Genomic DNA, 51,473 nt, shown 5'->3' on the forward strand with positions numbered 1-51,473 from the left:
CGGGGCATCAGTTATATCTGTGTCGGCTGCCAGGCCGTCACGGGAGCAAGCTCCCTCGCCACAGATTTAGCGTCGTGCCGAAGTTGTGTAGATACCTATGGCCATCGCAGGCAAGCCAGCTCCCACATGTTCAAGCGCATTTCACTTCAGACTTTTTTCTAGCCAGGCTTTCAAGTCCTGCACTTCCACTGCGCTGATGGTGTGATTCATTCCCGGGTACTCATGAAACTCCGGCTTGAGCCCCAACCCCGCCAGCAACTCGTTCGCCCGTGTGGCCGAGCTGAAGGGCAGCGCCTGATCCAAAGTGCCATGGCCGATAAAGATCGCCAGCTTGCCCATGGACGCATCAGGTTTGAGCGCAGACCTGAGCACCGGTAGCACGCTGCCACTGAGCGCAGCGATACCACGTACCAAGTCAGGTTCACGCAAGGCCACTTCATAGGACATGATCGCACCCTGGCTGAACCCCACCAGGAATACCCGATCACTTTGGGTGTGGTACTTGGCGGTGGCCTTGAGCACAAAGTCCTTGATCAGCCGGGCGCTGCTGAACAGTTCATCGGTCTCGCCGTTGTACTCAGGCTCATCGGTCTTGGTAAACCAACGATAACCTTGCGGCTCCACCGGCAGCGGCGCGCGCACCGACAGGTAGGTCCAGGTGGACGGCAACGCGTCCTTGATGCCAAACAAATCTTCCTCGTTGCTGCCAAAACCATGCAGGAAGATCACCAGCGGCTGGTTGCGTGCATCGCCCTGGGTCTGTTCCAGGTAGGACAACGGCAAGTCGGTGTGCAAGCCGGAGTCGGCATGAGCGGCGCCGGCCACCAGGGCCAAGGCGAGGGCAAGCTGTTTAAGCATCGGGTTTACCTCACGGTTTGCGCAACAAATAGGTGTCCATGATCCAGCCGTTTTCGAGGCGCGCCGCCTTGCGTACCCGTTCGATCTCTTCTGCCACGTGCGCCACTTTACCGCTGATCAGGATCTCGTCCGGGGTGCCCAGGTAGGCGCCCCAGTAAATATCCAGGTCCTGATCCGCCACACTGCGGTAGGAATCTTCGGCGTCGAGCATGACCACCAGGGTGTCGGCATCACTCGCCTGCCCCGCCGCCAACCGGCGCCCAGTGGTGATTTCGATGGACTTGCCAATACGGTTGAGCGCCACCTTATGCTGCGCCGCCAGGGCTTGCACGCTGGTGATGCCGGGGATCACTTCAAACTCGAAGACACAGCGACCACTGGCAAGAATCGCCTGCAAGATGCGGATGGTGCTGTCGTACAGCGCCGGGTCGCCCCAGGCCAGGAACGCACCCACCTCACCGTCAGCCATTTCTTCGTTGATCATGCGTTCGAAGGTCTGCTGCTTATCGCGGTTGAGGTCTTGCACAGCGGTGGTGTAGTCGATTTCACCGCGCACACGCTCCGGGCAGTCGGCCTCGACAAAACGGTAGCCGGGCTCGGTGATGTAGGTGTCGCAGATTTCCCGGCGCAGGTCGATCAGCTTGTCCTTGCTCTGGCCCTTGTCCATCAGAAAGAACACGTCGGTACGGTTCAGCGCCTTCACGGCCTGCATCGTGATGTAGTCGGGGTTGCCGGCGCCAATGCCGATGATCAGGATGCGTTTCATGGGTTGCTCTCAGTACGGGGCGTGGATTTTGCCATGATCAACGCATCAGGCGTGAGTTTCCAGGCGCAGGCGCCAGACTGCATTGAAACGCAGCTCGGTACGCGACAGCGGTTCGACATCGATCAGGTAGAACATCGATACTGGAAATTGCATGACGTACAGCATTGCAGCGCGGATGACCAAGGGATGTGTAACGGCCACCACATGGCCGGGTTGGCACTCCAGTGACCTCATCCATTCGCCCACGCGCGCGCAAATGTGGTCCACCGACTCGCCGCCATGGGGGGCACTGGCGCTGTCGGTGAGCCAAGTCATCAATTCATCGCGATCAAGCTGGGCAGTGTCCTGCCCCTTCCAATGGCCAAAATCGCCATCGCGTAACGCGGGCTCAACCACGGCGTGGTCACCGAACAACGTCGCCGTCTGGCGAGTCCGCGCTTCGGGCCCGCATATCAGGCGCACACTTTTGCGGAACCGATCCGCCAGTGACAGCCGCGCATTCTGCCAATCCATCAGCAACGATTCGTCATCGGGAAACCGCCCCTGCTTTTGCGAGGGGGTCACGGCATGACATACGAGAGTCAATCGGGTTGCTTGCATAGGCACCTCACTCTGTTCAGGGACGCGGCGCAGGGAAAACGGCGCCGTATTTCAACCTGTCACAACGAACAGGCAAAGGACTGTGACACATGACGGCTCCCCGCAGCAGCGGCTGTAACCCTTCGTATTAAGTGGATACGGAACACCTTCGTACAGAAAAGCCACGAAAATTCGCCACAGAAGGCGAGCTTTTCATAACGATAGACGGAGACTTCCATGACGATCCCGGCAGCCACGAACCATGTTCCACCCTCATCTTCGCAACAAACGCCAACAGGCACCTTTGCGTGGCCGGTCAACCCGGATGAAAGGCTGAAGTATGACATCGCTCAGCAGCCGGAAAATCCTGGTCGATCCGAGCCCGTTTCAAGACGCGCCCCAAGTTCGCCTCAATTTCTGCTCACTCAAGGACAAGTCAGCACGTTGGTGGAAAAGAGTGATGCCGAGCTGGCACAGCAGCTCAGCGCGGCATTGATGGGCCAGGTCGCTGAGGAGCTCACAACCAACAGGCAGTCACTCACCGCCCCGACTCTCACCCAGGTTCCGCCTTTTTCCAGCTTCGGCCAAGCGTGGGCACGTTTTAACCAGGCGCTCAGGGCAGAGCCGTTTGCAACCTTTGCCAAAGCCCATCACATCGACCTGTCCAACTTCAGTTGGAACCCTCAAGAGGGAACCATGACGTGCATGATCAATGGCTCCCCCAACAGCTTCACGGAGTTCACCCCTGGCTGGTCACAGGCATCGGCGGACGTCGCCGCAGCGGCCAGAGAGCTGGGCGCCCCGTCGACAACCTGGTTCCGCTACACCGGCGAAAGCACGCCTCCCAGTTACCTGGTGGGAGACTTCTACGCTATCGCTAGAACCGAGCTTACGCGTAATCCGCGGGCCGTGATCGCGGCAATCCAGGACGCCGATACATTCCCCTCTCTGGTCATCCCCAACGGCCCTCTGCCATTGGACATCTCGCAACAGACCTTGCGTGCCAGGCAAGCACAACGCAGCGTGAAGGAGACGATCACCGAAGCCACCTTTGAACGCAGCGGCACACTTGCAGACTCCAGTCGCACACCGACGCCCGCCGAACGCGTCGAGGCGGCTGATCGGGAAGTGGCACGGGAGTGTGCCAGAATCCTTACGAGGATCGGCTATCAAAGGCGCATTGATGATCAGTCGCTAACCTTTCTCCCCTTCCTGAATGTGCCTGACGACTCTACCTACGCACACACACGCGAGGGGTTCGGCAAATGCTTCTCCAGCCCCGCTTTCCTGGCGTTTGCGAAAGAACATAATCTCGAGGTTTCATCCTTGTTTATCCACTTGCCGACAGGCCAGTTGGAAGGCTACGTACGAAACCCTGACGGCAGCCGTAAATCGATTGTTTTGCGCACGTCGACTTGCCCCCAATGGGCGGCCCTCGAACCCGACATTTCAAGCGCGGCCCGAAAATACGGGAGAAGCGGCTCGGTCTACGAGGGGCCCGTTCGTACCCAGCAAGCGCTGGATCTCTCTATGATGCTGGACTTTTACGGCGTGACTCGGGAAACCGGCTCAGAGCAGAAGTGGCTCGAACAAGTCGCAGGGCTCATCCGCGATGGCTTCCCCTCCTTGAAAAAAAACAACCCTTCTGCTGACACCTCGCGTGGGATTCGCGAACTGCAGCAGGCAGCCCTACAAACACTTGCAGGCATCACAACCCCTCCAACACCTACTGTCGTTCAAGCGCCTGCGCCGGTAACCACCGCCAAGCCGCCCGTCGCCAGCCCCGTGAGCGACATCGCCCACCGTCTGTTTAACGCAGAGCCCGGGTTGCAGTCGGTCGTATCGGGATTACTCAAGGACGCCATCGATGCGTCATTGAACCTCGATGTGGAGCAGTTGGCGTTCGCCGTTCCCGATCCGGACAATCCAGGTGAGTACATTGAAACACCGCTGATGGAAATGATCATCAGCCATGTCGCTGGAGGCGCCGCGCCGGTTTTCGACAGCGCTGGCAAATTCGTCGATACGCGCGAGGACGTGCTCGCCCGTACCGGCAAACCTGCGGGTACTGCACTTCTTATCGATAGGTCAGCGCTACAGAAGGCTATGAGCGAGTTGCCCGGCAAGCTGAACGAAACGCTTCGAGCGGCAAAGATCACGTATTGGAATGAGCCGCCGTTCAATGAGCCGGCCCCTGGGCTGAGTGCCGACACAGCGCTCAGTGTCACCCCGATTTACGCGGGTAGCCGGCGGTCAATGCTCGGCCAGCTGCTGCACAGCAACCTGCGCCTGGCCAGTTTAAAATCCCCAGGTCTCAATGACATACAGCGCGAAACACTGGATACGGTAGCAAGGTTTCCCCACGGGCACCTCAACCCCACAGACAACTCCAAGACAACCATTCACTTCATGGTCCGCACTGACCCGGCCAACCCAGACAGCCCGAACGTTCAAACCCCTAACCTGTTCATCGAACGCAAGGCTGGGGACCGCACCCTCGCTGTGCTGATGTGCGAACCCAGCGGAAAGGTTACCCCTTATGCTTCCCTGGATGCAGCCCAGCAGGCCTGGGAACAGCAAAACCCCGAGGCGCAACCACCGACCCGCACCGACAAGCCCAGCCTGAAAGCCTTCGACGCTGATGCGTTCTACCTGCAAGCGAACGTCATGATTAACAACGGGGACGCCAACGCCGACACTGATCCCGCGCTGATCGTGGCGCGACCATCCCAAGAGTCCGGGCTCAAGCGTCCCGAATGGTCAAAAACCGCCTCCGATGCCGATCGCTTTATTTACCATGACCTGCTTCTGGAGATGGCGGGCTTCGAGCGCCGGCACAAGGGCAAGAGCTTTGGCAGTGATATTCCGGACATTAGCACTTATATCCAGGATCAGATCAAAGCCCTCGACCCTCCACCTTTTCACTATGACATCAAGGATCTGGAAGTCATCTTTCACACGCCCTATGGCGCCCCGGCCAGCGGATTCGGATCAACCCAAACCACCACCCTGTCTTTCATCGAAACCTTCGTACGCAACCTTTCAGGATTACCACAAGGTCGGGTGGAGGTGCGTCACAAACCGACGGGCATTCATCTAGCCAAGCTCGGAAAAGAGGGCGAACTGGGTAAGCTGATTCAGCAAATCGATGCCGGCAAGAACTACCCCGAATTAGTCAGGCGCGAGCTGCTCGACGATCCTGAAAAAAAAACCAGGCGCCAAGCGCTGTTCGCCGAGCAAGTCCCGATTGAACTGAAAATGAGGGCCCTGGAACTGACGGCCAAAGGCGAGGCTGGCTTCGATAACGCCATGGGTTTTCGTTACCTCCAGGCAATACTGGATCCAACGCCAGGGAAGAAGTTCGTCAATGGCAACGAAATCACCGTGCGCCCGTTGGCGCTCATGCGCCTGCCCGGCGCGGTGCCCGATGTGGTCGAAAACATGTTCCTGATCGAACCCAAGGACATCACAGTCGGCCCGCACATTCTTTATCGCCCGTTGAATTCCAGCGCCCCCCTGCTGCAGTTTCCTTCGCGCCAGGCGCTAATGGAGTCTGTCCAGACACAGAAGGAACTACAAAAAGACATTCTTGCCTGGCTGCCTGATGAGACAACCCGCGCCGTCTACAGGCACGATGGCTTTCGCGAACCGCATATGCCGACATATACGCCCGTGTTCACGCCTGCGCCGCCCACACTGGCGACTCATGACCTGTCGTCCGAGCTGCAAACCGGGCAACTGATGGGCTACTTGTATGAAGCCAATTCAAGGGCGCTGACATCGCTGGCCGAACACCAGGCCGTATCCAACGGGGAAAGTCGCTGGGAAAGGATTAAAGAAGGGGCAGGCCTATTACTCAATACGGCATTTCTGTTCATGCCAGAGAGTGCCTTTTTAATCGGTATGCCGTTTCAGGCAGACAGCATCATAAGTGATATCAAGACGCTTACCGGGAGCAGGGAAGGAAACAAAGAAGCAGCCGCAACAGATTTATTCATCAACATAGCGATGTTATTGCTTCACCTCGCAAGAGCACACCCCACTCAAACCTCCTCACGTACTGGAGTCGCGGCCATTCATACGGTAGCGCAGGAAACACGCGTAGGTGATTTACCGGCGGCGCCTTCGCCTGAGTCAGCATTACGTGAAGTGATTCGGTTGGGCGGTCCATGGAGGGGTTTCAAGGCCATCGATGGTGACATACAAACCTTCGAGGATATTTACAAAGGCGCCCCACGACTCAATATATTCGGACATGGGACTGAACCGGCCACCGGAGAGCCCGCGAAAGTCGTAGGCGCAAACGGCAAGTTCTATTCGGCGCAAGACATCGTCAATAAACTTCGTGCGGAAAAAATTGACTTCAGCAAATATAAAAACATTGTGCTTCGCGTCTGCTATTCCGGCGCAAACGGCCCGAACTCGCTGGGTGATGAAATCTCCAACCTGACCAACATACCCACCAAGTCATTCGCAGGTCCTGTGCACATGGATTATTTTTTGGGCAAAGACCCAACGGGCCTGTTCAAAACGTACTATCGGGAATTCAAAGCGAAATACCCCACGCTTTCTCCACGCGACATAAAGTTGCTCGCTGACTCGAAAGTGAAGTTGGATTTTGCCAAGAACAACCACCTTAATACGGTGGAAAAGACATCAGGAACGCTGCTGCGATTCAATATTGGCACCCAGAAAGAACCTGAGATGGTTCAAGAACTTGTCGATTACCGGCCACATTACTCCTACCCTGCCCTGGACGCGGCCCACGTGTTGCCAGCCAATTCAGCCCGATAGCCTGTTGCGGCAGGTTTGCCAACACAACCCTGCCGTTTGATTACCAATATGCAAACACGGCGTCAGGCCAGCGCCGTTTTCGCAGACGCCACCCTAGGCGTGGCACCGACCACGAAGTCCTCCTTGCGCAACACCACCAGCGCTACCAACGACACCACCCCGGTCGCTACATAGAAATACCACGGCGAAGTAATGTCGCCTGTCACCTTGATCAACCAGGTGGAAATCAACGGCGCACTGCCGCCAAACACCGCGACGGGCACGTTATACGCCACGGCAATCCCAGTGGAGCGAATCCGCGTCGGCAACAGCTCACTCATCAACGCATAGGTTGACGACGCGTACAGCCCGAACAGAATCGCCACCGCCATCAACGGCGCGAAGAAGGTCGCCGGGGTGGCGGTCGGGGCGGATTTGAACAGCCAGAACATCGCCAGGGTCGCCAGCGTGCCGATCACCATCAGGAACGGCTTGCGCCCGTATTTATCGGTAAAGGCCCCGCCAAACGGCATCACGAAAGCCGCCGAGAAGCTGGCGACGAACACGTAGAGCAAGGTGGTGCCACTGTCGAACTTGAGGATCTTGGCCATGTAGGTCGAGGCGAAGGTCAGCACCAGGTAGAAGATCGAGCTGTGCAAGGTGATGATAAAGAACACCAGGGCAATCGCCCGCTTCCACTGCCAGACCTCGCGCAGCGGCGCCCGCGAAGTTTGCCCGGCACGTTGCAGGGCCAGGAACTCAGGGCTGTCTTCGAGCTTGAGGCGGATGTACATGGAAATAAAGCCCAAGGGCGCGGCGATCAGGAACGGTACGCGCCAGGCCCATTCCTGCATGACCTCGGCGCCCAATACCCAGGTCATGCCGTTGGCCACGGCGCCACCGAGCAGCAGGCCGAGCACGGCGGTAACCATCAGCCAGCAGGTGGCAAAGCCACGGCGACCGGGGCCGGCGTATTCAGAGATGAAGCTGGTGACGGTACCGATTTCGCCGCCCGCCGAGAAGCCCTGCACGCAGCGCACCAGGATCAGCAGGATCGGTGCGGCGATGCCCAGGCTGGCGTAGGTCGGCAACAGGCCCAGCATCACCGTGGAGCCGGTCATCATCACCAGCGCCATGATCAGGGTTTTGCGCCGGCCGATCTTGTCTGCCAGCGGGCCGAAGAACAGCCCACCCAAAGGGCGGATAAAAAAGCTCAGCGCAAACGCGGCAAAGCTGGCCAACAAGCTGGTGGTGGGGTCATCGGAGACGAAGAACGCCTGGCCGATATAGACCGCGAGAAAACCATACACGCCGTAGTCGTACCACTCGATCAAGTGGCCGGAGGTGGCGCCCAGAAACGCACGGCGGCGCTTGCGGACGGTGTCTTGTGCGGGATTGCCCATCGTGGGGACTCCTTGTCTGATTATCGATCCATGTTAAAGCGCGGCGATACTCGCGGTTTGCAGCCAATGTCGCAAGTCGGTCTTGAGAATCTTGCCGTAGCTGTTCTTCGGCAAGTCGCTGCGCCACACATATTTTTTCGGCTTTTTGAACGAGGCCATGCGCGCCAGGAACCACGCCGTCAGCTCGCCTTCGTCCAGCGGCTGGCCACTGCGGGTCACCACGAAGGCCACCACCGACTCACCCCATTGCGCGTCGGGCTCGCCCACCACGCACACTTCGAACACCTCGGGATGCTGGGCCAGCACTTCCTCGACTTCACGGGGGTACACGTTGCTGCCGCCACTGATGATCACGTCCTTGGAGCGATCCGTCAGGGTCAGGTAGCCGGCCGGGTCGAGGTAGCCGATGTCGCCGGTCAGCAGCCAACCGTCCACCAGCGTCTGGCGCGTGGCCTGCGGGTTGCGCCAGTAGCCTTGCATCACCGTGGCGCCACGCACCGCGATTTCACCGCGTAGGCCGGTGGGCAGTGGCTGGTGCTCGGCATCGAGAATGCGGATCTCGACACAGGCTTGCGCGTGGCCCACCGAGGCGGCCAGGGTGGCCCAGTCGGGGCGCTGGCGCTCGGCGATCAAGGCGCGTGGCAAGACGCTGATGGTCATCGGGCTCTCGCCCTGGCCGTAGATCTGCACCAGGCGCGGGCCGAAGGTGTCGACTGCTTCGCGCAAGTCGGCGAGGTACATGGGGCCGCCGCCGTAGACGATGGTCTTGATGCCGGCGCCGTGATAATCCTGGCGCCGGGCCTGTTCGACCATGCGCTTGACCATGGTCGGCGCAGCAAACAGCGACACCTGGCCCATGTGCTCGGCCAGCCCGAACAGCTCGGCGGCATCGAAGCCATGGGAGGCCGGGACCACATGGCGGGCGCCGCAGCGCACATGGATGAAGTTGTACAGGCCGGCGCCGTGAGACATAGGCGCGGCATACAGCGCCGCATCGTCGGCGCTCACTTGATCGACATCCGTGGCGTAGCACAGCGACATGGCGATCAGGTTGCCGTGGGACAGCATCACGCCCTTGGAGCGCCCGGTGGTGCCAGAGGTATAGAACAGCCAGGCGAGGTCGTGATCCTGGCGGGGCACCGGCTGTTCCAGGCTGGGCCAACCATGGCTGGGCGGCAGCGGGTGGCCGTCCAATTCCGTGCAATGCGCGGGCAAATCCCGCGATGAAAACACCTGGCCGCCGTCGGTAAAGATCAACCGCGCCTCGGCATTATCAACAATCCACGCCGCTTCGCTGGGGTGTAGCTTGGCGTTGATCGGCACCGCCACCCCGCCCATCCACCAGATGGCGTAGAGCAGTTCCAGGTAGTCGCAGCTGTTTTTCATCAGCAGCGCCACCGCGTCTCCCGGCACCAGGCCATGCTGCTCCACCAGATGCGCAGCGCGTTGGCGCACGTGGGCGGCGAAGGTGGCGTAGTCGGCCACTTGCACGCTGCCGTCGAACAATGCCGGGCGTTGCGGGGCCCGACGCTGGGTGTCGTGCAGCCAGTTGGCAATGTTCATGACTCAGCTCCGGCGTGCCTGCAGGACCGAGGCGTAGTTGGCCACCGCCATGCCGCCCATGTTGAACACCAGGCCGAACTCCGGGTTGGGCACCGCCAGGCCAATCGGCTCGCCGGTCAATTGCCGGAACGCCAAGGCATGCATGGACACTCCCGTGGCGCCGACGGGATGCCCCTTGGCCTTGAGCCCGCCGGAAAGGTTCACCGGTAAGCGCCCGCCGGCGCGCACCACCCCACTGTCGAGCACGCGATGACCTTCGCCCTTGGGCGCCAGGCCCATGGCTTCGTAGATCAGCAACTCGGCAATGGTGAAGCAGTCGTGCACTTCGGCGAAGCTCAGGTCAGCCAGGGTCACATTCGCCCCGCGCAGCGCTGCATGGATCGCGCGTTGCGGGCCCTCAAAGGCCAGAATGTCGCGCTGGGCGATGGGCAAGGTGTCGTTGACCTGGGTCATCGCCCGGATTTGCACCTCGCGACGGAACGCTCGCGCACGTTTGGGCGAGGCGAGGATGATCGCGGCGGCGCCATCGCTGATCAGCGAGCAATCGGTCAGGCGCAAGGAGTCAGCCACGAACGGGTTGCTTTGGGACACGTTGTTGCAGTGTTCGAAATTCATCTCCCGATGCATCTGCGCCAGCGGGTTGGCCATGGCATTGGAGTGGTTTTTGGTAGCGATGGCCGCCATCGAGCCCAGCGGGCAGTGATAACGCTCGGCGTATTGGCGGGCGGCGCGGCCAAACAACTGGGGGAAACTCAGGCCGGCTTCGGCCGGGTCGTTCTGGTAGCCGGCCCCGGCCAAGGCTTGGGTGACAGCGGCGGTGCTGGTGTGGGTCATCTTCTCGGCGCCCACCACCAGCACCAGCTCAGCACTGCCGGAGAGGATCGCATTGACCCCCGCCTGGATCGCCGCCGAGCCGGACGCACAGGCGTTTTCACAGCGGGTAGCCGGTTTGAAGCGCAGCCCGGGGTCGGCTTGCAATAGCAATGAGGCGGCAAACCCGTCGGGCACCAGCCCCGAGTTGAAATGGCCGAGGAACAACGCATCGATTTGCGACGCGTCAATCTCGGCGTCGCTCAGGGCTTGCCGGGTCACCTGGACGATCAGGTCTTCCAGCGTCGTGCCTTCCAGGCGACCAAAGCGGGAGTGACCAGCGGCAACAATGGAGACGCAATCAGCAGGCATAATCAATTTCTTCTGTTCTTGATTCGGACTTTACTTACAATGACCCACCCCTGATCGTGCGCCAATTCGTGTAACTACTTACACGGGTAAGTAGCGCCCCAGGGCATTGAACAACGAGGCAGGATGCCCCATGACCGCGCTAGCCCAGCAATTTCCCGACCTCGAACGCCTGGCGTTCAAGCTGTCCCCTGCCCCGCAGATCGTCACCAGCGACCGCGTGATTCTCGACTGCAACGACGCTTTCCTGAAGCTGTTCGGCTATACGCGCGACGCACTGGTCAACCAGCTGACCCTGCTGATCTACCCGTCCCAGGCCGACTACCACGCCATCGGCAAGCGCAGCCATGACTGGCTTCTCGACAGCGACAACGGCTTTTATTCCGATGAACGCTTCATGCAGCACCACAATGGCGAAGTGTTCTGGGCCAAGTCCCACGGCTACACCCTCACCCCCAAAGACCCATTCAAACTGATGATCTGGCACTTCGAACGCCTGGACCGCATGCACCAGGGCACCGGCGACCTCACGCCCCGGGAGCGGGAAATCGCCATGCACATCGTCAACGGGTTCAAATCCAAAGAAATTGCCCTGCGCCTGGCGATCTCCCACCGCACCGTTGAGGTGCACCGGGCGCGGTTGATGAAGAAGCTTCAGGCCAAGACGGTGGTGGAGTTGGTGTCGAAGATCATCATGGTGGCCTGACCGATAAAGGCTGTTTAACCGATGCCCCGCCATCCAAATGTGTGGGCAGCCCCAATGCCGCACAGTTAAACGAACGCAATGCCCAAAGCAACGAAGATCAAATGTGGGAGCTGGCTTGCCTGCGAAAGCGGTCGTGCAGTGATAGATGCAGTGACTGACACGTCGTCATCGCAGCATAGGTATCTACACAACTGTGCAGTTCGCTGCAGCCACCGGTAACTACGATGCGAAGCGAGCCGCTCTTGATCTGCTTTTGATCCTAGGCGCCCCGTTAAACCACGCTGGCCGGAATTCGACAGGGATTTGGGGGGTAAACCGGCAGGGATGCCGGTTTAGCCGCCCCGCGCCATGGATGGCGCGTGGCGGCGGCCCCCCAAATCACTGGCGGATTACGGGCACACCGAGCCTAGGCGAGGTGCCGAGTGGTGGGGCAAGAGCGTTTTGCTTACTTTGCCGCTTTTGCAAAGTGAGCCGCCGTCAGGGCGGAACCCTAGGTGGCCGTTACCGCAGGAATGGATATACACGCGGTATAACTGCGTCGGCTGGCAGGCCGTCATCGCAGGCAAGCCAGCTCCCACAGTTTGATCGCGGGGTGTCAGGTAGATAGGCGTTGGCTGTCTGGACCGCGTAGCTGAAACGTTCAACCGAGCACGTCCATACAATTCCCCACCGCCCTGCCCCCCTAACCTCACGGCTTTCGAACCCTCAGAAGCGCTGGAGAACGGGCATGGTTAACACAGCAACCAAGGTATCGCTGGCATTGACGCTGCTGGCAAGTGCGATGATGAGCAACGCGTTTTCCGCCACCCCGAACGTGGCCGTGGCGCCGCAGTACGACACCAGCCATGTGTATGTGGCGCCGGCCGATGTGGACCGTTTTGCGCAGAGTTTCCTCGCCACCTTCGGCGGCAAAAGCACGCCCCAGGTCGTGGTCAACGTGCTGCCGGTGCCGAGCAGCACCACCTCGCAATTGCTCCAGACCCCGGCGGGAACCGTGTCGTTGTTCGGCTTTACCACCCCCGTGCCTCACCCGTTCGGCCAGGAACGCAACGGCTATCTGGTCAAGGACATGGACGTAGCCCTCAAGGCCGCGCGGGACAATGGGGCCGATGTGATCGTCAGCGATTTCCCCGACCCCATCGGCCGTGACGCCGTGGTGCAATGGCCGGGTGGTGTGAACATGCAGCTGTACTGGCACACCAAGACCCCGGATTACACCGCCTTCGAAACCGTGCCGGAAAACCGCGTGTATGTGTCTCACGACAGCGCCGAGCGGTTTATCAAGGCGTTCCTGGGTTTCTCCCACGGCAAGGTAGTGAGCGACGATAAGCACGCCCCTGGGGTTGATGTCGGCCAAGCCGGCGGCCACTACCGCCGCGTCGAGATCGAATCGCCGTTCGGGCGCATGGCGGTGCTGGTCACCAACGGCCAACTGCCCTACCCGTTCGGCCACGACACCACCGGTTATCAGGTCAACGACCTCGCCGCTACCCTGGGCAAGGCCAGCGGGTCTGGCGCCAGAGTGCTGGTGCCGGCATTCGACAGCAAAGGTCGGCGCAGTGCGTTGGTGGAGTTCCCGGGCGGTTATGTCGCAGAAATCCACCAACTCAGCGCGGCAAAATGATTCGTCACGCAGGCTGGAGCCTGGCTGTGCTGTGGCCGTTGCTTGCTGGCAGCGTGCAGGCCGACGACCAACTGGTACGCCCGACGATCAAGGCCAACCGCTGGCAGGAGGACTGGTCTGTGCTCAAGGACCCGGCATTGCGCACGCAACCGCTGGACAACCTCAAGTACATCCCACTGTCCGCCGCCAACCCGTACACCTACTTGTCGTTGGGCGCCACCTTGCGTGAACGCTTCGAGATGAACGACGCCAGCGGGTTCGGCGTGCGGGATGTACCGCGTGACCGCTACCTGATCCAGCGCTTTCAGGTGCACGCCGACTTGCACCTGAACGAGCACTGGCGGCTGTTCACCCAGTTGGAAGATGTGCGGGCCTATGACAAGACCACCATTGGCGGTGCCGACCAGAACCGCGTCGACCTGCGCCTGGCCTTTGCCGAATACGTGAAGACCTTCAACGCTGGCACCTTCAAGGCACGGGCTGGCCGCCAGGATTTCGCTTTCGACTTGCAGCGTTTCATCTCGTCACGGGACGGCCCGAATGTGCGGCAGTCCTTCGATGCGTTGTGGGCGGACTGGGAAACGCAGCAATGGCGCTTTATCGGGATCGCCAGCCAACCGGTGCAGTATCAGGATGGCCGGCATTTCGACGACAAGTCCAACAGCGACGCGCGCTTCCACATGCTACGGGTCGAGCGGCTGGTGGGCGGCACCAATGAGTTGTCGGCCTATTACGGCGTGTACGAGCGCAGTGCCGCCCATTACCTGGACGCCGACGGCGAAGAGACGCGCCAGTTGCTGGACGCCCGCCTCGGTGGCGCAGCCCAGGGGTTCGACTGGGACGTCGAAGCCATGCTGCAACGCGGCTCGCTGGGCAGCAAGACGATTCGCGCCTGGGCCGGTGGCAGCCGCACCGGCTACACCTTTGACACGCTGGCCTGGAAGCCGCGTATCGGCCTGCAACTGGATATCGCTTCCGGTGACCGCCAGGCCGGTGACGGCCGGGTCGGCACCTTCAACCCGCTGTTCCCCAATGGCTATTACTTTTCCCTGGCGGGCTATACCGGCTACAGCAACCTGATCCACGTCAAGCCGTCGATTACCGTCAAGCCCCTCGCCATGCTCAGCGTGCAAACCGCTGTCGGCCTGCTGTGGCGGCAGACCACCGCAGACGCCGTCTACACCCAGCCCAACCTGGCCGTGGCTGGCACGGCGGGCCAAGGTGAGCGCTGGACCGGCGCCTACGCTCAACTGCGCACCGACTACGCCTTTACGCCCAACCTCAGCGGTGCGGTCGAGGCGGTGCACTACACGGTCGGCCAGACCCTGCGTGATGCTGGTGGGCACGACAGCAATTACCTGGGCATGGAGCTCAAATTCAGTTGGTGAGACAAGCACATCCATACAAGCCTGGACACAGGTTTACGGCAATAGTGAGGCGGTTTTTACACCGCCCTTTTTCAGCCCTGCAAGGAGTTTCAGATGAGCACATTCGTTGCCAAAGACGGTACCCAGATCTACTTCAAGGACTGGGGCAGCGGTAAGCCCGTGCTGTTCAGCCACGGCTGGCCGCTGGATGCGGACATGTGGGAATACCAGATGGAATACCTTAGCAGCCGTGGCTTTCGCACCATTGCCTTTGACCGTCGTGGTTTTGGCCGCTCGGACCAGCCATGGACCGGTAACGACTACGACACCTTCGCTGACGATATGGCCCAGTTGATCGAACACCTGGACCTGCAGGACGTGACCCTGGTGGGCTTCTCCATGGGTGGCGGTGACGTGGCGCGCTACATCGCCCGCCACGGCAGTGCCCGTGTCGCCGGCCTGGTGTTGTTGGGCGCGGTCACGCCGATCTTCGGCCAGCAAGCCGACTACCCCCAAGGCGTGCCTGGTGAGGTGTTCGATGGCATCAAGGCCGGCCTGTTGAAGGATCGTGCGCAGTTCATCAGCGACTTCAATACGCCGTTCTTCGGTCTCAATAAAGGCCAGCACGTCTCGGAGGGTGTGCTCAGCCAAACCCTGCAGATCGCCATGCTTGCGTCGCTCAAATCCACCGTGGATTGCGTCACCGCGTTTTCGCAAACCGACTTCCGCCCGGACATGGCCAAAATCGACGTGCCGACCCTGGTGATCCATGGCGACGGCGACCAGATCGTGCCGTTCGACACCACCGGCAAAGCCGCGGCGCAGATGATCGAGGGCGCACAACTGAAGGTGTACAAGGATGCGCCGCACGGGTTTGCCGTGACCCACGCTCAACAGCTCAATGAAGACCTGCTTGGGTTCCTGAACCGCTGAACCACTTGAAACATCCTCTCCTTGTTTGGCCGGGAAAGCCCTGAGGGTGAGGGGTTGCTGGAGACCTTGGTATTCACGGCGGGTACGCAAACGCAAAAATAGTAAGCATCCATAAAAAAAGACGTCCAAAGACGTCTTTTTTTTGTGCCTGAAATCCAGTGACGCTTACAAGGCCAGGCGCAGTTCACCCCACCACCACGCCAGCCCCATAAGCCCTTTCATCGAAGCGGAGATCTCACCCACCGCTCTGCCGCTTCTTGCGCCCCTTCAACCGCCTGCTCATAACTCTCCCAATGGTCTCCCTCCACAAAGGCCGGTCGGGCATCCTCGCCTGGCAAGGTCAACCGGGCACCCACAGGAATATCCAGTGCCTGGCCCCAGCTGAAGCCAATCATCACGGTGACACCACTTTTTGTCACATATTCAACAGGATGGTCTCTATCAATACGTTCTGACATACGTCTCTCCTTGATCCGGCGCCACGTTCAGCGCTGGACGTTCGTTAGGTAAAATACCCCGTCAATGACTACTCATGCCGGCCATGTGCATGATCCCGCGAATACCACTGGCCACGATGCCGAGTGCAGCCACACTGGCGAGCCAAATAGCGATCAGCCAAAACACCCGCTTGTACCAAGGGCCTGCCTGATTTTGAGCGTGTGACACTTCAGAGCGTTCCATGGGCCAACTCCATTGTCAGGGCCGTCGCGGCGGCCAGCATGATCAGCGCCGTGCAAAACAGCAGGCTTAACTGCGCCACCTGCTTGTAAAACGGCATCGGTTTTTCAGCGTTAGTGGTAACCATCTCCAATCCTCACTTTTCCGCGGAAAACGTAGTAGCTCCAGCAGGTGTACATCAGGATGATCGGCAGGATAAACAGGGTGCCGATCAGGATGAACAGCTGGCTGGAAGGTGGCGATGCGGCGTCCCACAGGCTGATGGATGGCGGTACGATGTTCGGCCAGATGCTGAACGCCAGGCCGATATAGCCGAGGAAGACCAGCATCAGGGTGAACACGAACGGCCAGTGGGAATGGTGTTGACGCAAGGTCTTCAACAGCCCGACCAGGGCCAGTACGCCGAGCAGCAACAGGCCGCCGAACACCACGATGTGTGCGTGGGTGAACCAGCGCGTGGCGATTTCCGGGTGCAGCCAGGGGGTCCACACGCACAGCACGGCCACCACGGCCATCAGGGCGAAGGCCAGGTAATGGCTGAACAGGCGCATCCGCGACTCCAGCATGCCTTCGGTCTTGACCAGCAACCAGGTGCTGCCCAGCAGGGCGTACGCCACCACCAACCCTACGCCGCAGAACAGCGGGAACGGAGACAACCAGTCCAGGGTGCCGCCGGCAAACTGGCGATTTACCACCGGTATGCCGGCGATGTAGGTGCCGATCACCACACCCTGACAAAAGGTCGCCAGGAACGAGCCGCCGATAAACGCCATGTCCCAGATGTGCCGCTTCTGCGGGCTGGCCTTGAAGCGGAATTCAAACGCCACGCCGCGAAAGATCAGCCCGGCCAGCATGAAGATCAGCGGCAGGTACAACGCTTCCAGGATCACTGAGTACGCCAGCGGAAACGCGCCATACAACGCCGCACCGCCCAGGATCAGCCACGTCTCGTTGCCGTCCCATACCGGCGCCACGGTGTTCATCATCACGTCGCGCTCCTGCTCGTCCGGGATCAACGGAAACAGGATGCCCAACCCCAGGTCGAAGCCGTCCATGATTACGTACATCATCACCCCGAAGGCAATGATCACGCCCCATATCAACGACAGGTCTATACCTTTAATGCCCATGTGCAATCCCCTCGATCAGTTGGTGTGGTCGCCGGACGCGAGCGGCTCGGTAACGGCGGACAAGGGACGGCGTGGCGTACGGTCCTGGCCGGGGCCGCCTTGGGGCGGATGGTCGTGATGGGGCTGCGGCCCCTTGCGTACCAGCTTCATCATGTAGCCAATTCCCACGGCAAACACCGAGAAGTAGATCACCACGAACAACGCCAGGGAGATGCTCAACTGCGTGACGGTATGGTTGGACGCCGCGTCGGCGGTGCGCATCAGCCCGTAGACCACCCATGGCTGGCGCCCGACTTCGGTGGTGATCCAACCGGCGAGCATCGCGATCAGGCCGGTCGGCCCCATGAACAACACCAGGCGCAGGAACAGGCGATTGCGATACAGCGCGCCATTACGGCGCAATGCCAAGCCCAGTATCCCGGTGAGGATCATCAACATCCCCAGCCCGGCCATGATCCGGAAACTGAAGAAAATGATGGTCGAGTTCGGTCGGTCCTCTTTAGGGAAGCTCTTGAGCGCCGGAATCTGTTTGTCCAGGCTGTGGGTCAGGATCAGGCTGCCCAGGTACGGGACTTCGATCGCGTAGCGGGTCTTTTCGGCCTCCATGTCAGGGATACCGAACAACACCAGCGGCGTCGCGCCGTCACCGACGTTTTCCCAATGCCCTTCAATCGCGGCGATTTTTGCCGGTTGGTGCTCCAGAGTGTTGAGGCCATGGGCATCACCAACAACCGCCTGGATCGGCGCTACGATCAGCGCCATCCACAACGCCATCGAGAGCATCTTGCGCACTGCCGGGGTGTCGTTTTTACGCAGCAAGTGCCAGGCCGCCGATGAGCCGACGAAGAACGCCGTGGCAACAAAGGCAGCGATTGCCATGTGCGTCAGGCGGAACGGGAACGACGGGTTGAAGACGATGGCGAACCAGTCCAGCGGCATCACCCGGCCATCGACGATGGAAAAGCCCTGGGGAGTTTGCATCCAGCTGTTGGAGGCCAGGATCCAGAACGTCGAGATCAACGTACCGATGGCGACCATTACCGTGGCAAAGAAGTGCAACCCACGCCCAACTCGGTTCCAGCCAAACAGCATCACCCCCAAAAAGCCCGCTTCCAGGAAGAATGCCGTCAGCACTTCATAGGTGAGCAAGGGCCCGGTGATACTCCCGGCGAAGTCCGAGAACCGGCTCCAGTTAGTGCCGAATTCATACGCCATGACCAGGCCCGAAACCACGCCCATGCCGAAGTTGACGGCGAAGATTTTCGACCAGAAGTGATACAGATCCTTGTAGACCGGATTGTCGGTTTTCAGCCACAGGCCTTCCAGCACAGCCAGGAAACTGGCAAGGCCGATGGTGATGGCGGGAAAGATGATGTGAAACGAGACCGTGAACGCGAACTGAATTCGCGCCAGGTCGAGCGCCTCGAGATTTAGCATGACGGTACCCTCATAGTGTCCAGTGATCAGCAAAACCCAGGGCGACCTGCCGGCCGCCCCGCCCGGCTCAAGCGCCGAGTGACTGAATCAGGTTGCTGGCCGGCGCAGGTTCAAGGCGAATAGCGATGAACTTCGACGTGGGAGTGAAGGTGCGGTCGCCATAGCTTTCCAGGGGCACCAGGGGGTTGGTTTCCGGGTAATAGGCGGCAGCCTGGCCAGGCGGAATGTCGTAGGCGATCAACGTAAAGCCACTGACCCGACGCTCGCGCCCATCGCCCCACAACGAGACCATGTCGACCTTTTGCCCAGGCTCGTAACCCAGCTTGCGAATGTCCTGCTCATTGACGAACACCACGTCGCGCATGCCATAAACGCCGCGATAGCGGTCATCGAGCCCGTACAACGTGGTGTTGTACTGGTCGTGGGAACGCATGGTCTGCAGGATCAGGTCCGGCTTGACGTCGAGGTTGCGCACGCCTTCGCTGACCAGGTGGGCGGGCAGCTCACTCGGGGCAAACTGCGCTTTACCGCTGTCGGTTTGCCAGATGCGGTGCGCGGCGTTGTTGCGCAGGTGGAAGCCGCCCGGGTGCAGCAGTTTTGTGTTGAAGTCCTTGAAGCCGGGAATGGTGTCGGCGATCAAGTCACGGATGCGGCCGTAGTCGGCCACCGTCCACAGCCAGTCAATCGGGTGCTTGCCCAGGGTCGCATTGGCGATCCCGGCGATGATGGCCGGTTCAGAGCGCATCAAGGGCGACTTGGGTTTCAGTTGGCCGTGGGAGATGTGCACCATGCTGAAGGTGTCTTCCACGGTCACGCCTTGCGGGCCTTCGGCCTGAATGTCGATATCGGTACGGCCCAGGCACGGCAGGATCAAGGCTTCGCGGCCGGTCACCAGATGGCTGCGGTTGAGCTTGGTGGCGATGTGCACGGTCAGGTCGCACTTGCGCAATGCCGCATGGGTGCGCGGAGTGTCCGGCGTCGCTTGGGCAAAGTTGCCACCCAGGCCGATGAAGACTTTGGCGAGCCCCTGTTCCATGGCGGCAATCGCCATCACGGTGTTGTGACCATGGCGGCGCGGTACCTTGAAGTCAAAGCGCGCTTCCAGCGCATCGATCAGCTCCGGTGGCGCCAGCTCGTTGATGCCCATGGTGCGGTCGCCCTGCACGTTACTGTGCCCGCGCACTGGCGACAGCCCTGCGCCTGGCCGGCCGATATTGCCGCGCAACAGTTGCACGTTGATGATTTCCTGCACGGTCACCACCGAGTGCACGTGCTGGGTCACGCCCATCGCCCAGCACATGATCACCCGGTTGGCGCGGCGGTACATGCGCGCCGCCAGCTCGATGTCGGCCAGGTTGAGGCCCGATTGCTCGACGATATGCTCCCACGAGGTGGCGTCCACCTGTGCTAGGTACTGTTCGAGACCCCAGGTGTGTTCGGCAATGAATGCGCGGTCGAACACCGCCTCTCCATTGTTTTCCAGGGCATCACGCTCCCACTCCAGCAGAAACTTGGCGATGCCTCGAAAGGCCGCCATGTCGCCGCCCAGCGCCGGACGGAAGTACGCCGACGAGGTGGGTTCGGAACCGTTGATGAGCATCTCCAGCGGATGCTGCGGGTGTTGGAAACGTTCCAGCCCACGCTCCTTGAGTGGGTTGAAACAGATCACCTGGGCGCCGCGCTTCACCGCCTCGCGCAGTGGCTCAAGCATGCGTGGGTGGTTGGTGCCGGGGTTCTGGCCGATAACGAAAATCGCGTCGGCCTCCTCCAGGTCATCGAAAGTCACTGTACCTTTGCCTACGCCAACGCTGTCGTCCATGCCCAGGCCACTGGCTTCGTGGCACATGTTCGAACAATCGGGAAAGTTATTGGTGCCGTAGGCGCGAACGAACAGCTGATACAAATAAGCCGCTTCGTTACTGGCGCGGCCCGAGGTATAGAACTCGGCCTGGTCCGGCGATTCCAGCTCGTTGAGGTGCTTGGCAATCAGGGCAAAGGCGTCGTCCCAACTGGTTTCGACATAACGATCCAGCGACGCGTCGTAGCGCATCGGATGGGTCAGACGCCCCTGGTATTCGAGCCAATAGTCACTTTGCGCCGCCAGCGACGACACCGTGTATTTATTGAAGAACGCCGGGTTGACCAGGCGCCCGGTGGCTTCCCAGTTCACCGCCTTGGCGCCGTTCTCGCAGAACTTGACCATGCCGCCTTCCGGCGATTCGCCCCATGCACAACCCGGGCAGTCAAAACCGCCATTCTGGTTGGTCTTGAGCATCGCGCGGATGTTCTTGAACGCGTTTTCACTGCCCAGCCAGCTTTGCGTCACCGCAATCAGCGCGCCCCAACCTGCGGCCGCCCCCTTGTACGGTTTATAACGTTCAACTTCGCTCATGGTAATTCTCCAAGACTTCACACGTAGGCGCGGGCCTAACTAAAGCCCTTATTGATGATTATTTTTCAGGCACTGCAAAACGCAAATCGGTTTAAAGCCCACTAAACCGGGTTCACGTCGACCGGTTTTAAGGGTCCAACATCGAGTTACGCATTTAGCCTATGCCGTGCATAAACAGCCTGTCTAATCACAAATAATGACCACTTCATCGACATGCTCTATTACGATAAATTGTTTTAAAAATCAAAAAGATAAAATAATAAAAGTCGAATAAAACCCCCAATCAAAAGCCCATAGATTTCGTCGATCACTCGGTTGCTAATAGTGATTAGACGCGGCATTAAAACAACTCTAGCCTTGCTTTAAATAACGCGCTTACCTACATCGAGCGTCCAAACACCGTAGTTACACGCTCAGCGTCGCTGCCGAGGTTTTAATGACCGATCAAGTCTTGATGGATAGTTTTTCTCGCCGGGTCGACTACCTCAGGATGTCGGTGACCGACCGCTGCGATTTCCGCTGTGTGTATTGCATGGCCGAAGACATGGAATTCCTGCCACGTCAGAAAATCCTGACGCTGGAAGAGCTGTATCAACTGGCGCAGAGTTTTGTCGCACTGGGCACGCGCAAAATCCGCCTGACAGGCGGTGAACCCTTGATTCGTACGGGCGTGGTCGAGCTGTGCAAGCGCATCGCGACGCTGCCCGGCCTGCGCGAGTTGTGCATGACCACCAACGGCTCGCAACTGGGCAAGCTGGCCGCGCCGCTGTTCGATGCCGGGCTCAAGCGCCTCAACATCAGCCTCGACAGCCTTGACCCCAAGCGCTTTCGTGAACTGACGCGCACCGGTGACCTGGCCAAGGTCATCGCCGGTATCGATGCGGCGAATGCGGCGGGCTTCCAACGCACCAAGCTCAACTGCGTGGTGATGAAGGGCCGCAACGACCACGAAATCAACGACCTCGTGGCGTTCGCCATTGACCGCGGCCTGGATATTTCCTTCATTGAAGAAATGCCCCTGGGGGTCATCAGCGAACACAGCCGTGCCGAGGCGTTCTATTCCAGCGCGCAGGTGCGCGAGCGTATCGCCGAGCGCTACACCCTGATCGACTCGGCAGAATCGACCCAGGGGCCTTCGCGTTACTGGCGCCTGGCCGAGGCGCCGCATATTCGCCTGGGCTTTATTTCACCCCACAGCCACAACTTCTGCGGCACCTGCAACCGCGTGCGCCTGACGGTTGAAGGCCGGTTGTTGCTGTGCCTGGGTAACGAGCATTCGGTCGACCTCAAGGAGGTGCTGCGGCGCTATCCGGGTGAACCAAAACGCCTGGAGAGTGCCATCGTTGAGTCGATGAAACTCAAGCCATATCGGCACAACTTCGAGCTCAATGATGACGTGCAGGTTGTCCGCTTCATGAACATGACCGGTGGTTAACCCATCCGGTTTTATCCCTTCGCATTAAGGCCATTGCCCATGATCGTCAGAGCCAAACCCAACCTGATCGGTGTATTGACTTCGCTCAAGGGCTCCGTGGCCCGGCGTATCGCACTGCGCAGCCTGCTGGTGACACTGCTGGCCTCGGTGATTGTGCTGGTGGAGACGCTTCACCCGGCGTACTTCTCCAAGGTCAACGCCACGCCGTTCACGCTACTGGGCTTGTCACTTTCAATCTTCATGAGTTTTCGCAACAACGCCTGCTATGACCGCTGGTACGAAGGGCGCAAAGCCCTCGGCGCCATGGTGATGGATGTGCGCGTCATGATTCGCGAAACCCAAGTGATCAAGGATGCGCGCCAACGCAAAGAGATCCTGCGCAACCTGTGCGGGTTCGCCCACGCACTGAACGCCAGGCTGCGCAATGAAAATGAGTCCATCGCGGCAGCGCCCTGGCTCGACAAGCTGCCGTCGGCCAGCACCCCGAATCTCCCGGAAAGCATTATCGGCCGCGTGACCCAGCAGTGTTCGGCGCTGGCCGAGTCGGGGGGCTTCAGTGAATGGCGCTACCAACTGATGGCCAGGCACTTAAGCAACCTGACCCGTACGCAGACGATTTGCGAGCGCATCAAAAGTACGCCGCTGCCCTTCCCGTACACCCTCTTGTTGCACCGCACCAGCTACATGTTCTGCATCTTGCTGCCCTTCGCCATGGCCGAACCCCTGGGTTGGCTGACGCCGGTCTTCACCGCCATCGTGAGCTACACGTTTTTTGGCCTGGACGCGATTGGCGATGAGCTGGAAGACCCCTTCGGCTACGACGAAAACGACCTGCCAACCAATGCCATCGTGCGCACGATTGAACGCGAAGTGCTGCACGCCAACGGCGCGACACAACTGCCGCCCGTGCTCCAACCCATTGATTGTGTACTGAACTGACCCGAGGCCCCCATGAACGAACGCTCCCACACACTGACCCATCTGGACGCCGCAGGCCGGGCCAGCATGGTCGACGTCACGGACAAATCAGCAACCACCCGTGAGGCCCAGGCCCAGGCCTGGGTGCGCATGCAGCCGTCCACGCTGCAACTGATCCAGGCTAACGGGCACCCCAAGGGCGACGTGTTTGCGGTGGCCCGTATCGCCGGGATCATGGCGGCGAAGAAAACCCATGAACTGATCCCGCTCTGCCACCCGCTGATGCTCAGTTCGATTCACCTCGAACTGCGTGCTGTCGAGCCCGACAGCGTGCAGATCATCAGCACCTGCCGGCTCAACGGCCAGACCGGCGTCGAGCTCGAAGCCCTGACCGCCGCCAGCGTAGCGGCCTTGACGATCTATGACATGTGCAAAGCCGTGGACCGCGGGATGATCATCGACCGAATCCAGTTGCTCAAAAAACAGGGGGGCAAGTCGGGCACCTTTGTCGCGGGTGACCCGCAATGATCCTGGTCAATTACTTTGCGCGCTATCGGGAACAGCTGGGCATCGGCGGCGAAAAAATCGCCCTGGACGGGTCGCTGCGCACCATTGCCGACCTCAGGCAGCACTTGTGCGCCAGAGGTGAAACCTGGCAGCAAGTGCTCGGTGAGACCAGCCTCATGTGCGCATTGAACCAGGAGCTGTGCACACCCGACGCGCCGATAGAAGATTTCGATGAAATCGCCTTCTTCCCCCAAGTGACCGGAGGTTGATCAATGCCTGTTCAGGTTCAGACCGAGCTGTTTGATCTGGGTGAACTGACCCGCAGCCTGCACGCCGAAGAGCCGGGCGTCGGCGCCGTAGCCACCTTTGTCGGCTATGTGCGCGATCTCAATCAGGGGGATCAGGTCAGCGAATTGTTCCTTGAACATTACCCGGGAATGACCGAACGCTCGCTGCAGCAGATCATCGATAGAGCCCATCAACGCTGGCCCCTGCAACGGGCGAGCATCGTCCACCGCGTGGGGGCATTGAAGGTCGGTGAACCCATCGTGTTCGTCGGTGTTGCCAGCGAACATCGCCAGGAAGCCTTCGATGCCTGCAATTTTTTGATGGACTACCTGAAGACTCACGCACCTTTCTGGAAGCGTGAACACACGCCGTCCGGAGAACGCTGGGTAGAGGGAAGAGAAAGTGACCAACTGGCGGTAAACCGCTGGACTGCATGACGCCCCCCGGTAGGGGCGAGCTTGCTCCTACAGTGGCGGTGGCGGTATTTGAGGACAGTGCATGCCGCGTCAGAACAAGTCGCAGAAAGGAATGAACCGCGCCGTGTCACCGCGCTGCAAGGTGCAGCCCTCGGGGATTTCAAGCAGGCCGTCCGCCCACGAAGCTCCCAGCAGCACGCCCGAGCTCTGGTTCGGATACAGAATCGCCCGGCCCTCCTCCAGCTTGGCCCGCAGGTATTCGCGACGGCTGCCTGCTTTCGGCCAGTCAAACCCGACGTTAACCGGGAAGCTCAGGGGCGTGACGTCATCAACACCCTGGATACGCAACAGGTAAGCCCGTGCCAGCAGGCCGAACGTCACCAGCGCCGAGGCCGGATTGCCTGGCAAGCCGATGACAGGCACGTTACCGTAATAGCCCACGGTCAAGGGCTTTCCCGGTTTGATCGCGAGTTTCCAGAATAACGGCTTACCGCTATCGCGCAGCACCTGGCCAAGGCAGTCGGCGTCTCCGGCTGACACCCCACCGGTGGTCAGGATCAAGTCGGCGACAGGTTGCAACTGTTCCAGCTTGAGCCGCGTGTGCTGCGGCTGGTCGGGAAGAATACCGCCATCGATGACGTCACAACCCAATGCACTCAGCCAATGGCTAAGCAAAATGCGATTGCTATTGTAGATACAGCCGGGCTTCAGCGTCGTCCCCGGCTCAGCCAGTTCGTCCCCCGTGGACAGCAGTGCCACCCGTGGGCGGAGTACCACCGATACATGGGTACAGCCTTGCGCGGCCGCGATGGCCAGCGCGAAAGGCCCGAGTCGCTTGCCGGCAGCGAGCAACACCTGCCCGGCACGGTTTTCCTGGCCTTGCGGACGGATATTCTGGCCCGCGCCAAGCGCCTGCTTGAAACGTACCCGTCCGTCCTCCAGTTGCTCGGCGTTCTCTTGCATCTCGACGCAATTGGCCCCAACGGGTACCGGTGCGCCGGTGAAGATTCGAGCGCAGGTGCCCGGCAGCAATGCCTCAGGTGAATGCCCGGCGAAAATCTGTTGCGACACGGTCAGCGGCTGGCCTTTCCAGTCGTCGACGTTCAAGGCGTATCCGTCCATGGCACTGTTCGGCCACGGCGGCAGATCCAGGGTCGCGATCAAGTCATTGGCCAACACCCGTTGCCGTGCGTCGCTCAATGCTATCGACTCACTGCCTTGCAGGCGTCGCGCCTGCGCCATGGCCAACAGTGAAGCGATAGCCTCCTCCACTGACATGAGCTGTGACGGGCTCATCCCCGCGACTCGCACAAGGCCACCGATTTGAGGTGCGGCACAAAATTGCACGGCCTGTGGCGCGCATCCAACTGCTCGGCGAGGATACCCTCCCACGCCGTGCGGCAAGCGCCCGTCGAGCCCGGCAGGCAGCACACCAGCGTGCCGTTGGCCAAACCGGCCAAGGCACGACTCTGTACCGTGGAGGTACCGATATCGAGGATGGATATCGCACGGAACAACTCACCAAAACCGTCAATCTGCTTGTCCAGCAAACAGTGGACCGCTTCAGGCGTACTGTCGCGCCCGGTGAAGCCTGTGCCCCCGGTAATCAGTACCACCTGAATCTGCTCGTCGGCGATCCAGGTCGCGACCTGCGCGCGGATTTTATACAGGTCATCCTTTAGCAGGTTGCGCTCGCTCAAACGGTGACCCGCCTCCAGCAGCCGGCTGACCAGCAGTTGCCCGGAGGTATCGTTGGCATATTCACGGGTATCACTGACGGTCAACACGGCCATATTCAGCGGAACAAACAATGCATCCGACTTCACGCTCATGTCACTCTCCTACAAGCCATTATTGAAACGATCACCAGAGGCTAAAGCGCCCATACAGCCACTGTCTAATCGTTACAGTTGACCGAATTATCGAGCGCTTCTATCACTGATATTTCCGCACGCCATTCACCGGTGATTGAGTGAGTCGATCAATCCTTCAATAGTCATGATTGGACGTACAGGTGCAAGAATGAGATCGTCTGCCTATCTCAATTCGCGGTATTCCTGCCATGCCAGCACGCTGCTCTCCTGAAGCTGCATCCAGCCCCTGTTCGATACTCCTGCTGGCGGGCGGGCGCGGGGCACGTATGGGCGGGCGGGACAAAGGATTACTGGTGTGGAAAGATAAGCCGCTGATTGCCCATGTACAGGCCATCGTGCGTCCGTTCACCGACGACTTGATCATTTCCTGCAACCGCAATGCAGCGCGTTATCGCGCGTATGCCGATCAATTGGTCGAAGACTCACAAAAGGATTTCCCAGGCCCCTTGGCCGGTGTTTTGGCCGGAGTTTCCGTTGCGCACCATCCCTGGCTGCTGGTGCTTGCCTGTGATGCTCCGAATATTGATGCCGCACTGATCAAAGCAATGCTCGAGGCGCGCCCCACGACCGGCGCCGCGCTAATGATCCAGCAGGCCGGGCAATGGCAACCCATGTTCAGCCTGATCCCAACGGCGTTGTTGCCGCAGTTGAACCAGGCCTGGGATGAAGGCGAACGCAGCCTGCTGCGCGCGCTGCTCAAGCATGAGCTGGTGGCATTGACCTGCGTAAGCGACGACCTGCGCCTGAGCAATTTCAATACCCCTGAATGGCTGGTTGGAAATCATTAGCGTGCACCGAAAAAGTCGACGGCACATTAATTAAAAGGGCAGAAACAGAATCGCTAAAATAATCCGCGGGTTCTGGCCACCAGCGTTAATAATTACCCCTCATTTATTCCGCAACAGGTGCCTTAGTGGATATCAAGCAGCTTAAATTCCTCATCGCGCTGGAGCAGACCCGGCACTTCGGCCAGGCGGCTGCGCGTTGCCACATCACCCAGCCGACCTTATCGATGCGTTTGCGTAATCTGGAGGATGAGCTGGGCCTGGAATTGGTTACCCGGGGCCAGCGTTTCGAAGGCTTTACAGAGGCCGGTGAACGCGTGCTCGCCTGGGCCAGGACCTTGCTCGCCGCCCATGACGGGTTGTTCGCCGAAGCTGCAGCCTGTCGCGGCCAACTGGTCGGTAATTTGCGTCTGGGTCTGGTGCCGCTCAGCGGCTTCAATCCGATCAGCTACATTCAGGGCCTATCCCATACCTTCCCGGAACTCAAGTTCAACCTCACCTCGATGAGTTCGGACAAGATCATCGAAGCGCTGGGCACTAACCAACTGGACCTGGGGGTGTGTTACCTGGACCACGTAAACGCCAATTACCTAGAGTTTTTCGAACTGGGCGAAACCCGCGTCGGCCTGCTGTACGACACGCGCCACTTCCATTTCGAAGGTACCGAAATGAGCTGGGAAGACGCCGCCGAACTGCCCCTAGGCATGATCAGCAATGGCATGCACTATCGAAAGTCCATTGACCTGAGCTTTCGCAGCCGCGGCCTCGACCCTCAACCCATACTCGAGAGCGATTCGACGTATCAGCTGTTCCAGGCGATCCACAACGGTTTTTGCTGCGCGATTATGCCCCTGGACAGCGGCCTGGAAAGCCCGATCGAAAACCTGGCCTTTATCAACCTCCCGGACGCCAGCGTACTCGCGCCGCTGGGCATGGTGATGCGCAAAACCGAACCCCGCTCGGCCATCGCCGAAAAGTGTTTTGCGCAAGCCCAGAAATTGTTTGCCGCCAAGGGTACGGTCTAGCGTACGGGAGGGATGTTGATGGAGAGAGCAATGACTGCATTGCTACGCGAACCCGGCCTCATCGTGCTGAACTGCTTGCGCCGCCACACGGTCCCAACTCATACGCTCATCGCTACAGGAATTTTTCCATGACGCTTCCCCAAGAAATGACCCTGATCGAAATCACCACCCCTGGCGGGCCCGAGGTCTTGCAGCCGCGCAGCGCCGACGTGCCGGTGGCCGGGCCAGGCGAGATTCTGATTCGCGTGCACGCCGCCGGGGTCAACCGCCCAGACGCCTTGCAGCGCGCGGGCAAATACCCGATGAAGCCCGGCATGAGCCCGATTCCAGGGTTGGAAGTGGCTGGTGAAGTGGTGGCGCTGGGCACTGGCGTGAACGAATACAGCGTGGGCGACAAGGTCTGCGCCCTGACCAATGGCGGCGGCTATGCGCAGTACTGCGCGGTGCCGGCTACCCAGGCGCTACCGATCCCAGCGGGCATGGACTGGATTCAGGCCGCTGCCGTGCCGGAAACGTTCTTTACGGTCTGGGCCAACCTGTTCGGTCTCGGCGGTGCCCGCAAAGGCCAGCGCGCCTTGATCCACGGCGGCACCAGCGGCATCGGCACCACCGCGTTGATGCTTTGCCAGGAATTCGGCATCCAGGCATTCGCCACGGCGGGCAGTACCGACAAATGCGCGGCGATTGCCAAGCTCGGTGCCGAGCCGATCAACTACCGCGAACAGGCATTTGCCGAGGTCATCGCCAAACAGACCGATGGCAAAGGCGTCAACGTGATCCTCGACATCATGGGCGCCTCGTACCTGAACAATAACCTCAAGGCCCTGGGCATGGACGGCCACCTGGTGATCCTCGGTTTCCTCGGTGGCGCCAAGGCCAACGACGTCGACCTGCTGACCATCCTCGGCAAACGCGCGGTGATCACCGGCTCGCTGCTGCGGGCCCGCACGCGGGAAGAAAAGGCCGAGATTGCCGAGCAACTGCGCGAACATGTGTGGCCGGTACTCAGTGCCGGGCGCTGCCTGCCGATTATCGACCAGGTCTACGCCTACACCGACGCCGCCCAGGCCCATGCGCGGATGGAAGGTGGGGACCATATCGGCAAGATTGTGTTGCGGGTGGAGTGAGGCATTTTTGATGTGGAGAGGGGTCGCCTGGATGCCAGTCCGTCAAGCGCAGATCCCTGTGGGAGCGGGCTTGCCCGCGAAGGCGGTGGGCCAGTCAACATACATGTTTGCTGGGCCGACGTCTTCGCGAGCAAGCCCGCTCCCACATTTGATTTTCATTGGTTTGAGCATCGCGTGTCACTGGTGTGCGGTATACACCGGATAATCCACATACCCCGCCTGTGTCCCGCCATACAAGCCTTCGGCCTTCAACGCATTCAACGGCCAGCCATTGAACAGCCGCTGGGGCAAGTCCGGGTTGGCAATGAAGGGCCGTCCAAAGGCGATCAGGTCCGCCAACCCGGCCTCTACCAGCCGTGCGCCGCGCTCGGCGGTGTAGCGCCCGGCGTAGATGATCCTGCCGCTGAAGGTGGCGCGCACGGCCTGGCGAAATGTGTCGGGCAGGTCGGGGGCGTTGTCCCAGTCGGCCTCGGCAATGGACACATAGGCGATGCCCGACGCTTCCAGCACTTTGATCGCTTCGATATAGGTAAGGTGCGGGTCTTCTTCCACCAGGCCGATGTAGACCCGGTCCTGATCGGTGCCACTGAACAGCGGCGAAAAGCGCACGCCCAGGCGTTCCGGCCCCACCACCTTGCACACCGCTTCGACAATCTCGCGCAGCAAGCGCAGGCGATTGTCCAGCGAGCCGCCGTACTCATCCTCACGGAGGTTGGAATGGGCCGAGATGAACTGGTTGACCAGGTAGCCGTTGGCCGCGTGAATTTCCACGCCGTCGAACCCGGCGTCCAGGGCATTGCGCGCAGCCTGGGCGTAGTGCCCGACCAGCTCTTCGATTTCCAGCGTGGTCAAGGCACGGGGCACGGGTGGCTGCACCAGTTCACCCCTACCCGGCCCGGTTTCAATGAAGGCTTTGGCTTGCAACGCCGGCAGCGCAGACGGGCCTACAGGGGCTCCACCGTCAGGTTGCAGCGCGTGATGGGACACCCGCCCCACGTGCCATAGCTGGGCGAAGATCACACCGCCCTCGGCATGCACCGCTGCGGTGACTTTGCGCCAACCCTCGATTTGCGCCGGTGTATGAATGCCCGGTGTCCACGCGTAGCCCTGGCCCCGGGGTTCGATCTGCGTACCCTCGCTGACCATGAACCCGGCACTGGCCCGCTGACGGTAGTAGTCGGCCATCAGGTCGGTGGCGATATTACCCGGCTGGGCGCTGCGCTGGCGGGTCAGCGGCGGCAGTACCACACGGTTGTTCAAGCGGTGATGCCCCAGCTTGATCGGGGTGTTCAAGATGCAGTCAGGCACGGCGATATTCCAAATTCAGGACGAACGAAAACCGTGGCGACTCCTGGGAGTCGCCACCGTATAGATCAGTGGATTAACTTAAGCGCAGAGTGTCAGCAGGGCCTTGGCCACTTCGCTGGAGCTGCCTGGGTTTTGCCCAGTCACCAGCAAACCGTCGACAATGACGAAGGATTGCCAGTCGGCGCCCTTCTCATACAGGCCGCCCAATTTACGGAATTCATCTTCAATCAGAAACGGCACGACCTCGGTCAACTGCACAGCGGCCTCTTCCGAGTTGGAGAACCCGGTGACGCGGCGGCCCTTGATCAACGGCTCACCGTTAACTGCCTTGACGTGACGCAAGGCACCCGGTGCATGGCACACAAAGCCAATGGGCTTGCCGGCCCGCTCGAAGGCTTCGATCAGCGCGATGGACACCGACGACTCCGCCAGGTCCCACAGCGGGCCGTGGCCGCCGGGGTAGAACACGGTGTCGAAGTCGGCGGCATTGACCGAGTCCAGCTTCACGGTGGTCGCCAGGGCTTGCTGCGCAGCCGGGTCTTTGCCGAAGCGCTCGGTCTGCTCGGTTTGCGCATCCGGTTCATCGCTCTTGGGGTCCAACGGCGGCTGGCCGCCGGCCGGAGAAGCCAGCACCACTTCGGCGCCAGCGTCCTTGAACGCGTAATAAGGTGCGGCGAATTCTTCGAGCCAGAAGCCGGTCTTGCGCCCGGTATCGCCAAGCTGGTCGTGAGAGGTCAGTACCATTAATACTTTCATTTTCCAGTGCCTCGATCGATGTGAATAACAGGGTTTTCAGGGCTGCCCAACAACTGTTGGGTCAGCAGCAGCGCCTCGGCGAACGGCGCGGTGGTACGGGTGATCTTGCCCATGACGCTGGTTCCCAACCATAGCGCATACAAACGCCTGGCCAGGCTTTCGGGGGCCTGCTCGAACCTGAGCGAGCCGTCTTCGACGCCGCGTTGCAGGGCCACGGCAAGCAAGTCGATGGTGCGCGAAGTACCGCGTTGCAGCGCCAACCGCATGGGTTCTGACAGATCGGAGACCTCCGCCCCAAGCTTCACGGCCAGGCATTTGCCGGCGTCGGTACAGCCGATGTGGTTGTCGATCCAGCCCTGCCAATAACGCATCAGCCTGGCGTGGTGGGTCAATCCCGGCTGATCGAACAGCTGCTGCATGCCCTCGACGTAGTGGTCGAAATAGGTATCGAGTAACACCACGCCAAAGGCATCTTTGGAGTTGAAGTAGTGATAAAACGAGCCCTTGGGCACTTGCGCCGCTTGAAGGATCTCGTTCAAGCCCACCGCCGAAAACCCCTTGGCCCCGACAATGGATTGCGCCCGTTCAAGAATCGCTTGCCGCGCACTGCTGCTTGCGTTGCTCATGCTTGCCCCTGTGCGATTAGACCAGTCGTCTAGTGCGTTGGGCTCATGTTAGGCAGCGCGGCATTGGCTCACAATGTCATATCCGCAAGGATTCCGGACACGCACGAAAGTCGGTTGCCGTTTGCCGGGCACACGCCGACAATCACCTCTCCCCTGCCCCTTGGAGAGATGCAATGCACAGCGTTGCGCTGATGGTTTACCCGAATTTCCAGTCGTTGAGCCTCAGCCTGGGCTCGGTGTTCGAGTGCGCCAACCTGCTGCGCGGCGAGCCGGCCTATGAGTTTCACCTAGTGTCGGAAAGCGGCGGCGCCGTGATGACCTCCCAGGGCTTTTCGGTGAACACCAGCGCGCTGCGCCCAGAGGGCTATGACACCTTGATTGTCAGCGGCTACCTGGAGTTTCGCCTGCCGGAAGCCAACCTGCTGGAACTGGTCAAGGCCGCGTCCGCGCAGTCGCGCCGGGTGGCGTCGTTATGCATGGGCATCTTTGTGCTGGCCGAGGCTGGGCTGCTGGCTGGCAAGCGCACCACCACCCACTGGATCCACGCCCCCGCGTTTCGCAAGCGTTACCCGGATATCCGCCTGGAAGAGGACAAGTTGTTCATTGTCGACGGCCAGGTGTGGACCGGTGCGGGCATGAGCGCCGGGGTCGACCTGGCGCTGGCGATGGTGGAGGACGACCTGGGCAGCGACCTGGCCCGTCGCATCGCACGCAAACTGGTGATTGCCCAGCGCCGTGGCAGCGAGCAGTCGCAACTGTCGGCCTTGCTGGAACTGGACCCCAAGTCCGACCGCGTGCAGCTGGCCCTGGCCTATGCCCGTGAAAACCTCACCCATGATTTGTCGGTGGACGCCCTGGCCGACGTCGCCCGGCTCAGCCCACGCCAGTTCAGCCGGGTGTTTCGCGAAGAAACCGGGCAGACCCCGGCCAAGGCCATCGAAGCCCTGCGCGTGGAGGCTGCGCGGGCAATGATGGAAACCAGCCGCCACCCGGTGGAAGTGGTGGCACGCGAAACCGGGTTTGGTGATCGCGAGCGCATGCGCCAGGCGTTCCTCAGGGCCTTCGGGCAGCCGCCCCAGGCGATGCAGCAGGTACTGTTCAACCCGGGCTAGGCCCGTGACGGCCTGACAGCCGACTCCTATCTACCTGAAGTGCCATGATCCAAATGTGGGAGCTGGCTTGCCTGCGATGGCGGCCTACCAGCCGACACTTACCTACCTGACACCCCGCGATCACACTGTGGGAGCGGGCTTGCTCGCGAAGGCGGCCTGGCAGTCGACACAGTTGGATTGTGTACATATCCATTGCTGCGGTAACGGCCACTTAGGGTTCCGCCCTGACGGCGGCTCACTTTTGAAAAGCGCAAAAGTAAGCAAAACGCTCTTGCCCCACCACTCGGCACCTCGCTTAGGCTCGGTGTGCCCGTAATCCGCCAGTGATTTGGGGGGCCGCCGCCACGCGCCATCCATGGCGCGGGGCGGCTAAACCGGCATCCCTGCCGGTTTACCCCCCAAATCCCTGTCGAATTCCGGCCAGCGTGGTTTGACGGGGCGCTTAAGATCAAGATCAAAAGCAGATCAAGAGCGGCTCGCTTCGCATCGTGGTTACGGGGTTGATCGCCACAGCCTTGTTCAGATATCTATGCTCATCGAGAGAAAGCCCCAACCCCTCAATGCAACGAAGCCCGGGTAATCAGGTAGCTCACCAACTGCGGCTCATCGTCCAGCTCAATGCTCTGCACCGGACGCGGCAAGTTATCCAGTACGGTGCGCCAGAACGCCTGGGACACCTCGTCCTGATCATAGAAACGCACCAACCAATTGGCCGCGCCGCTGCACAGCACCTGGCTGGCGATGGCGCGGCCGATGCCTTTGCGGCGGTAGCGCTTGAGGATGAACAGGTCAGCCAGTTCCAACGCGTCGATGCCCGGCAGTTCGCTGCTTTCGATCAACAGGAAACCGGCGATATAGCCGTCTACCAGCAACAGGTTGGCGCTCCATTGCGGGTCGCTCCAGTAGCGGGCCAGGTGTTCGTCATGGATGTAGTAACGCCCATCGGTCTCGACATCTTCTTGTTCCCAATCCGAAGACTCATAGGCGTAGTACTGGTAAAGATTACGGATCAGTTCAGCTTCTTCGGGGCCGGTCTGGATCAATTCGACGGTGGTTTCGGGCATGGGGCTCTCGGTGGAAAAACGCAGGGCGCCATTGTTCACAAAAGTGCTGCCCACGCCAATGGCTTGGCGAATCCTTTCTATTAGCTGAACCGATTGCAAATAGCGGTTGCCCTGGCCGAAATTCTGAAACATTTAGAATAAACTTCGCCGGTTTCCCCCTATTGCTCAAGGACACGTATTTTGACCAACGTCTGTACCGCCGGCCTGGATGTGGGCTTTGCCTCCCTGGATTACCTGCAAATCTTCATCCTTGGGGTGATCCAGGGCATTACTGAATTGCTGCCGGTGTCGTCCACCGCCCACATGCGCGTGGTGCCCGCCCTGCTCGGCTGGCAAGACCCCGGCTCGGCGTTTTCCGCGGCCATGCAATTGGCGGCGCTGGCGGCGGTAGTCAGCTATTTCTGGCGCGATGTGCGTCAGGTCACCACCGGCAGCATCAGTGCGGTGCGCCGGGGCGACTACAACGACCGCTGGTTCAAGCTCGCCGTGGCGATTGTGCTGGCAACCGTACCGATTGGCATTGCCGGGCTGGCGTTGTCGTCGACCTTGAATGCGTGCAACTCACCCTTGCGCGGGCTGGTGGTGATCGGCATTTCCTGCGTGGTAATGGCGGTATTGCTGGCCCTGGCGGAAGTGCGCGCCCGCCATACCCGCGACGTAAGCCAGATGCGCTTGCGCGATGCGCTGATCGTGGGGGTCGCGCAGATCGGCGCGTTGATTCCCGGCGTATCGCGTTCGGGCTCCACGTTGACCGCGGCGCTGTTCCTGAACTTCAAACGCGAAGAAGCGGCGCGGTTTTCCTTCCTGTTGGGCTTGCCGGCCATCGCCCTGGCCGGCTTGAAAGAGTTGTGGGTGCTGCTGCGCGCCGACCTGCCCGCCCACGCCTGGCCGCACTTAATCTTTGGCCTGGTGGTGGCCAGCGTCTCGGCGTTTTTTGCCATCTGGGGCCTGATGAAATTTCTGGAGCGTTTCTCCACCTGGCCGTTCGTGATCTACCGTGCGCTGCTGGGGATCTTCCTGATTGTGGCGGTCAGCACCGGATTGTTGAGTTAAGCCGCCGGTTCGCGGTCGGCCAGCGCTTCGAGCAAGTCGGCCGAGGGCACGAAGAACAGGCCGCCGGTCACGGCCGTGCTGAAGTCGAGCAAGCGGTCGTAATTGCCGGCCGGGCGGCCGACGAACATGTTTTCCAGCATCTGTTCCAGAGGCTGAGGCGAGCGTGCGTAGCCGATGAAATAAGTGCCGAATTCGCCCGCGCCTGGGCGGCCGAAGGGCATGTTGTCGCGCAGGATCTTCACTTCTTCACCGTCCTGGTCAGTGATCACTGTCAGGGCGCTGTGGGAGTTGCTCGGCTTGGCGTCTTCGTCCAGTTCGATGTCCGATAATTTGGTGCGCCCGATCACCTTCTCTTGAGCCTCCACCGTCAAGCCATTCCACGCGGTCATGTTGTGCAGGTATTTCTGCACCAGCACATAGCTGCCGCCTTCGAACTCAGGGTCTTCATCGCCCACCAGGGTGAAGGCCTCGGCCTTGCGCCCCACCGGGTTCTCGGTGCCGTCGACGAAACCGATGATGCTGCGCATATCGAAGTAGCGAAAGCCCTGGACCTCGTCGACCACCTTCACGCTATCACCCAGGGCCGCCATCAGTTGGGTCGCCAGCTCGAAACACAGGTCCATCTGCTCGGCACGGATGTGCAGCAGGATGTCGCCGGGGGTCGACACCGCCTTGCGCCCTTGCACACCGAACTCGCGAAACGGATGCAAGGCCGCCGGGCGCGGCGCGCCGAACAGGCGGTCCCAGGCATCCGAGCCAAACCCGCAAACGCAAGTCAGGTTGCCCGAGGGCACGCGCTTGCCTACCGAGCGCACCAGGCCTGCGATGTCGGCGCACCAGGCCCGCACGTTTTCAACCGCATCGGGCGCCAGGGTGGCGACCATGAAGATCGCGCTGCTGGTGATCGGGTGGCACACCGATTGTGGTTCGAGCGGGGGACGGACGGGGCAGGTTTTCATGGGCATTCCACAGGCTGAGGGCGATGAACCCGCGCAGATTAGCAGATCATCGATGGCAACTGGCCCACACCTGACGAATCAGGGCTTTGAGCTTGAGGGCTTCGGCCCAGCGATCGGTGAGTTCGCGCCCCTGTGCGTCGCTAATCGCATAGGGTGGCGGGCCCAACTCGCAAGTGAAGGACAAGCTCTGCGGGGGGTCAGCGCGGCCCAGCCAGTGTTCGATCCCATAGCGCCACCAGCCGGTAAATCGCTCGACCCACGGTTGGTGCTGGGGAAAATCCAGACCAACCTGCACCTGTTCGCTGCTGGCGATGCGGCCATGAAAGCCCCAGCTGTGACGCAGGATGGTGCGTATCTGTTCGTCGTCTTCCACACTGCCGGGCTCGGGCAACTCGCGGCCAACCACGTAGTGGGACAGGTCTGCGAGCAGTTTCAGATCGGGCATCTGTGCCAGCAGGTCGAGGGTGAACAATAGGTCGTTGGTGAGCCGGTAACGGTGGGTTTCCAGCAGGATCGGGAAGTCCACCTGTTCGGCCAGGCGTTGCCAGCCGTCGATCAGCCTGGCCGCCTCGGCCTGGGTACGCGGGCGCACGTCGGCTTGCAAGGTGAGGTGGTGACAGCCGTAACGGCTGATCACCTCCAATGCCCTGGCCAGATCATCCACCGATTGCGGGAACAGTTGACCTTCAATCTGCAAGCCCCTGGCCGTGGCCGCCGCGTGCAGGCGCTGCACCGATGCAGGTGCCCAGTAATGGTCGGTGATGCCGTCATAACCGGCGGCGGCGATGCGGTCCAGTTGCGCTTCGAGGCTGCCGGGCTCGGTTTGCATGGCCCACATCGATTGGAATACTAACAACTGGCGCATGGTCAGCCTCGCAATAACAGCTTCAGGGATACCTCGGGGTCGGCCAGGCTGGCCGGGTTGAGCGGGATTCGGGCAGTAATCAAGTGCTCGCACAGCTTGATGTCCTTGGCTGCGCGGTTACCCAAGGCCCAACCGCAGGCACCCTGCAAACGGTGACGGTCGTCAAGGTAGAACAGCAGCAGGCCACCGTCGGGCAATTCCCGGCGAACCATCAGCGCAGTCATCACCCCGACGGTGTGCAAGCCCCATGCGTATTGATCGGACCAGAAACCCGGGATCGTCTCGAACGCCAACTCCCGCCCCAGCAGGTTCAACGCCGCGAGACGGCCCTGGGCTTCGGCGTTGCGCCAGGTTTCCTGGCGCTGATAAAGGCCCGCCAGGCGAAACTCGCACACATCCCCCGCCGCGTAGATATCCGCCGCACTGGTGCGCAACTGCGCGTCGACACGAATGCCCTGCCCGACTTCCAAGCCTGCCGCCGCGGCCAACTCGATGTTAGGCTGCATGCCAATGCCGACCACCACCAGGTCGCAGGGCAGCCGTTGCCCGTCGACCAGTTGCACGGCGTCGGCGTGGATGCACTCCAGCGCGACGTTCAAACGCACGTCCACACCCTGCTCACGGTGTAATGCCAGCAACGCGTCACTGATCACCGGCGGCAAAACCCGCCCTGCCAGTCGTGGCCCGGCTTCCAGTAGCGTCACCTCGCAGCCCAGCCCCCGCGCTGTCGCCGCCACCTCCAAGCCGATAAAACCACCGCCGACCACCACCAGCCTGGCGCCTGGCTTTAATTCATTGCGCAAGACCAACGCGTCATCATGGGTGCGCAGGTAAAACACGTTGGCCTGCTCCTGGGGCAAGCGTCGCGCCCGGCCTCCGGTGGCCAACAGCAGGCCGGCATAGCTCAACCATTGGCCGTCGGCCAGTTGCAGCCGGTGGTGCTGGGGCTCCAGGCGGCTGACCGGGTTGGCAGCGATATGCTCGACCCCGAGCACCGCCAACTGCTGGCTGTCGCACAGGCTGCATTGCGCCAGGTCGCTCGAACCTTGCAGCAAGCCCTTGGACAACGGTGGCCGTTCGTAGGGCAGATGCGCTTCATCGCCGATCAGGATCAGGCGCCCGCTGTAGCCTTCTTCACGCAGAGTCAGTGCCGCACGGCCACCGGCATGGCCGGCGCCGACGATGATCAGGGGGGCGTTCATCCTTTGGCCGTGACGGCGAGCAGCACCCGCCCCGCATCCACCCGCACGGGGTAGGTCTTGAGGTTGACGCACACCGGCGCGCCCAAGGCCTTGCCGGAGCGGTAATCAAAGCGCCCGTTGTGCTTGGGGCACTCGATCACATGGTCCATCACCAGGCCGTCGGCCAGGTGGATTTTCTCGTGGGTGCACAGGCCGGCGGTGGCGAAGAATTCGTTATCGGCTGAACGGAACACCGCATAGGTCTGCGCGCCGTGGTCGAAGCGCAGCACGTCTTCTGCTTCTATTTCGCCCACGGCGCAGACGTCGATCCATTGATCGTTCATACATTTATCTCCAATGACTGGCTCTTACTCTGTGGCGAGCGAGCTTGCTCGCGCTGGGCTGCGAAGCGGCCCTAGATTCGTCTGTACGGTGTAGGTCTGAAGGGTTATTGGGGCTGCTGCGCAGCCCAGCGGGAGCAAGCTCCCTCGCCACGGGTGGGGCGTTGGACGAAATAGCCGGGGTCGCTGCGCTGGCGCCAGATCGTCGGAATGATTTCCTGGTAGGCCTGCCACAAGTTGGCATACGGCGGCGGGCAGTCGCTGCGGATCTCTTCGTGCAGTTGACTGAGCGCGTGGTAAGGCACCATCGGGTACATGTGATGTTCGAGGTGGTAGTTCATGTTCATGTAGATAAAGCGCAGCACGCGGTTCATGTAGATGGTGCGGCAGTTACTGCGGTGGTCGAGCACATCTTCGGCCAGGCCCACGTGTTGGCTGATTCCAAACAGGTAACCGAGCCAGGCGCCATAGAGGCTGGGCAGGCCCACCAGCATCAGCGGCAACCAGCTGTGCAGGTACAGCGCGGTGCCGATGATCAGGGCGTAGAGGCCGACCCAGATACGCGCATCTCGGTACACCTTGGGCCACTCGGATTCGGGGATGAAGTCCTGCTCCTGGGCGCTCATTCGCCCGAGCGCATGGCGGGCCACGCCGCTGAAGGTCTTCCAGGCCAGGGGTAGGTTGAACAGGCTGAGGACCATCATCCATAAGCTTGGCGGGCGCGGCTCGACGATCTCCGGGTCGCGACCGACGACGATGGTGTCGGTGTGATGACGAGCATGGCTCCAGCGCCACACGTGGGGTTCGAAGAGGCACATGAAGCTCGCCACCTGATACAGCGCATCGTTCATCCAGCGGGTCTTGAAGGCAGTGCCGTGGCCGGTTTCGTGCCAGCGCGGGTTGGAGGCCGTGCCGTAGAGCACACCGTAGGCGATAAAGAATGGCACGCAGGCCCAAGTGCCCCAGAACCAGTAGCCGCCGACACCGGTGGCCAACAACGCCGAGAACCACAGGGCGGTGTCGCGCAAGGCCGGGCCGTCACGGCGTTGCATCAGGGCTTTCATGCGATTGCGCGGGATGGGCGACTGGTACCAACGGGCCGAGACCAGGCCCTTGTCGGCGGCGCGGGCCGCTTCGGGGCCGGTGAGGCTGTAATCGCGCCGAGCGCGGTGAGCAGTGTGTCCAGGCATTGTTATTGTTCTCCGCAAGCGTGGGTTTCAGGGGCTTTGCGAAACCAACGATAGAGCGCGGCTAAATCACCCTCAAGGCCTTGAATCCATTCCCTATCAAGCTATCATCCAGGCCCAGCGGGGCTTGATAGTTTTCTATCAAGACGCTCAAGGGGCCTGCCATGCATTACAATAAACGCCCAACCATCGCCACCGTTGCCGCCCATGCGGGGCTCAGCGTTGCCACCGTCGACCGCGTGTTGAACGCCCGCGCGCCGGTCAACCCCGGCACGGCCGAACAGGTGTTCCAGGCTGCCGAAGCGGTGGGCTATTTCGCCGCACGGCTGATCGGCCAGCGCATTCGCGAACGTCGGCCCACCTACCGTTTCGGCGTGCTGTTGCTGGGCACCGCCCAAGCCTTCTATGCGCAGTTGGCCCACGCCATCAGCGAGGCAGCGCAGCATCACGCCACCGCCAACCTGAGCTGCCAGTTCGACTACATCAACGACCGCACGCCCTCCGCCATCGTCGCGCAAATCGAACAACTGGCCGTGCAGTGCGACGCCCTCGCGGTAGTCAGCTTCGCCCATCCGTTGATCAACGCCTGCCTGGCGCAGATCCGCACAGCGGGCGTGCCGGTGGTTGCCCTGCTCTCGGACATCCATGAACACGCTGCCGAACCCTATGTAGGCCAGGACAACCACGTGGTCGGGCGCACCATGGGCTGGCTGCTGGCGCGCACCTGCGGCGCACGCAAAGGCAGCGTGGGCATCCTGTTGGGCGGCCATCGTTTCCTCGGCCATCAGGCACGGGTCGAAGGCTTGCACAGCTACCTGGCCGAACACGCGCCGGGGCTCAAACCGTTGGAGCCGCTGATCAACCTGGACAACTGCGACATCACCGAAGAAGCCACCCTCGACCTGCTCAGCCGCCATACCGATTTGCGTGGGTTATGCGTGGTGGGCGGTGGTGGCGACGGTGTGATCAACGCCCTGGCGCAACTGCCCAAGCGCCCGACGCTGTGCTGCATCCTGCAAGAGTCCACGCCATTGTCGCGCCAGGCATTGAGCAACGGGTTGATTGATGTGGTGATGGACTCGCAACCACGGCAGACGGCCGTAGCGCTGGTGGAATTGCTGGTGCGCTTGCAGAGTGATGAGGGGTTTGACCCATTGAGGCACCGCGTGCACATACCGCCACAGATAGTGACCCCGGAAAACCTGTGCAACTGATCGGTTTGGCTTGAGGTTTCAGCGCTCACGGAAATCGGCGGCGTTCAAGCCAAACCGACTCATCTTGTTGTACAGACCGCCCCGCGACACATCCAGTTTCTGTGCGGCCAGGCGAATGTTGCCGCAGGTGCTGGTGAGCGCGGCAACGATGGCGTGCATTTCATGGCTGCTCAAATCCTGCGCGGGCTGGGGCTGGTAGGCGCGCAACGTCGGGCGTTGCGGGGTTTCCAGCGGCAAATCAGCCGATTGAATCAGCTCGCCCATCGCCAGGTTGGTCGCTCGCTCGATAACGTTCTCCAATTCCCGCACGTTGCCCGGCCAGCCATGGGCTGACAGCAACGCCAACGCATCCGGCGCGAAACCTTGCACCGCTTTACGTAGCGAGCGTGCACAGCGCTGCAGGAAATGCCGCGCCAGCAATGGGATATCGTCACGGCGCATACGCAGCGGCGGCACGCTCAGGTTCAGCACGTTGAGTCGGTAGTAAAGGTCTTCACGAAACGCACCCTCGGCCACCGCCTGGCTCAGGTTGCGATGGGTGGCGGCGATGATGCGCACGTCGACTTGCCGCGATTGCTTGGCCCCGACGCGGGTGATTTCACCCTCCTGCAAAACCCGTAGCAGACTGACCTGGGCATCGAAGGACATGTCGCCGATTTCATCCAGGAAGATGGTGCCGCCATCCGCCAGTTCGAACTTGCCTGCCGCCCCACCCCGCGCCGAGCCGGTGAACGCGCCTTCGACGTGGCCGAACAGTTCGCTCTGCACCAGGTCCCGTGGGATCGCGCCGCAGTTGACCGCCACAAACGGGCCGTTGCAACGCTCGCTGCCGTTATGAATGGCCTGGGCAAACAGTTCCTTGCCGGTGCCGCTTTCGCCGAGGATCAAGGTGGTGGACTCGCTGCGACTGGCAATACGCCCCAAGTGCAGTGCGTCTTGTATGGCCCGCGAGGTGCCCAGGATGGTCTCGAAGGTATAGCGGGCCTGGGTGCCGATAATGCGCCGGGTAATCTCGCGGATACGGCGGTTTTCGCGCACCGACACAATCACCCCACCCTGCTCCAGTGGGCATACCGAAACCAGGCAGGCGAGTTGGCTGCCGTCGTGCAAGTGGAAGGTGCAATCGCGGTCGCGCACAGGCTCACCCAGCGCGTCGCTCAATTCGCTGCGGCCCAGGCGCTGGAAAGGACTGCCGATCAACTCACGCCCTACCCCGAACAATTGCCGCGCATAACGGTTGAGCGCCTTGATGCTGCCACGCTCATCGAGCACCACCAAGCCTTCGTTGAGCACTTCGAGTACGGCCTGTTGTTCTTCCAGCAACACCTGCAGCGCCATCTGCCGCGACACCGCCTCGGCCGCCGCTTGAACGGTGCCCAGGGTATGAAAATGAAACCAGCCGGGCTCGGCGGTCAGGGTGAGCATGGCCAGGGTCTGGCCTTGGGCATCTTTGATCGGCGCGGCGGCGCAGTGCATGTGGCGCTGGCGCAGGCCGCTGGCGAAATTTTCTTCAGCCAGCACATACACCAGACGATCTTCGGCCAGGGCCAGGCCGGTGCAGTTGGTGCCTTGCACCGATTCGAGCAAGCGACTGCCCACCGGGGTGATGTCCAGCCCGCAAAAATACAGAGTCGTGCCCTCGGCATCCGTGAGGTTGATATGCCCCCGCGGGTTGTAAGCCAGCAATCCATGCATGACCTGCGCGGCAGCGGCGATCATGGCGCGATGGTGGGCCAGGGTCGCCGCCAGCGCTTGCGGCGCGACAAAGCGATAGTCGCTGTTACCGGGCTCGATACCCGCCTCGACACTGCGTCGCCAGGAATCCCAGATGACCTGGCGTACGCCGTCGGGACGCACGACTTGGCCAGCCAGGCACTGTCGCCACGCCTGTTCCAACGCGGCAATGGGCCCGTCGTTCAGCGCGGCAGGCCCCAGGTTCGTGAGGTATTCGAGATCTTGCACACTGAACGCCTGGGTCATTGCAGTTATCCATGTTCATATTTTCGACATGTCATTATAGACATGTCATGAACATGAACACTTTTTGTTTAATTAAAATAATAACCCTATATAAATCAGTTAGTTATAAATTGGCATAGGCCTTGCTCCTGCCCCTGTGTCACCCAGGACTGTCCTGGGGGCCCATAACAACAAAAGGGGTCGCTTCATGAGTACACAGAACATCCGCCTGGGCTTGATCGGTGCCGGCCGCATGGGCAGCTTCCATGGCCTTACCGCTGCACGCCATATCCCCGGTGCCTGCCTCACCGCCATCGCCGATCCCGTCCCAGGCCAGGCCGCTCGCCTGGCAGCAGAACTGGGGGTGGACAAGGCCTACACCGACCCGCAACAGCTGCTGGACGACCCGGACATCGACGGCGTGCTCATCGCCGCCCCTGCCCGTAGCCACGCGGATCTGGTGATCAACGCCGCACGCGCCGGCAAGGGTATCTTCTGCGAAAAGCCCATGGCGATTACCCTGGACGAAGCCGACCGCGCCATCGCCGCCGCTGCCGATGCACGGGTGCCCTTGCAGGTCGGCTTCAATCGGCGCTTCGCCAAGAGCTTTCGCACGGCGCACCTCGACGTCGTCGCCGGACGTATTGGCACGCCACAGCTGCTACGCTCGCTGACCCGCGACCCGGCGCTGAACAACCCGGCCAACTCACCGCAATGGGTGATCTTCCTCGAAACCCTGATCCACGACTTCGACACCTTGCGCTACCTCAACCCTGGGGCCGAAGTGGTACAGGTGCAGGTGATGGCCGACGCGCTGATTGCCCCGCAATTCAAAAGCCAAGGTTTGCTCGACACCGCCGTGGTCACCCTGCGCTTTGACAACGGCGCCATTGCCACCGCCGAAGCCAGCTTCCAGGCCGTGTATGGCTACGACGTGCGCGGCGAAGTGTTCGGCAGCAAGGGCATGCTGAGCATGGGCAGCCTTAACGACTGCGACCTGGTGCGCTACCTGGCCGAGGGCATCCAGGCAGACACCCAGCGGATGGACACCGACCTGCTGCGCGACGCCTACATTGCCGAGCTCAACCACTTTGTCGACTGCCTGCGCAGCGGCGCCAAGCCCCTGGCCAGCGGTGAAGATGCGCGCGCAGCCCTGGCAATTGCCCGTGCCTGCATTGAGTCGCATCAAACCGGCAAGGCCGTGGCCGTTCGAGGAGCCCGCTAATGATGCCGTTCAAATTGGCCGTCAGTGCCGAAATGGTGTTCCTCGACCTGCCCTTCATCGAACGGGTCAAACGTATTCATGCCTTGGGCTTCAGCGCCGAAATCTGGAGTTGGGCCGACAAGGACATCAACGCCTTGGCGGCGACCGGCGCGGACTTCACCTCGATGACCGGCTACCTCAGCGGCACCCTCACCGACCCCGACGGCATCCGCCAATTGCTCGACAGCGCCCGTGAGTCCCTGGGCATTGCCGAGCGCCTCAATTGCCCCAGCCTCAACCTGCATGGCACGGGCCTGGGTGAAAGCGGCCTGCCCGTGCAGCCCGTCAGCCAAACCACCGGGCGCATGTGGCTGAGTGCTTGCAAGAGCCTGGAAAAAATCGCGCGCCTGGGGGAAGACGCCGGGCGTGTGTTCCTGTTGGAAAACCTCAACACCGCCGTCGACCACCCGGGGACACCGTTTGCGCGTGCTGACGACACCCTGGCCCTGATCGAAGCCGTCGGCAGCCCGCATTTGAAGATGAACCTGGACCTGTACCACGCGCAGATTGGCGAAGGGAACCTGATCGAATTGATCCAGCGCGCTGGCAGCGCCATCGGCGAAATCCAAGTCGCTGATGTGCCTGGACGCAAGGAGCCCGGCACGGGCGAAATCCACTACCCGGCCATTGCCAGGGCCTTGCACGCCAGGGGTTACACCGGTGTGGTCGGCCTGGAAGGCTGGGCCAGCGGCGAGAGCGAGTCGGCCCTGGAGCGTTTCCGCCAGGCATTCACCCTATAACAATAAAAGGAACAGCCTCATGCACCGTTATTCATTACTAGTGGCCGCGCTGTTGTTGATGTTCAGCCAGTGGTCCTTCGCCGCCTATCGCATCGGCGTGAGCATTGCCCGGGTGGACGATAACTTCATGACCTATGTGCGCACCGGCCTGGAGGCGGCAGCGAAACACCAGGACGTGCAGATCCAATTCGAAGACGCCCAGGGCGATGTAGTGCGCCAGCTCAATCAGGTCGAAGGCTTTCTCAACCAGAAGGTCGATGCGGTGATCGTGCTGCCGGTAGACACCGCCGCCACCGCCAACATCACCCGCGCAGCCGTGGCGGCGAAGACGCCGCTGGTGTACGTCAACCGCCACCCGGATGAGCGTACGCTGCCTGAGGGCGTGGTCACCGTGGCCTCCAACGACATCGAAGCGGGGCAATTGCAGATGCGTTACCTCGCCCAACAACTCGGTGGCAAGGGCAACGTGGCGATCATCATGGGCGACCTTGCGCAGAACGCCACCCATGCCCGCACCGAGGGGGTCAAACAGGTGCTCAAGGACTTTCCGGGCATCAAGATCGTCGAGCAACAAAGCGCCGAATGGCAGCGCAGCAAGGGGATGGACCTGACCAGCAACTGGTTGCTGGCCGGCACCCCGTTCAATGCCATTGTCGCCAACAACGATGAAATGGCGATTGGCGCGGCCATGGCCTTGCAGCAAGCGGGCAAGGCCAAGGGCGAGATTGCGATTGTCGGCATCGACGGCTTGCCCGATGGCCTGGCAGCGATCAAGCGCGGGCTGCTGGCGGGCTCAGTGTTCCAGGACCCCAAGGCCCAGGCTGCCCAGGCCGTGCAAGCGGCGGTGCGGATGATCAAGGGCGAGCGGGTTGACGCACAGGTGTGGGTGCCTTTCGAGCTGATCACGCCTGAGCAGGTGGGGGTGTTTGAGCAGCGCTACAAATAACTCGAACAATCAGCTGGATACTATCGAAGGCAGAAGCGGTAACTGTGGCGAGGGAGCTTGCTCCCGCTGGACTGCGTAGCAGTCCCAGCCTTTTTAAACAAAGAGCGGGGGCCGCTTCGCGCCCCAGCGGGAGCAAGCTCCCTCGCCACGTGGTTATCGTATCAATCCAGGTCACTTGCATCATGGCGCTCGGGCAACTGATCATCCCCCGACACCCGGTTCACCCGCCGCCCACGCTGCACCGCCGGCCGCGCATCAATCGCATCCGCCCAGCGCATCACATGCTTGTATTCATGTACCGACAAAAACTCTGCCGCACCATACAAACGGCCTTTGACCAACCCACCGTACCAAGGCCATATGGCGATATCGGCAATGGTGTATTCATCCCCGGCGATGTATTGGCTGACCGCCAGGCGCTTATCCAGCACATCCAGTTGGCGCTTGGTCTCCATGGCGAAGCGGTTGATCGGGTATTCCATCTTGCTCGGCGCATAGGCATAAAAATGCCCGAAGCCACCGCCCAGATAAGGCGCGCTACCCATCTGCCAGAACAGCCACGACAGGCATTCAGCCCGAGCAGCGGGCTCCGTAGGCAGGAACGCACCGAACTTCTCGGCCAGGTACTGCAAAATCGCGCCTGATTCGAACACGCGAATAGGTGTGGCGCCGCTGTGGTCCATCAGCGCAGGAATCTTCGAGTTCGGGTTCACCGCCACAAAGCCACTGCCGAACTGGTCGCCGTCGCCGATCTTGATCAGCCAGGCGTCGTATTCCGCGCCGCTGTGCCCCAGCGCCAGCAGTTCTTCAAGCAGTATCGTGACTTTCTGCCCATTGGGCGTGGCCAGCGAATACAGTTGCAGCGGATGCTTGCCCACCGGCAGCGGCTTTTCGTGAGTGGCGCCGGCGATGGGCCGGTTGATGCTGGCGAAGGTGCCGCCGCTTTCGGCGTCCCAGGTCCAGACTTTGGCAGGTACGTACTCGGTCATAATCAATGCTCCAGAGGCGCTTGCGATCAACTAAGCGCTCCAGACTAAACCAAAGTTTGATAACTCGTCACACCTATCAGCATGGAAGATTCGGCATGAACGACCGACTCGACGACCTCCTCACCGACCACTTTCGCCCGCAAGACGGCACCATGCCCCGCGCTTCGTGGCGTTCCTCAGCAAGCCCGGTTACCAAGAGCCCTGTTCGCGTCGCTACACCCACCCGCCGTCGACGATAAAGTTCTGCGCCGAGCACATCGCCGAGGCATCCGAGGCCAAAAACAGCGCCATGTTGGCGATGTGTTCCGGCATCACGCTGCCGGGCAGGCACTGGCTGCGGGCGATGAGTTCCCTGGCGGCGTCGTCGACCCACATGGCCAGTTGTTTTTCGGTCATCACCCAACCCGGTACCAAGGTGTTGACGCGAATACGGTTGGGCCCCAGTTCCCGCGCCAGGGCCCGGGTCATGCCGTGGGCGGCAGCCTTGCTGGCGGCGTATACGGGGTAGCCGGCCGAGGCCATCATCCAGCCCACCGAGCCCAGGTTGATGATCGAGCCGCCACCGGCCTCTTTCATCATGGGCACCACCGCCTTGGCGGCAAAGAAGGCGTGCTTGAGGTTGACCGCAATGAGCTGGTCGAACATGTGCGAGTCGATTTCTTCCAGGCTGTGGCGCACATCGTTCGCTGCATTGTTGACCAGTACCGTGATCGGTCCCAGGGAATGCTCGAAGCGCCCGATCGCCGCGCGGTAGCCGATCTCGTCGGTGATATCGCAGCACTCGAACTCGACACTCTGGCCTTTGGAGTTCAGCAGCGCCGCCAGGCGTTCACCCTGGCTCTGTGCACGGTCCACGAACGCCACCTTGGCACCCTGCGCGGCGAAGGCCCGCACCATGAACTCGCCAATCCCCGAAGCCCCGCCGGAAACCAGCACGGTTTTGTCCTTGAGGTCGGGATAAATCGCTTGCTGGGTAGTCATAACAATCAGTGCTCCGCTTAATTAGTCTTATTTTATTTTGCAAGAACGGCGTTAAAGGCTATAAATCTGCTGTCATATCGACAAAATATCTCAAATTAGTAGAACTATTCCAGCAAAACAACAAAAGGAAGTTCGACCATGAAGCACCCTCGATACCTGCTGTCCGGCCTCGCGCTGTCTATGCTGATCGCCAGCGGCGGCGCGCACGCAGCCGGCCTTAGCAGCGAACACAAACCCTTCGGTAAAACCAACGATGGCACCGCCGTCGAACAGTACGTGTTGCGCAACAGCCACGGCATGCAAGCCACGGTGATCACTTACGGCGGTGTGCTGCAGTCGCTCAAGGTGCCGGACAAGCACGGCAAGCTCGACGACGTGGTACTGGGCTTCGACGACGTGCAAGGCTATCAAGGCGGTACCGCGTTTTTCGGCGCCACCATCGGCCGCTTCGGCAATCGCCTGGCCGGCGGCGCCTTCGAACTCGACGGCAAACGCTACCAGGTGCCGCTCAACGACGGCCCCAACTCATTGCATGGCGGCGCCCAGGGCTTCGACAAGCAGGTGTGGCAAGCCAAATCGGTCAAGGACAAAGACTCGGTGGGAGTCACCCTCACCTACCTGTCCAAGGACGGGGAAATGGGCTTTCCGGGCAACTTGAAGACCGAGGTCACCTACCGCCTCAACGACAACAACGAACTGCACATCGACTACACCGCCACCACCGACAAGCCCACGGTGCTCAACCTCACCAACCACAGCTACTTCAACCTGGCCGGCGCGGGCAACGGCGACATTCTCAAGCAGGTCGCCACCTTGCACGCCAGCCACTACACACCGGTGAATGCCACCTTGATTCCCACCGGCGAACTGGCGCCGGTCAAGGGCACGCCAATGGATTTCCTGAAACCGACCGCCATCGGCCAGCACATCAAGGACGACCATCCGCAGCTCAAATTCGCCGAGCCCAAGCAAGGTGGCTTCGACTTCAACTGGGCGCTGGATACCAAAGGGGACGTCAAGCAGTTGGCCGCCGAGGTGCATGATCCTGAATCAGGACGGCGTTTGCAGCTCTACACCACAGAGCCCGGCGTACAGTTTTATACCAGCAACTTCCTCGACGGTTCGGTGAAGGGCAAAGGCGGCAAGACCTATCAGCATTGGAGTGGGTTTACTTTGGAGACTCAGCACTTTCCCGATGCGCCTAACCAACCGAGCTTTGCCTCGACCCGCTTGAATCCTGGGCAGACTTACACCCAACACACTCTTTTCAAGTTCACCGCTGATTAAATTGTGGGAGCTGGCTTGCCTGCGATAGCGGTGGCACAGGCTACACAATTATTGCCTGAACCAACGCTATCGCAGGCAAGCCAGCTCCCACATTGGTTTTTCACAGCGCCTGGGCTCAGCGTTGTTTCATGCGGTCGATGACCACGGCCAACAGCAGGATCGAACCACGGATCACATACTGGTAGAAGGTATCGATGTTCTTCAGGTTCATCGCATTCTCGATGATCGCCAGAATCAACACCCCGGCAATCACATGGCGGATCATGCCGATGCCGCCGCTCAGCGACACCCCACCCAGCACGCAGGCCGAGATCACCGTGAGCTCGAAGCCCTGGCCGATCATCGGCTGGCCGGAGGTCATGCGTGAAGCCAGGATCACTCCCGCCAGCGCGCCAATCAGGCCGTGCACGGCAAAGATCAGGATCTTGGTGCGGTCAACGTTCACGCCCGCCAGCAGAGCCGCCTCCGGGTTACCGCCGATGGCCATGGTGTTGCGCCCATAGGTGGTGTAGTTGAGCAGCCAGCCGAAGAACAGGAAGCAAACAAGGGTGATCAGGATCGGCACCGGCACACCCAACAATTGGCCGTTGCCGAACACGAAGAATTGCTCCTGGGACACGCCTACCGCCTTGCCGTCGGCAAAGATGTAAGCCAGGCCGCGCACGATCTGCATGGTCGCCAGCGTAGTGATCAAGGCGTTGACCCGCAGTTTGGCGATCACGATGCCATTGATCAGCCCCACCATCAGGCCCATCAGCAGCGCTGCGCCAATGCCCAGCATCACGCTGTCTGTATCGCGCATCACAATCGCCGCAACCACGCCGGCGCAGGCGATCACCGAGCCTACCGACAAGTCGAAGTGCCCCGAGGCCAGGCAGAACAGCATGGTGCACGCGGCGATGCCCACAGTGGAAATAGCCAGGCCCAGACCGCGCATGTTCAGTGGCGAGAGGAAGTTATCGATCAGCAGCGCGCACAGTACGAAGATGCCCACCGCCGCCAAGAGCATCGCCCAGTTATCGAGCAATGCGCGCATATCGAGGGGTTTGCGTGCCGAGGGCAGCGCGTTGTTTTGGATAGTCATGGTCGTCTCTCAGTTCGCCAGGCCGCGTGGCAAGGCCAGTTGCAGCAGGTTGGATTCAGTCGCGTGCTCGCGCAGTTGTTCGCCGCGCAGGGCGCCTTCGCACAGCACCAGGATGCGGTCGGAGATGCCCATCACTTCCATCAGGTCGCTGGACACCACGATCACCGCAATGCCACTGGCCGCCAGGTTATGGATGATCTGGTAGATCTCCGACTTGGCGCCGATGTCGATACCCCGGGTGGGTTCGTCCAACAGCAGGACCTTCATCGGCATCGACAACCAGCGGCCAAGGATGGCTTTCTGTTGGTTGCCGCCGGACAGGTACAGGATTTTCTGCTCGGCACTCGGCGTCTTGACCTTCATGGCCTGGATCTGCCGCTCGGCGTTGCCCCTCTCCCAGCCGTCGCGCAGCAACCAGCCGAACGAGGCATGGGCACTACGGGCGCTGATGTTGATATTTTCCGCCACGCTGGACAGCGGAATGATGCCTTCCTTTTTGCGGTCTTCCGGACACAGCAATACCCCGGCGGCGATGGCGTCGCGGGGTGAGCGCAGTTGCAGCGCTTGCCCGCACAGTTCCAGGCTGCCGGCACTGGCGCGCTCTAACCCACTGAGCAGGCGAAACAGCTCGGTACGCCCCGCGCCCACTAGCCCGAACAGGCCCAGGATCTCGCCCTTGCGCACCTGGAAACTGATCGGTTCACGCAGGCCAGGACCGAGCAAGCCGTCGACCTTGAGCGCCACTTCGCCCTGCTCACGCGGTCGGTAATCGTAGATATCCTGGATATCGCGAC

Annotated in this window: 48 protein-coding genes; 20 read left to right on the forward strand and 28 right to left on the reverse strand. The window is 60.9% G+C overall.

The window, feature by feature from the left end:
• Positions 1-141: 141 nt before the first annotated feature.
• From GIV35_RS19025 to GIV35_RS19035, 3 genes are read right to left on the reverse strand one after another with little or no spacing between them, the layout of a single operon-like run.
• Entirely contained in the window at positions 142-858 is a 717-nt protein-coding gene (locus GIV35_RS19025) for an alpha/beta hydrolase (protein ID WP_202691567.1), read from the reverse strand.
• 10 nt (positions 859-868) lie between these two features.
• Entirely contained in the window at positions 869-1,624 is a 756-nt protein-coding gene (gene cobF / locus GIV35_RS19030; protein WP_054898541.1) for a precorrin-6A synthase (deacetylating), read from the reverse strand.
• Positions 1,625-1,669: 45 nt separating this feature from the next.
• Positions 1,670-2,224, reverse strand: a complete 555-nt coding sequence (locus tag GIV35_RS19035) for a histidine phosphatase family protein (protein ID WP_236265865.1) — start codon at positions 2,222-2,224, stop codon at positions 1,670-1,672.
• Positions 2,225-2,440: 216 nt separating this feature from the next.
• Between GIV35_RS19035 and GIV35_RS19040 the strand changes: the two genes are divergently transcribed.
• A complete protein-coding gene (locus GIV35_RS19040) occupies positions 2,441-6,997 on the forward strand; it encodes a DUF6543 domain-containing protein (RefSeq protein ID WP_236304493.1) in 4,557 nt (1,518 codons plus the stop codon).
• A 62-nt stretch (positions 6,998-7,059) separates the two neighbouring features.
• Here the strand turns inward: GIV35_RS19040 and GIV35_RS19045 are convergent, their stop codons facing one another.
• Genes GIV35_RS19045 through GIV35_RS19055 form a run of 3 tightly spaced genes read right to left on the reverse strand, consistent with a single transcriptional unit; the run spans position 7,060 to position 11,124 of the window.
• The gene (locus tag GIV35_RS19045; RefSeq protein WP_054918699.1) at positions 7,060-8,379 is read right to left on the reverse strand and encodes an MFS transporter; all 1,320 of its coding nucleotides are present in this window, start codon (positions 8,377-8,379) and stop codon (positions 7,060-7,062) included.
• A gap of 33 nt (positions 8,380-8,412) precedes the next feature.
• On the reverse strand, positions 8,413-9,942 hold the full coding sequence (locus tag GIV35_RS19050) for a class I adenylate-forming enzyme family protein (RefSeq protein ID WP_223024002.1): 1,530 nt from the start codon (positions 9,940-9,942) through the stop codon (positions 8,413-8,415).
• A 3-nt stretch (positions 9,943-9,945) separates the two neighbouring features.
• Complete coding sequence (locus tag GIV35_RS19055; RefSeq protein WP_034127302.1) at positions 9,946-11,124, reverse strand: acetyl-CoA acetyltransferase; 1,179 nt, start codon at positions 11,122-11,124, stop codon at positions 9,946-9,948.
• A gap of 130 nt (positions 11,125-11,254) precedes the next feature.
• Between GIV35_RS19055 and GIV35_RS19060 the strand changes: the two genes are divergently transcribed.
• From GIV35_RS19060 to GIV35_RS19075, 4 genes are all read left to right on the forward strand, one after another.
• Positions 11,255-11,827, forward strand: coding sequence for a LuxR C-terminal-related transcriptional regulator (locus tag GIV35_RS19060; protein ID WP_003190613.1), 573 nt, complete (start codon positions 11,255-11,257; stop codon positions 11,825-11,827).
• A gap of 727 nt (positions 11,828-12,554) precedes the next feature.
• Entirely contained in the window at positions 12,555-13,451 is an 897-nt protein-coding gene (locus GIV35_RS19065) for a VOC family protein (protein WP_236265704.1), read from the forward strand.
• On the forward strand, positions 13,448-14,839 hold the full coding sequence (locus GIV35_RS19070) for an alginate export family protein (protein ID WP_236265706.1): 1,392 nt from the start codon (positions 13,448-13,450) through the stop codon (positions 14,837-14,839). The genes GIV35_RS19065 and GIV35_RS19070 overlap by 4 nt, the downstream gene beginning before the upstream one ends.
• Positions 14,840-14,932: 93 nt before the next feature.
• Positions 14,933-15,751, forward strand: a complete 819-nt coding sequence (locus GIV35_RS19075; RefSeq protein WP_105226553.1) for an alpha/beta fold hydrolase — start codon at positions 14,933-14,935, stop codon at positions 15,749-15,751.
• Positions 15,752-15,969: 218 nt separating this feature from the next.
• Here GIV35_RS19075 and GIV35_RS19080 read toward each other — a convergent pair whose 3' ends face one another.
• From GIV35_RS19080 to GIV35_RS19105, 6 genes are all read right to left on the reverse strand, one after another.
• Positions 15,970-16,209, reverse strand: coding sequence for a hypothetical protein (locus GIV35_RS19080; protein WP_072435732.1), 240 nt, complete (start codon positions 16,207-16,209; stop codon positions 15,970-15,972).
• 61 nt (positions 16,210-16,270) lie between these two features.
• A complete protein-coding gene (locus tag GIV35_RS19085) occupies positions 16,271-16,432 on the reverse strand; it encodes a DUF2474 domain-containing protein (protein WP_105226551.1) in 162 nt (53 codons plus the stop codon).
• On the reverse strand, positions 16,419-16,556 hold the full coding sequence (locus GIV35_RS19090; RefSeq protein ID WP_168220173.1) for a hypothetical protein: 138 nt from the start codon (positions 16,554-16,556) through the stop codon (positions 16,419-16,421). The genes GIV35_RS19085 and GIV35_RS19090 overlap by 14 nt, the downstream gene beginning before the upstream one ends.
• The gene (gene cydB / locus GIV35_RS19095; protein WP_236265708.1) at positions 16,543-17,559 is read right to left on the reverse strand and encodes a cytochrome d ubiquinol oxidase subunit II; all 1,017 of its coding nucleotides are present in this window, start codon (positions 17,557-17,559) and stop codon (positions 16,543-16,545) included. Before cydB ends, GIV35_RS19090 begins: the two co-directional genes overlap by 14 nt.
• A gap of 15 nt (positions 17,560-17,574) precedes the next feature.
• Positions 17,575-18,996, reverse strand: a complete 1,422-nt coding sequence (locus tag GIV35_RS19100) for a cytochrome ubiquinol oxidase subunit I (protein ID WP_105226549.1) — start codon at positions 18,994-18,996, stop codon at positions 17,575-17,577.
• A gap of 67 nt (positions 18,997-19,063) precedes the next feature.
• Positions 19,064-21,388: an FdhF/YdeP family oxidoreductase gene (locus GIV35_RS19105; protein ID WP_236265759.1), complete on the reverse strand. Its 2,325-nt coding sequence runs from the start codon at positions 21,386-21,388 to the stop codon at positions 19,064-19,066.
• A 436-nt stretch (positions 21,389-21,824) separates the two neighbouring features.
• Between GIV35_RS19105 and moaA the strand changes: the two genes are divergently transcribed.
• Genes moaA through moaE form a run of 5 tightly spaced genes read left to right on the forward strand, consistent with a single transcriptional unit; the run spans position 21,825 to position 24,973 of the window.
• A complete protein-coding gene (gene moaA / locus GIV35_RS19110; RefSeq protein WP_236265758.1) occupies positions 21,825-22,823 on the forward strand; it encodes a GTP 3',8-cyclase MoaA in 999 nt (332 codons plus the stop codon).
• Between the two features lie 39 nt (positions 22,824-22,862).
• Entirely contained in the window at positions 22,863-23,762 is a 900-nt protein-coding gene (locus tag GIV35_RS19115) for a bestrophin family protein (RefSeq protein ID WP_105226547.1), read from the forward strand.
• Positions 23,763-23,774: 12 nt separating this feature from the next.
• Positions 23,775-24,269 carry a cyclic pyranopterin monophosphate synthase MoaC gene (gene moaC / locus GIV35_RS19120; RefSeq protein WP_236265757.1) on the forward strand — a complete coding sequence of 165 codons (495 nt, stop codon included), beginning with the start codon at positions 23,775-23,777 and terminating at the stop codon, positions 24,267-24,269.
• Positions 24,266-24,517: a molybdopterin converting factor subunit 1 gene (gene moaD, locus GIV35_RS19125; RefSeq protein WP_072435724.1), complete on the forward strand. Its 252-nt coding sequence runs from the start codon at positions 24,266-24,268 to the stop codon at positions 24,515-24,517. The genes moaC and moaD overlap by 4 nt, the downstream gene beginning before the upstream one ends.
• 3 nt (positions 24,518-24,520) lie before the next feature.
• Entirely contained in the window at positions 24,521-24,973 is a 453-nt protein-coding gene (gene moaE, locus GIV35_RS19130; RefSeq protein WP_236265756.1) for a molybdopterin synthase catalytic subunit MoaE, read from the forward strand.
• Between the two features lie 69 nt (positions 24,974-25,042).
• Here moaE and GIV35_RS19135 read toward each other — a convergent pair whose 3' ends face one another.
• Positions 25,043-26,248 carry a molybdopterin molybdotransferase MoeA gene (locus GIV35_RS19135; RefSeq protein WP_236304339.1) on the reverse strand — a complete coding sequence of 402 codons (1,206 nt, stop codon included), beginning with the start codon at positions 26,246-26,248 and terminating at the stop codon, positions 25,043-25,045.
• Positions 26,245-26,784, reverse strand: coding sequence for a molybdenum cofactor biosynthesis protein B (gene moaB / locus GIV35_RS19140; protein WP_072435721.1), 540 nt, complete (start codon positions 26,782-26,784; stop codon positions 26,245-26,247). The genes GIV35_RS19135 and moaB overlap by 4 nt, the downstream gene beginning before the upstream one ends.
• Positions 26,785-27,014: 230 nt before the next feature.
• Here moaB and mobA point away from each other — a divergent pair, with 230 nt between their 5' ends.
• From mobA to GIV35_RS19155, 3 genes are all read left to right on the forward strand, one after another.
• Positions 27,015-27,614: a molybdenum cofactor guanylyltransferase MobA gene (gene mobA / locus GIV35_RS19145; RefSeq protein WP_105226541.1), complete on the forward strand. Its 600-nt coding sequence runs from the start codon at positions 27,015-27,017 to the stop codon at positions 27,612-27,614.
• A gap of 125 nt (positions 27,615-27,739) precedes the next feature.
• Positions 27,740-28,636 carry a LysR family transcriptional regulator gene (locus tag GIV35_RS19150; RefSeq protein ID WP_116667779.1) on the forward strand — a complete coding sequence of 299 codons (897 nt, stop codon included), beginning with the start codon at positions 27,740-27,742 and terminating at the stop codon, positions 28,634-28,636.
• A 128-nt stretch (positions 28,637-28,764) separates the two neighbouring features.
• Positions 28,765-29,763, forward strand: a complete 999-nt coding sequence (locus GIV35_RS19155) for an NAD(P)H-quinone oxidoreductase (protein ID WP_236265785.1) — start codon at positions 28,765-28,767, stop codon at positions 29,761-29,763.
• Between the two features lie 177 nt (positions 29,764-29,940).
• On the opposite strand, the gene GIV35_RS19160 is transcribed toward GIV35_RS19155, so the two are convergent.
• The 3 genes from GIV35_RS19160 to GIV35_RS19170 all read right to left on the reverse strand — a co-directional run bounded on the left by GIV35_RS19160 (position 29,941) and on the right by GIV35_RS19170 (position 32,453).
• On the reverse strand, positions 29,941-31,071 hold the full coding sequence (locus tag GIV35_RS19160; RefSeq protein ID WP_223023997.1) for an alkene reductase: 1,131 nt from the start codon (positions 31,069-31,071) through the stop codon (positions 29,941-29,943).
• A gap of 78 nt (positions 31,072-31,149) precedes the next feature.
• Positions 31,150-31,827: a type 1 glutamine amidotransferase domain-containing protein gene (locus GIV35_RS19165; protein WP_034127295.1), complete on the reverse strand. Its 678-nt coding sequence runs from the start codon at positions 31,825-31,827 to the stop codon at positions 31,150-31,152.
• Entirely contained in the window at positions 31,824-32,453 is a 630-nt protein-coding gene (locus tag GIV35_RS19170; protein ID WP_200649422.1) for a TetR/AcrR family transcriptional regulator, read from the reverse strand. Before GIV35_RS19170 ends, GIV35_RS19165 begins: the two co-directional genes overlap by 4 nt.
• A gap of 173 nt (positions 32,454-32,626) precedes the next feature.
• Here GIV35_RS19170 and GIV35_RS19175 point away from each other — a divergent pair, with 173 nt between their 5' ends.
• Positions 32,627-33,565: a GlxA family transcriptional regulator gene (locus tag GIV35_RS19175; protein WP_034127293.1), complete on the forward strand. Its 939-nt coding sequence runs from the start codon at positions 32,627-32,629 to the stop codon at positions 33,563-33,565.
• Positions 33,566-34,122: 557 nt separating this feature from the next.
• Here GIV35_RS19175 and GIV35_RS19180 read toward each other — a convergent pair.
• Positions 34,123-34,761, reverse strand: a complete 639-nt coding sequence (locus GIV35_RS19180) for a GNAT family N-acetyltransferase (RefSeq protein ID WP_105226536.1) — start codon at positions 34,759-34,761, stop codon at positions 34,123-34,125.
• A gap of 48 nt (positions 34,762-34,809) precedes the next feature.
• Here GIV35_RS19180 and GIV35_RS19185 point away from each other — a divergent pair, with 48 nt between their 5' ends.
• Positions 34,810-35,682, forward strand: a complete 873-nt coding sequence (locus GIV35_RS19185) for an undecaprenyl-diphosphate phosphatase (RefSeq protein WP_236304728.1) — start codon at positions 34,810-34,812, stop codon at positions 35,680-35,682.
• On the opposite strand, the gene GIV35_RS19190 is transcribed toward GIV35_RS19185, so the two are convergent.
• The 5 genes from GIV35_RS19190 to GIV35_RS19210 all read right to left on the reverse strand — a co-directional run bounded on the left by GIV35_RS19190 (position 35,679) and on the right by GIV35_RS19210 (position 40,218).
• The gene (locus tag GIV35_RS19190; RefSeq protein WP_200649342.1) at positions 35,679-36,641 is read right to left on the reverse strand and encodes a Dyp-type peroxidase; all 963 of its coding nucleotides are present in this window, start codon (positions 36,639-36,641) and stop codon (positions 35,679-35,681) included. The two genes, GIV35_RS19185 and GIV35_RS19190, sit on opposite strands and share 4 nt — an antisense overlap.
• A 46-nt stretch (positions 36,642-36,687) precedes the next feature.
• Positions 36,688-37,506 carry a sugar phosphate isomerase/epimerase family protein gene (locus tag GIV35_RS19195; protein WP_236264300.1) on the reverse strand — a complete coding sequence of 273 codons (819 nt, stop codon included), beginning with the start codon at positions 37,504-37,506 and terminating at the stop codon, positions 36,688-36,690.
• 2 nt (positions 37,507-37,508) lie between these two features.
• Positions 37,509-38,708 (reverse strand): NAD(P)/FAD-dependent oxidoreductase, encoded by a 1,200-nt coding sequence (locus GIV35_RS19200; protein ID WP_236264299.1) that lies wholly within the window; start codon positions 38,706-38,708, stop codon positions 37,509-37,511.
• Positions 38,705-39,031 carry a MocE family 2Fe-2S type ferredoxin gene (locus tag GIV35_RS19205; RefSeq protein WP_105226532.1) on the reverse strand — a complete coding sequence of 109 codons (327 nt, stop codon included), beginning with the start codon at positions 39,029-39,031 and terminating at the stop codon, positions 38,705-38,707. The genes GIV35_RS19200 and GIV35_RS19205 overlap by 4 nt, the downstream gene beginning before the upstream one ends.
• Before the next feature lie 104 nt (positions 39,032-39,135).
• Positions 39,136-40,218, reverse strand: a complete 1,083-nt coding sequence (locus tag GIV35_RS19210; RefSeq protein ID WP_236264298.1) for a fatty acid desaturase family protein — start codon at positions 40,216-40,218, stop codon at positions 39,136-39,138.
• Positions 40,219-40,379: 161 nt separating this feature from the next.
• Here GIV35_RS19210 and GIV35_RS19215 point away from each other — a divergent pair, with 161 nt between their 5' ends.
• The gene (locus tag GIV35_RS19215) at positions 40,380-41,429 is read left to right on the forward strand and encodes a LacI family DNA-binding transcriptional regulator (protein ID WP_202691547.1); all 1,050 of its coding nucleotides are present in this window, start codon (positions 40,380-40,382) and stop codon (positions 41,427-41,429) included.
• A gap of 18 nt (positions 41,430-41,447) precedes the next feature.
• On the opposite strand, the gene GIV35_RS19220 is transcribed toward GIV35_RS19215, so the two are convergent.
• Positions 41,448-43,409 carry a sigma-54 interaction domain-containing protein gene (locus tag GIV35_RS19220; RefSeq protein ID WP_213153620.1) on the reverse strand — a complete coding sequence of 654 codons (1,962 nt, stop codon included), beginning with the start codon at positions 43,407-43,409 and terminating at the stop codon, positions 41,448-41,450.
• A gap of 187 nt (positions 43,410-43,596) precedes the next feature.
• Here GIV35_RS19220 and GIV35_RS19225 point away from each other — a divergent pair, with 187 nt between their 5' ends.
• Genes GIV35_RS19225 through GIV35_RS19235 form a run of 3 tightly spaced genes read left to right on the forward strand, consistent with a single transcriptional unit; the run spans position 43,597 to position 46,338 of the window.
• Positions 43,597-44,613: a Gfo/Idh/MocA family oxidoreductase gene (locus GIV35_RS19225; RefSeq protein WP_213153621.1), complete on the forward strand. Its 1,017-nt coding sequence runs from the start codon at positions 43,597-43,599 to the stop codon at positions 44,611-44,613.
• Entirely contained in the window at positions 44,613-45,392 is a 780-nt protein-coding gene (locus tag GIV35_RS19230; RefSeq protein WP_213153622.1) for a TIM barrel protein, read from the forward strand. The genes GIV35_RS19225 and GIV35_RS19230 overlap by 1 nt, the downstream gene beginning before the upstream one ends.
• Positions 45,393-45,411: 19 nt before the next feature.
• Entirely contained in the window at positions 45,412-46,338 is a 927-nt protein-coding gene (locus tag GIV35_RS19235; RefSeq protein ID WP_236264297.1) for a sugar ABC transporter substrate-binding protein, read from the forward strand.
• A gap of 161 nt (positions 46,339-46,499) precedes the next feature.
• On the opposite strand, the gene yghU is transcribed toward GIV35_RS19235, so the two are convergent.
• Both yghU and GIV35_RS19245 read right to left on the reverse strand, forming a co-directional pair.
• Positions 46,500-47,327: a glutathione-dependent disulfide-bond oxidoreductase gene (yghU, locus tag GIV35_RS19240; protein ID WP_223024661.1), complete on the reverse strand. Its 828-nt coding sequence runs from the start codon at positions 47,325-47,327 to the stop codon at positions 46,500-46,502.
• Between the two features lie 213 nt (positions 47,328-47,540).
• Positions 47,541-48,308, reverse strand: coding sequence for an SDR family NAD(P)-dependent oxidoreductase (locus GIV35_RS19245; protein ID WP_198715149.1), 768 nt, complete (start codon positions 48,306-48,308; stop codon positions 47,541-47,543).
• A gap of 138 nt (positions 48,309-48,446) precedes the next feature.
• On the opposite strand from GIV35_RS19245, the gene GIV35_RS19250 reads away from it, so the two are divergent.
• On the forward strand, positions 48,447-49,595 hold the full coding sequence (locus GIV35_RS19250; protein ID WP_105226527.1) for an aldose epimerase family protein: 1,149 nt from the start codon (positions 48,447-48,449) through the stop codon (positions 49,593-49,595).
• Positions 49,596-49,710: 115 nt separating this feature from the next.
• Here GIV35_RS19250 and araH read toward each other — a convergent pair whose 3' ends face one another.
• Entirely contained in the window at positions 49,711-50,679 is a 969-nt protein-coding gene (araH, locus tag GIV35_RS19255; RefSeq protein WP_096144710.1) for an L-arabinose ABC transporter permease AraH, read from the reverse strand.
• Between the two features lie 9 nt (positions 50,680-50,688).
• Positions 50,689-51,473, reverse strand: a 785-nt coding sequence (locus tag GIV35_RS19260; protein ID WP_236485949.1) for an ATP-binding cassette domain-containing protein, incomplete at its 5' end; no start/stop codon positions are given.

Origin of the sequence: Pseudomonas sp. PA-1-6B, from assembly GCF_021609545.1 — a bacterium.
GTDB classification, from domain to species: domain Bacteria; phylum Pseudomonadota; class Gammaproteobacteria; order Pseudomonadales; family Pseudomonadaceae; genus Aquipseudomonas; species Aquipseudomonas fluorescens_BV.

What these genes read in the sequence shown, in the direction of transcription:
- GIV35_RS19025 (WP_202691567.1), bottom strand. Translation starts at nt 858, where the DNA reads ATGCTTAAACAGCTTGCCCTCGCCTTGGCCCTGGTGGCCGGCGCCGCT.
- cobF (WP_054898541.1), bottom strand. Translation starts at nt 1,624, where the DNA reads ATGAAACGCATCCTGATCATCGGCATTGGCGCCGGCAACCCCGACTAC.
- GIV35_RS19035 (WP_236265865.1), bottom strand. Translation starts at nt 2,224, where the DNA reads ATGCAAGCAACCCGATTGACTCTCGTATGTCATGCCGTGACCCCCTCG.
- GIV35_RS19040 (WP_236304493.1), top strand. Translation starts at nt 2,441, where the DNA reads ATGACGATCCCGGCAGCCACGAACCATGTTCCACCCTCATCTTCGCAA.
- GIV35_RS19045 (WP_054918699.1), bottom strand. Translation starts at nt 8,379, where the DNA reads ATGGGCAATCCCGCACAAGACACCGTCCGCAAGCGCCGCCGTGCGTTT.
- GIV35_RS19050 (WP_223024002.1), bottom strand. Translation starts at nt 9,942, where the DNA reads ATGAACATTGCCAACTGGCTGCACGACACCCAGCGTCGGGCCCCGCAA.
- GIV35_RS19055 (WP_034127302.1), bottom strand. Translation starts at nt 11,124, where the DNA reads ATGCCTGCTGATTGCGTCTCCATTGTTGCCGCTGGTCACTCCCGCTTT.
- GIV35_RS19060 (WP_003190613.1), top strand. Translation starts at nt 11,255, where the DNA reads ATGACCGCGCTAGCCCAGCAATTTCCCGACCTCGAACGCCTGGCGTTC.
- GIV35_RS19065 (WP_236265704.1), top strand. Translation starts at nt 12,555, where the DNA reads ATGGTTAACACAGCAACCAAGGTATCGCTGGCATTGACGCTGCTGGCA.
- GIV35_RS19070 (WP_236265706.1), top strand. Translation starts at nt 13,448, where the DNA reads ATGATTCGTCACGCAGGCTGGAGCCTGGCTGTGCTGTGGCCGTTGCTT.
- GIV35_RS19075 (WP_105226553.1), top strand. Translation starts at nt 14,933, where the DNA reads ATGAGCACATTCGTTGCCAAAGACGGTACCCAGATCTACTTCAAGGAC.
- GIV35_RS19080 (WP_072435732.1), bottom strand. Translation starts at nt 16,209, where the DNA reads ATGTCAGAACGTATTGATAGAGACCATCCTGTTGAATATGTGACAAAA.
- GIV35_RS19085 (WP_105226551.1), bottom strand. Translation starts at nt 16,432, where the DNA reads ATGGAACGCTCTGAAGTGTCACACGCTCAAAATCAGGCAGGCCCTTGG.
- GIV35_RS19090 (WP_168220173.1), bottom strand. Translation starts at nt 16,556, where the DNA reads ATGGTTACCACTAACGCTGAAAAACCGATGCCGTTTTACAAGCAGGTG.
- cydB (WP_236265708.1), bottom strand. Translation starts at nt 17,559, where the DNA reads ATGGGCATTAAAGGTATAGACCTGTCGTTGATATGGGGCGTGATCATT.
- GIV35_RS19100 (WP_105226549.1), bottom strand. Translation starts at nt 18,996, where the DNA reads ATGCTAAATCTCGAGGCGCTCGACCTGGCGCGAATTCAGTTCGCGTTC.
- GIV35_RS19105 (WP_236265759.1), bottom strand. Translation starts at nt 21,388, where the DNA reads ATGAGCGAAGTTGAACGTTATAAACCGTACAAGGGGGCGGCCGCAGGT.
- moaA (WP_236265758.1), top strand. Translation starts at nt 21,825, where the DNA reads ATGACCGATCAAGTCTTGATGGATAGTTTTTCTCGCCGGGTCGACTAC.
- GIV35_RS19115 (WP_105226547.1), top strand. Translation starts at nt 22,863, where the DNA reads ATGATCGTCAGAGCCAAACCCAACCTGATCGGTGTATTGACTTCGCTC.
- moaC (WP_236265757.1), top strand. Translation starts at nt 23,775, where the DNA reads ATGAACGAACGCTCCCACACACTGACCCATCTGGACGCCGCAGGCCGG.
- moaD (WP_072435724.1), top strand. Translation starts at nt 24,266, where the DNA reads ATGATCCTGGTCAATTACTTTGCGCGCTATCGGGAACAGCTGGGCATC.
- moaE (WP_236265756.1), top strand. Translation starts at nt 24,521, where the DNA reads ATGCCTGTTCAGGTTCAGACCGAGCTGTTTGATCTGGGTGAACTGACC.
- GIV35_RS19135 (WP_236304339.1), bottom strand. Translation starts at nt 26,248, where the DNA reads ATGAGCCCGTCACAGCTCATGTCAGTGGAGGAGGCTATCGCTTCACTG.
- moaB (WP_072435721.1), bottom strand. Translation starts at nt 26,784, where the DNA reads ATGAGCGTGAAGTCGGATGCATTGTTTGTTCCGCTGAATATGGCCGTG.
- mobA (WP_105226541.1), top strand. Translation starts at nt 27,015, where the DNA reads ATGCCAGCACGCTGCTCTCCTGAAGCTGCATCCAGCCCCTGTTCGATA.
- GIV35_RS19155 (WP_236265785.1), top strand. Translation starts at nt 28,765, where the DNA reads ATGACGCTTCCCCAAGAAATGACCCTGATCGAAATCACCACCCCTGGC.
- GIV35_RS19165 (WP_034127295.1), bottom strand. Translation starts at nt 31,827, where the DNA reads ATGAAAGTATTAATGGTACTGACCTCTCACGACCAGCTTGGCGATACC.
- GIV35_RS19170 (WP_200649422.1), bottom strand. Translation starts at nt 32,453, where the DNA reads ATGAGCAACGCAAGCAGCAGTGCGCGGCAAGCGATTCTTGAACGGGCG.
- GIV35_RS19175 (WP_034127293.1), top strand. Translation starts at nt 32,627, where the DNA reads ATGCACAGCGTTGCGCTGATGGTTTACCCGAATTTCCAGTCGTTGAGC.
- GIV35_RS19180 (WP_105226536.1), bottom strand. Translation starts at nt 34,761, where the DNA reads ATGTTTCAGAATTTCGGCCAGGGCAACCGCTATTTGCAATCGGTTCAG.
- GIV35_RS19190 (WP_200649342.1), bottom strand. Translation starts at nt 36,641, where the DNA reads ATGAAAACCTGCCCCGTCCGTCCCCCGCTCGAACCACAATCGGTGTGC.
- GIV35_RS19195 (WP_236264300.1), bottom strand. Translation starts at nt 37,506, where the DNA reads ATGCGCCAGTTGTTAGTATTCCAATCGATGTGGGCCATGCAAACCGAG.
- GIV35_RS19200 (WP_236264299.1), bottom strand. Translation starts at nt 38,708, where the DNA reads ATGAACGCCCCCCTGATCATCGTCGGCGCCGGCCATGCCGGTGGCCGT.
- GIV35_RS19205 (WP_105226532.1), bottom strand. Translation starts at nt 39,031, where the DNA reads ATGAACGATCAATGGATCGACGTCTGCGCCGTGGGCGAAATAGAAGCA.
- GIV35_RS19210 (WP_236264298.1), bottom strand. Translation starts at nt 40,218, where the DNA reads ATGCCTGGACACACTGCTCACCGCGCTCGGCGCGATTACAGCCTCACC.
- GIV35_RS19215 (WP_202691547.1), top strand. Translation starts at nt 40,380, where the DNA reads ATGCATTACAATAAACGCCCAACCATCGCCACCGTTGCCGCCCATGCG.
- GIV35_RS19220 (WP_213153620.1), bottom strand. Translation starts at nt 43,409, where the DNA reads ATGACCCAGGCGTTCAGTGTGCAAGATCTCGAATACCTCACGAACCTG.
- GIV35_RS19225 (WP_213153621.1), top strand. Translation starts at nt 43,597, where the DNA reads ATGAGTACACAGAACATCCGCCTGGGCTTGATCGGTGCCGGCCGCATG.
- GIV35_RS19230 (WP_213153622.1), top strand. Translation starts at nt 44,613, where the DNA reads ATGATGCCGTTCAAATTGGCCGTCAGTGCCGAAATGGTGTTCCTCGAC.
- GIV35_RS19235 (WP_236264297.1), top strand. Translation starts at nt 45,412, where the DNA reads ATGCACCGTTATTCATTACTAGTGGCCGCGCTGTTGTTGATGTTCAGC.
- yghU (WP_223024661.1), bottom strand. Translation starts at nt 47,327, where the DNA reads ATGACCGAGTACGTACCTGCCAAAGTCTGGACCTGGGACGCCGAAAGC.
- GIV35_RS19245 (WP_198715149.1), bottom strand. Translation starts at nt 48,308, where the DNA reads ATGACTACCCAGCAAGCGATTTATCCCGACCTCAAGGACAAAACCGTG.
- GIV35_RS19250 (WP_105226527.1), top strand. Translation starts at nt 48,447, where the DNA reads ATGAAGCACCCTCGATACCTGCTGTCCGGCCTCGCGCTGTCTATGCTG.
- araH (WP_096144710.1), bottom strand. Translation starts at nt 50,679, where the DNA reads ATGACTATCCAAAACAACGCGCTGCCCTCGGCACGCAAACCCCTCGAT.